At 67.5% G+C, this 56,526-nt stretch carries 53 protein-coding genes (1 of these 53 only partly in view); 1 reads left to right on the forward strand and 52 read right to left on the reverse strand.

Annotated features, from left to right (window positions below):
• The 21 genes from ACM0PY_RS10300 to flhB all read right to left on the reverse strand — a co-directional run.
• Positions 1 to 134: transposase (locus ACM0PY_RS10300; protein WP_495493256.1), on the reverse strand; the 134-nt coding region annotated here is incomplete at its 3' end.
• Positions 135 to 817: 683 nt separating this feature from the next.
• Positions 818 to 3,196 carry a methyl-accepting chemotaxis protein gene (locus tag ACM0PY_RS10305; protein WP_180886190.1) on the reverse strand — a complete coding sequence of 793 codons (2,379 nt, stop codon included), beginning with the start codon at positions 3,194 to 3,196 and terminating at the stop codon, positions 818 to 820.
• Positions 3,197 to 3,297: 101 nt separating this feature from the next.
• A complete protein-coding gene (locus ACM0PY_RS10310; RefSeq protein ID WP_014647020.1) occupies positions 3,298 to 3,681 on the reverse strand; it encodes a hypothetical protein in 384 nt (127 codons plus the stop codon).
• 135 nt (positions 3,682 to 3,816) lie between these two features.
• On the reverse strand, positions 3,817 to 4,308 hold the full coding sequence (locus tag ACM0PY_RS10315; RefSeq protein ID WP_134972780.1) for a chemotaxis protein CheW: 492 nt from the start codon (positions 4,306 to 4,308) through the stop codon (positions 3,817 to 3,819).
• 205 nt (positions 4,309 to 4,513) lie between these two features.
• Complete coding sequence (locus tag ACM0PY_RS10320; RefSeq protein WP_180886192.1) at positions 4,514 to 5,287, reverse strand: flagellar brake protein; 774 nt, start codon at positions 5,285 to 5,287, stop codon at positions 4,514 to 4,516.
• A gap of 160 nt (positions 5,288 to 5,447) precedes the next feature.
• Positions 5,448 to 7,697 (reverse strand): methyl-accepting chemotaxis protein, encoded by a 2,250-nt coding sequence (locus ACM0PY_RS10325; RefSeq protein ID WP_180886194.1) that lies wholly within the window; start codon positions 7,695 to 7,697, stop codon positions 5,448 to 5,450.
• A gap of 372 nt (positions 7,698 to 8,069) precedes the next feature.
• Complete coding sequence (locus ACM0PY_RS10330) at positions 8,070 to 10,058, reverse strand: chemotaxis protein CheA (RefSeq protein ID WP_414609431.1); 1,989 nt, start codon at positions 10,056 to 10,058, stop codon at positions 8,070 to 8,072.
• Positions 10,059 to 10,103: 45 nt separating this feature from the next.
• Positions 10,104 to 10,469 (reverse strand): response regulator, encoded by a 366-nt coding sequence (locus ACM0PY_RS10335; RefSeq protein WP_005409521.1) that lies wholly within the window; start codon positions 10,467 to 10,469, stop codon positions 10,104 to 10,106.
• Positions 10,466 to 10,774 (reverse strand): STAS domain-containing protein, encoded by a 309-nt coding sequence (locus tag ACM0PY_RS10340; protein ID WP_019659587.1) that lies wholly within the window; start codon positions 10,772 to 10,774, stop codon positions 10,466 to 10,468. Before ACM0PY_RS10340 ends, ACM0PY_RS10335 begins: the two co-directional genes overlap by 4 nt.
• 289 nt (positions 10,775 to 11,063) lie before the next feature.
• On the reverse strand, positions 11,064 to 12,323 hold the full coding sequence (locus ACM0PY_RS10345; RefSeq protein WP_180886196.1) for a chemotaxis protein CheW: 1,260 nt from the start codon (positions 12,321 to 12,323) through the stop codon (positions 11,064 to 11,066).
• Positions 12,320 to 13,102 carry a ParA family protein gene (locus ACM0PY_RS10350; RefSeq protein ID WP_069138615.1) on the reverse strand — a complete coding sequence of 261 codons (783 nt, stop codon included), beginning with the start codon at positions 13,100 to 13,102 and terminating at the stop codon, positions 12,320 to 12,322. Before ACM0PY_RS10350 ends, ACM0PY_RS10345 begins: the two co-directional genes overlap by 4 nt.
• Positions 13,103 to 13,106: 4 nt before the next feature.
• Entirely contained in the window at positions 13,107 to 14,123 is a 1,017-nt protein-coding gene (gene motD, locus ACM0PY_RS10355) for a flagellar motor protein MotD (RefSeq protein WP_139727051.1), read from the reverse strand.
• A gap of 1 nt (position 14,124) precedes the next feature.
• On the reverse strand, positions 14,125 to 14,865 hold the full coding sequence (locus ACM0PY_RS10360; protein ID WP_049413360.1) for a flagellar motor protein: 741 nt from the start codon (positions 14,863 to 14,865) through the stop codon (positions 14,125 to 14,127).
• 90 nt (positions 14,866 to 14,955) lie between these two features.
• Positions 14,956 to 16,815 (reverse strand): chemotaxis protein CheA, encoded by a 1,860-nt coding sequence (locus ACM0PY_RS10365; protein WP_134972162.1) that lies wholly within the window; start codon positions 16,813 to 16,815, stop codon positions 14,956 to 14,958.
• Positions 16,816 to 16,817: 2 nt separating this feature from the next.
• Positions 16,818 to 17,423: a protein phosphatase CheZ gene (locus tag ACM0PY_RS10370; RefSeq protein WP_032129220.1), complete on the reverse strand. Its 606-nt coding sequence runs from the start codon at positions 17,421 to 17,423 to the stop codon at positions 16,818 to 16,820.
• Complete coding sequence (gene cheY / locus ACM0PY_RS10375) at positions 17,423 to 17,815, reverse strand: chemotaxis response regulator CheY (RefSeq protein WP_005413247.1); 393 nt, start codon at positions 17,813 to 17,815, stop codon at positions 17,423 to 17,425. Before cheY ends, ACM0PY_RS10370 begins: the two co-directional genes overlap by 1 nt.
• Positions 17,816 to 17,872: 57 nt before the next feature.
• Entirely contained in the window at positions 17,873 to 18,616 is a 744-nt protein-coding gene (locus ACM0PY_RS10380; RefSeq protein ID WP_005416423.1) for an RNA polymerase sigma factor FliA, read from the reverse strand.
• Positions 18,613 to 19,500 (reverse strand): MinD/ParA family ATP-binding protein, encoded by an 888-nt coding sequence (locus ACM0PY_RS10385; RefSeq protein ID WP_072166952.1) that lies wholly within the window; start codon positions 19,498 to 19,500, stop codon positions 18,613 to 18,615. Before ACM0PY_RS10385 ends, ACM0PY_RS10380 begins: the two co-directional genes overlap by 4 nt.
• Positions 19,487 to 21,109, reverse strand: a complete 1,623-nt coding sequence (gene flhF, locus ACM0PY_RS10390; protein ID WP_180886200.1) for a flagellar biosynthesis GTPase FlhF — start codon at positions 21,107 to 21,109, stop codon at positions 19,487 to 19,489. The genes ACM0PY_RS10385 and flhF overlap by 14 nt, the downstream gene beginning before the upstream one ends.
• A 145-nt stretch (positions 21,110 to 21,254) precedes the next feature.
• On the reverse strand, positions 21,255 to 23,363 hold the full coding sequence (gene flhA, locus ACM0PY_RS10395) for a flagellar biosynthesis protein FlhA (protein WP_414609430.1): 2,109 nt from the start codon (positions 23,361 to 23,363) through the stop codon (positions 21,255 to 21,257).
• Positions 23,360 to 24,490, reverse strand: a complete 1,131-nt coding sequence (gene flhB / locus ACM0PY_RS10400; RefSeq protein WP_180886202.1) for a flagellar biosynthesis protein FlhB — start codon at positions 24,488 to 24,490, stop codon at positions 23,360 to 23,362. The genes flhA and flhB overlap by 4 nt, the downstream gene beginning before the upstream one ends.
• Positions 24,491 to 24,686: 196 nt before the next feature.
• On the opposite strand from flhB, the gene ACM0PY_RS10405 reads away from it, so the two are divergent.
• Positions 24,687 to 25,106: a hypothetical protein gene (locus ACM0PY_RS10405; RefSeq protein WP_235643019.1), complete on the forward strand. Its 420-nt coding sequence runs from the start codon at positions 24,687 to 24,689 to the stop codon at positions 25,104 to 25,106.
• A 292-nt stretch (positions 25,107 to 25,398) separates the two neighbouring features.
• Here the strand turns inward: ACM0PY_RS10405 and ACM0PY_RS10410 are convergent, their stop codons facing one another.
• From ACM0PY_RS10410 to ACM0PY_RS10560, 31 genes are all read right to left on the reverse strand, one after another.
• The gene (locus tag ACM0PY_RS10410; protein WP_414609429.1) at positions 25,399 to 27,534 is read right to left on the reverse strand and encodes a putative bifunctional diguanylate cyclase/phosphodiesterase; all 2,136 of its coding nucleotides are present in this window, start codon (positions 27,532 to 27,534) and stop codon (positions 25,399 to 25,401) included.
• A gap of 278 nt (positions 27,535 to 27,812) precedes the next feature.
• Positions 27,813 to 28,604, reverse strand: coding sequence for a flagellar biosynthetic protein FliR (gene fliR, locus ACM0PY_RS10415; protein WP_049412889.1), 792 nt, complete (start codon positions 28,602 to 28,604; stop codon positions 27,813 to 27,815).
• Between the two features lie 13 nt (positions 28,605 to 28,617).
• Positions 28,618 to 28,887 carry a flagellar biosynthetic protein FliQ gene (locus ACM0PY_RS10420; protein ID WP_005413254.1) on the reverse strand — a complete coding sequence of 90 codons (270 nt, stop codon included), beginning with the start codon at positions 28,885 to 28,887 and terminating at the stop codon, positions 28,618 to 28,620.
• A 59-nt stretch (positions 28,888 to 28,946) separates the two neighbouring features.
• Positions 28,947 to 29,726, reverse strand: a complete 780-nt coding sequence (gene fliP, locus ACM0PY_RS10425) for a flagellar type III secretion system pore protein FliP (RefSeq protein ID WP_134972542.1) — start codon at positions 29,724 to 29,726, stop codon at positions 28,947 to 28,949.
• Position 29,727: 1 nt separating this feature from the next.
• Positions 29,728 to 30,126: a flagellar biosynthetic protein FliO gene (gene fliO / locus ACM0PY_RS10430; RefSeq protein ID WP_176556944.1), complete on the reverse strand. Its 399-nt coding sequence runs from the start codon at positions 30,124 to 30,126 to the stop codon at positions 29,728 to 29,730.
• 17 nt (positions 30,127 to 30,143) lie between these two features.
• Positions 30,144 to 30,479 carry a flagellar motor switch protein FliN gene (gene fliN, locus ACM0PY_RS10435; protein ID WP_005409543.1) on the reverse strand — a complete coding sequence of 112 codons (336 nt, stop codon included), beginning with the start codon at positions 30,477 to 30,479 and terminating at the stop codon, positions 30,144 to 30,146.
• Positions 30,476 to 31,480, reverse strand: a complete 1,005-nt coding sequence (fliM, locus tag ACM0PY_RS10440; RefSeq protein ID WP_005416434.1) for a flagellar motor switch protein FliM — start codon at positions 31,478 to 31,480, stop codon at positions 30,476 to 30,478. The genes fliN and fliM overlap by 4 nt, the downstream gene beginning before the upstream one ends.
• Before the next feature lie 10 nt (positions 31,481 to 31,490).
• A complete protein-coding gene (locus tag ACM0PY_RS10445; RefSeq protein ID WP_134972673.1) occupies positions 31,491 to 32,006 on the reverse strand; it encodes a flagellar basal body-associated FliL family protein in 516 nt (171 codons plus the stop codon).
• A gap of 127 nt (positions 32,007 to 32,133) precedes the next feature.
• The gene (locus ACM0PY_RS10450) at positions 32,134 to 33,297 is read right to left on the reverse strand and encodes a flagellar hook-length control protein FliK (protein ID WP_180886206.1); all 1,164 of its coding nucleotides are present in this window, start codon (positions 33,295 to 33,297) and stop codon (positions 32,134 to 32,136) included.
• Positions 33,297 to 33,764: a flagellar export protein FliJ gene (fliJ, locus tag ACM0PY_RS10455; RefSeq protein WP_005416437.1), complete on the reverse strand. Its 468-nt coding sequence runs from the start codon at positions 33,762 to 33,764 to the stop codon at positions 33,297 to 33,299. Before fliJ ends, ACM0PY_RS10450 begins: the two co-directional genes overlap by 1 nt.
• Positions 33,765 to 33,767: 3 nt before the next feature.
• Positions 33,768 to 35,153: a FliI/YscN family ATPase gene (locus ACM0PY_RS10460; protein ID WP_065178546.1), complete on the reverse strand. Its 1,386-nt coding sequence runs from the start codon at positions 35,151 to 35,153 to the stop codon at positions 33,768 to 33,770.
• Positions 35,150 to 35,791: a FliH/SctL family protein gene (locus ACM0PY_RS10465; RefSeq protein WP_061478714.1), complete on the reverse strand. Its 642-nt coding sequence runs from the start codon at positions 35,789 to 35,791 to the stop codon at positions 35,150 to 35,152. The genes ACM0PY_RS10460 and ACM0PY_RS10465 overlap by 4 nt, the downstream gene beginning before the upstream one ends.
• A complete protein-coding gene (gene fliG / locus ACM0PY_RS10470; protein WP_024958226.1) occupies positions 35,788 to 36,774 on the reverse strand; it encodes a flagellar motor switch protein FliG in 987 nt (328 codons plus the stop codon). The genes ACM0PY_RS10465 and fliG overlap by 4 nt, the downstream gene beginning before the upstream one ends.
• A gap of 7 nt (positions 36,775 to 36,781) precedes the next feature.
• On the reverse strand, positions 36,782 to 38,428 hold the full coding sequence (gene fliF, locus ACM0PY_RS10475) for a flagellar basal-body MS-ring/collar protein FliF (protein ID WP_180886208.1): 1,647 nt from the start codon (positions 38,426 to 38,428) through the stop codon (positions 36,782 to 36,784).
• Positions 38,429 to 38,441: 13 nt separating this feature from the next.
• Entirely contained in the window at positions 38,442 to 38,807 is a 366-nt protein-coding gene (gene fliE, locus ACM0PY_RS10480; RefSeq protein ID WP_180886210.1) for a flagellar hook-basal body complex protein FliE, read from the reverse strand.
• Between the two features lie 423 nt (positions 38,808 to 39,230).
• Positions 39,231 to 39,647 (reverse strand): hypothetical protein, encoded by a 417-nt coding sequence (locus ACM0PY_RS10485; protein WP_134972758.1) that lies wholly within the window; start codon positions 39,645 to 39,647, stop codon positions 39,231 to 39,233.
• A gap of 185 nt (positions 39,648 to 39,832) precedes the next feature.
• On the reverse strand, positions 39,833 to 41,338 hold the full coding sequence (locus ACM0PY_RS10490; RefSeq protein ID WP_134972759.1) for a sigma-54 dependent transcriptional regulator: 1,506 nt from the start codon (positions 41,336 to 41,338) through the stop codon (positions 39,833 to 39,835).
• Positions 41,335 to 41,712 (reverse strand): response regulator, encoded by a 378-nt coding sequence (locus ACM0PY_RS10495; protein ID WP_005409556.1) that lies wholly within the window; start codon positions 41,710 to 41,712, stop codon positions 41,335 to 41,337. Before ACM0PY_RS10495 ends, ACM0PY_RS10490 begins: the two co-directional genes overlap by 4 nt.
• Before the next feature lie 14 nt (positions 41,713 to 41,726).
• On the reverse strand, positions 41,727 to 43,136 hold the full coding sequence (rpoN, locus tag ACM0PY_RS10500; protein ID WP_180886317.1) for an RNA polymerase factor sigma-54: 1,410 nt from the start codon (positions 43,134 to 43,136) through the stop codon (positions 41,727 to 41,729).
• 323 nt (positions 43,137 to 43,459) lie between these two features.
• Complete coding sequence (locus ACM0PY_RS10505; protein ID WP_235646853.1) at positions 43,460 to 44,092, reverse strand: response regulator; 633 nt, start codon at positions 44,090 to 44,092, stop codon at positions 43,460 to 43,462.
• 92 nt (positions 44,093 to 44,184) lie between these two features.
• Complete coding sequence (locus tag ACM0PY_RS10510; protein ID WP_180886319.1) at positions 44,185 to 44,763, reverse strand: PilZ domain-containing protein; 579 nt, start codon at positions 44,761 to 44,763, stop codon at positions 44,185 to 44,187.
• The gene (locus ACM0PY_RS10515; RefSeq protein ID WP_069138605.1) at positions 44,760 to 45,053 is read right to left on the reverse strand and encodes a hypothetical protein; all 294 of its coding nucleotides are present in this window, start codon (positions 45,051 to 45,053) and stop codon (positions 44,760 to 44,762) included. Before ACM0PY_RS10515 ends, ACM0PY_RS10510 begins: the two co-directional genes overlap by 4 nt.
• The gene (gene fliS, locus ACM0PY_RS10520) at positions 45,050 to 45,466 is read right to left on the reverse strand and encodes a flagellar export chaperone FliS (protein WP_005416447.1); all 417 of its coding nucleotides are present in this window, start codon (positions 45,464 to 45,466) and stop codon (positions 45,050 to 45,052) included. Before fliS ends, ACM0PY_RS10515 begins: the two co-directional genes overlap by 4 nt.
• A gap of 128 nt (positions 45,467 to 45,594) precedes the next feature.
• Positions 45,595 to 47,010: a flagellar filament capping protein FliD gene (gene fliD / locus ACM0PY_RS10525; RefSeq protein WP_049412079.1), complete on the reverse strand. Its 1,416-nt coding sequence runs from the start codon at positions 47,008 to 47,010 to the stop codon at positions 45,595 to 45,597.
• 441 nt (positions 47,011 to 47,451) lie between these two features.
• Entirely contained in the window at positions 47,452 to 48,621 is a 1,170-nt protein-coding gene (locus ACM0PY_RS10530) for a flagellin (RefSeq protein WP_061478706.1), read from the reverse strand.
• An 86-nt stretch (positions 48,622 to 48,707) separates the two neighbouring features.
• On the reverse strand, positions 48,708 to 49,898 hold the full coding sequence (locus ACM0PY_RS10535; protein WP_061478705.1) for a flagellin: 1,191 nt from the start codon (positions 49,896 to 49,898) through the stop codon (positions 48,708 to 48,710).
• 72 nt (positions 49,899 to 49,970) lie between these two features.
• Complete coding sequence (locus ACM0PY_RS10540; protein ID WP_005416451.1) at positions 49,971 to 51,188, reverse strand: flagellin; 1,218 nt, start codon at positions 51,186 to 51,188, stop codon at positions 49,971 to 49,973.
• A gap of 397 nt (positions 51,189 to 51,585) precedes the next feature.
• Positions 51,586 to 52,788, reverse strand: a complete 1,203-nt coding sequence (flgL, locus tag ACM0PY_RS10545; protein ID WP_180886320.1) for a flagellar hook-associated protein FlgL — start codon at positions 52,786 to 52,788, stop codon at positions 51,586 to 51,588.
• On the reverse strand, positions 52,785 to 54,665 hold the full coding sequence (flgK, locus tag ACM0PY_RS10550; protein WP_134970193.1) for a flagellar hook-associated protein FlgK: 1,881 nt from the start codon (positions 54,663 to 54,665) through the stop codon (positions 52,785 to 52,787). The genes flgL and flgK overlap by 4 nt, the downstream gene beginning before the upstream one ends.
• A gap of 8 nt (positions 54,666 to 54,673) precedes the next feature.
• Positions 54,674 to 55,873 carry a flagellar assembly peptidoglycan hydrolase FlgJ gene (gene flgJ / locus ACM0PY_RS10555; protein ID WP_005416454.1) on the reverse strand — a complete coding sequence of 400 codons (1,200 nt, stop codon included), beginning with the start codon at positions 55,871 to 55,873 and terminating at the stop codon, positions 54,674 to 54,676.
• Between the two features lies 1 nt (position 55,874).
• Positions 55,875 to 56,526 carry the 3' portion of a flagellar basal body P-ring protein FlgI gene (locus ACM0PY_RS10560; protein WP_053496702.1) on the reverse strand. It continues 479 nt past the right edge of the window, so 652 of the gene's 1,131 nt are visible here — the last part of the coding sequence; its start codon lies beyond the right edge, outside the window — the gene reads right to left on this strand; the stop codon is at positions 55,875 to 55,877.

The following is a 56,526-nucleotide window of genomic DNA, read 5'->3' on the forward strand; positions in this document are numbered from 1 at the left end:
CGATAGGTCGCCACCCAGCGCCTGACCGTGGAGAACTCCAGGCCGTAGCGACGAGCAGCGGCTTTGACCGATGTGGAGGTCTTGCAGGCCTCTTTGGCGACCTGCAGTTTGAAACGCGCGTCGTATCCGTTCATGTATCCCTCGGGGTTGGATCTGATGTCCAACTCCCGGGGGTCACTTCACTCCGGGGTCCGGCCCAGCCGCTGGCGGCTGGGCGTTCGGCCGCTTGCGAAGCAGTGCTTCGCAAGCAAAGCGCCCTCACCCTTGGGGGCTCGATGGCGCCTTGCTCGTGTGCGCAGTCCTGCGTACGCGGCAAGACCGGGGTTGGCCGTCCTGCCCAACCCGCCCGAGGCATGCCTCGGGCCCATGGCGCCAACGGTCCTGCCTGCCCACCCCGGCCCAGGCCCGCCAGCGCTTCACTTCGGCGGACGGCAAGAGCGTTGGGTTTCCAAGTGGAAAGAGGGGTCAGATTCGTTTTCCTGCGGAAAACGGATCTGACCCCGGTAGCAAGGCGGCTGTTGCCCTTGCTCTTGCTCTTCTTTCTTCAATCCGGGGTGGACACGCACGGGAAGTGTCCGTGGCCGGGAGGGTGGGTTGCGCAGGGGTGTCCGCGGCATGGATGCCGCGGCCAAGCCCCCAAGGACGGGTTAACGGCGTCCCCTGCGCAACCCACCCTCCCGGCCCAAACGAAGGAAATCCGCAGCGCTTCGCGACCCACCCCGAGGGGCTTCGCCGTTGGCTGGATACCCGATACCCCGTAAACGAAAACGCCCCAGCACAGGGCCAGGGCGTTCTCGCAGATCAGGTCAGGCAGGCATCAGAATTCCTGCCAGTCCCCATCGGCCAGTTCGGTGGCCATCGGGCGACCACCCGCCGTGCGTCGGGCGGGCGGGGCAGCCGGAGCCGGTGCTGCCGGTGCAGCCGGACGCGGGGCCGGGGCAGCGGTGCGCGGCGGGGCAACCACGGTATCGGCTTCGTCCACCACGAAGATCGACACGGCCTCGCTGAGGTGGCCGGCCTGTTCTTCCATCGCACGTGCGGCGGCGGTGGCTTCTTCCACCAGCGCGGCGTTCTGCTGGGTGGTTTCGTCCATCTGCACCACGGTCTGGTTGACCTGCTCGATGCCGGCGCTCTGTTCCTGCGAGGCCGCGGAGATTTCGGCCATGATGTCGGTCACGCGCTGCACCGAGGCGACAATCTCGCCCATGGTGGCGCCGGCCTTGTGCACCAGCGCCGAGCCATCGTTGACCTTGCCGACCGAGTCGTCGATCAGGCCCTTGATCTCCTTGGCGGCGGCGGCCGAGCGCTGGGCGAGGGTGCGCACTTCGCTGGCAACCACGGCGAAGCCGCGGCCCTGTTCACCGGCACGCGCGGCTTCCACGGCGGCGTTCAGTGCCAGGATGTTGGTCTGGAACGCGATGCCGTCGATGACGCTGATGATTTCGGCGATCTTCTTCGACGAGGCTTCGATGGCGGACATGGTGGTGACCACCTGGCCGACGACCTCGCCACCCTGCGAGGCGACACCGTGCGCGCCGATGGCGAGCTGGTTGGCCTGGCGGGCGTGTTCGGCGTTCTGGCGCACGGTGGAGGTCAGTTCCTCCATCGAGGCCGCGGTTTCTTCCAGGTTCGCGGCCTGCTGCTCGGTCCGGCGCGACAGGTCGCTGTTGCCCGAGGCGATCTCGCCGGCGGCCGAACTGATCGCGCGGCTGGATTGCTTGATGCGGGTGACGATCTCGCTCAGCTGCGCGGCGGTGGCGTTGGCATCGTCACGCATGCGCGCGAACACGCCCTGGTAGTCGCCGTGCATGCGCACGGTCAGGTCGCCCTGCGACAGTGCCGCAAGCAGGCCGGAGATCTGCTCGATGCTGCCGGCGTTGGCGTCCAGCAGGCCGTTGATCTGCTGCGCCAGCTGCAGGAAGAAGCCTTCCTTGTCGGTGGCGTCAATGCGGCCGGACAGGTCGCCGGCGGCGGCCTGGGCGATCACGCGGGCCACTTCCGCTTCAACCTGCGCTTCCTGGGTACGGTCGCGCCATTCCACCACGTAGCCGACGGTGTCGCCGCCTTCATTGCGGATGGTCGACACCACCTGGGCGAACTGGGCATCGCCGTACTGCATCGGGCGACGCGCGACACCGTGCGCCTTCAGGTTGCCCAGCAGGGTCTGGTCCATCTCGCCACGGTGCTCGAGCACGGTGACCGGCTTGCCGATCAGCGAGGCCTGGGCGTCGAAGTCCGGCAGGTCGCGGCGCACTTCGTCCTGGTACTGGCTCAGGGTCTGCTGCAGGGCGCGGTTGCTGTAGACGATGGTGTTGCTGGTGTCGGTCAGGTACACGCCGGTCGAGCTGTAGTCCAGCGCGGTGCGGATGCGCAGGTTCTCGCGGGCGACGGCCTGGTCGGTTTCGATGCGCTCGCGCAGGTCGCGCTGCATGCGCTGCATGGCCTGCATCAGTTCGCCCACTTCGTCCTGGCGGCTGACGTCGATATGGCCATCGAGCTTGCCACCGGCGACGTCGTTGGCGACCGAGACGGCGCCACGCACGCTGCCGACCAGTGCGCGTGCGAACAGCCACACCAGCACCAGGCCGAGCGCGGCGCCGCCCAGCAGGGCGATCACGGTCAGCACGGCCGAGGCGGAATAGGTGAAAGCGGCCTCTTCGCGCGAGGCGCGGGCGAGGCGGTTGTCTTCGGCGATCAGCGCTTCCAGCGCCGATGCAGCCTTGCGGTGCTTGGTACGGGTTTCGCCGACGAAGGTATCGATGGCGTCGTCCGGCAGGTCCAGTTCCAGCATCTCGGTGACGCTGTCATAGGACGCCAGGGCATCCTTCCATTCCTTGGCAAAGGTGTCGAACAGCTTCTTCTGTTGTGCGTTATCGACCAGCTTCGGATAGTCCTTGATCGACTTGTCCATGCTGGTGCGCAGGTCGGCGGCCTGCTTGCGCGCATCGGCCTTGACGTCGTCGCTGGCGCGGATCAACTGCTGGTAGGCGGCATTGCGGTACTCGCCCAGCATGCCGCGCATCTCGCCGGCGAGGCGGATGCTTTCCATGCGTGAACCGGCCAGCTCGGTGGTGACGTTGTTCAGCGAATGCAGGCCGCGATAGGCGACGATGCCCTGCAGCAGCATCACCAGCAGGAGGACGCCGAAGGTCAGCAGCAGCTTCGGCATCAGTTTCAGGTTGTTGATCCACGGCATGGGCGTTGCGAGCTCCTAAGGCAGACGCGCCCGGGCATCGGGCGCGGTTGCAGCAGAAACCACGCCGGCACCAGGTCCGGCGTAGTTCGACGGACAGCGGATTACTTGATGTTGGCCAGCTTCAGCCCAGCCGGCGAGCTGACTTCGATTTCCGCGCGCGAGGCGTCGCGCTGGATCTTGCCGATCACGCAGACGGTCTTGCCTTCCAGGGTTTCCAGCGGGAAGGAGAACTTGCCGCGGTTCTCGCCGGCGATGCGGGCCGAGAAGGTGTGGCGCGGGAAGGCACCGCCCATGTACAGGAAGGTCGGCTGGCCTTCGGAACCTTCTGCGTAGCGGGCCTTTTCAACCTTGCCACAGACCATGCCGTCCTTGCCGACCGAACGCGGCGCCATTTCCGGCGGGATCATGTCGGCCGACTGGGCGAAAGCGGAGGCGGCGGTGGTGGCCAGGACAGCGGCCGAGACGAACGCAAACAGGGACTTCATCGAGGGTATCTCCGGGGATGGTAACGATCGGGCCGGTCCTGCGCGCTCCTGCGCGACCGGCTTCTGTCCCCCTATCGGCACCGCCGAAGGGAACTGAAGGGTTTCGTGACTGGAACGTGAAGCAGTTCCGGTTGCTCAGGCAGCGACGTCTTCGGCGAGGGTGGCCTGGCCCATGTCGGCGCTGTCGAGCAGGGTCTCGATGTCCAGCAGGATCAGCATGCGATCGTCGTGGGTACCGATGCCGGAGATGAAGCGGGTGTCGACGGCGGCACCGAATTCCGGGGTCGGTCGGATCTGCTCGGCCGACAGCGGGATCACGTCGGAGACGCTGTCGACAACGATGCCGACCACGCGGTCTTCCACGTTCAGCACGATCATCACGGTGAAGGCATCGTAGCGGGCGTTGTCCAGGCGCAGCTTCAGGCGCAGGTCGATCACCGGGACGATGGTGCCGCGCAGGTTGATCACGCCCTTGATGTAGTCCGGGGCATCCGGCACGCGGGTAACCGCATCATAGCCACGGATTTCCTGCACCTTGAGGATATCCACGCCGTAGTGCTCGTCACCAAGCGTGAAGCTGAGGAATTCGCCACCGGTGCTGGCGGCGGAGCTGGTCTTGTCGTTCATCGAGGGGTCCTGGTTCTGCCGGAAGTCCCGGTGTCAGGCTCGATATCGGCTCCGCCGGGGGGGACTTTAGGTGCCCGGGGAAAGGCATCCACGCATGGCGTGGATCCACCGGAGATCGGTTGTGCTGGCCGCTGGCCGGCAATGGCCGTACCCGCATTGTCGCGACGTTGCCGGCCAGCGGCCGGCACTACCTGTTGGGCGGGCCTTAGAGCTCGCCGTTGCGGCGTGCCTTGCGTTGGCGGTCGATGCGGAAGATGTAGCGCTGGATGGCGCTGTCGGCGCCGCGCGGCAGGCTGTCGAAGCGCATGCCCACGCGCTTGACCTCGATGCCGTTGGGCTGGCGCTGGGGCAACAGGTTGCAGACCACCAGCGCGATGTCCAGGTCGGGGCCGTCCGGCAGCGACAGCTGCGCCGGATAGCGCTTCTGCAGACCAAATGCCGCGCAGTCATTGGGCACCACCACGGCCAGGCCGCCACCGCTGATGTCCACCACCCGCATCGACAGCGCTTCGGCCCGCGCTTCGCCGGGTGGCAGCAGCAGCTGCGGTGAATCAGTGACTGGCGTCTCCAACCGATACAGCTCGCGGCGCTGCAGGTGCACCAGTTCTTCCGGAAGCGGGGCGCGGAAGGCCACGTGGCCGTCGTTGTCCACGCGCTGCAGTTCCTGCAGGCGGAAGCGCACCAGCACCCGTTCGAGCTGGGCGAAGCACAGCAGGTGATCGGCCTGCTCGGCGGCGCGGTTGGAAGCTTCCTGCGGGCTGCCATCGAGCAGCAGGTAGTCCTCGTCTTCGTCGAGGTCGAGCAGCGCAGTGGGGAACGAACGGTCGCGGCCGTCGATGTGCGCGTTGATCAACGATCGCTGGTCGATCAGCGAGCGCAGCAGCTGCCGCAGCTGGCGCGGATTGCGGACCAGGAAGCGCTCGTCAGCGGCGTCGGCCGCGTGGACATCATGCACTGCAGTGTCGTTGCCGTCGGACATGGAATCTACGGTCAGGGGCGGGCGCCAGCACGCGTTGGCGCGAGGCTCGATGGGGATATCGGCCTCTGCACCGGATTATGAAGTGGGATTTGCATCACTTTCTACGCGTAAGGGGTCAGATCCCTTTCCTGCGGGAAAGGGATCTGACCCCGTGGTTCTGTCAGAACTCCTGCCAGTCGCCGTCGGCGGCCAGTACCGGCTGCGCCGTCGAGCTGCGCAGGGGGCGCGCGGAAGCCGGCTTTGCCGAAGGCGCGGCGGCTGCGACCTGGCGCGGTACCGGTGCCGCCAGCGGGCGTGCCGGAATGGCCGTCGTGCCGTGCGATGCCAGCCGGAAGCGGGCCACGGCTTCACCCAGCTGCACGGCCTGATCCTCCATTGCACGTGCGGCGGCGGTGGCTTCCTCCACCAGTGCGGCGTTCTGCTGGGTGGTCTCGTCCATCTGCACCACGGTCTGGTTGACCTGCTCGATGCCCGCGCTCTGTTCCTGCGAGGCCGCAGATATCTCTGCCATGATGTCGGTCACACGCTGCACCGAGGCGACGATCTCGCCCATGGTGCTGCCGGCCTGGTGGACCAGGCTGGAGCCCTCGGCAACCTTGCCGACCGAGTCGTCGATCAGGCCCTTGATCTCCTTGGCGGCAGCGGCTGAGCGCTGGGCGAGGGTGCGCACTTCGCTGGCGACCACGGCGAAGCCGCGGCCCTGTTCACCGGCACGCGCGGCTTCCACGGCGGCATTCAGCGCCAGGATGTTGGTCTGGAACGCAATGCCGTCGATGACGCTGATGATCTCGGCGATCTTCTTCGACGAGGCTTCGATGGCGGACATGGTGGTGACCACCTGGCCGACCACTTCGCCACCCTGCGAGGCGACGCCATGCGCGCCGATGGCGAGCTGGTTGGCCTGGCGGGCGTGTTCGGCGTTCTGGCGCACAGTGGAGGTCAGTTCCTCCATCGAGGCTGCGGTTTCTTCCAGGTTGGCGGCCTGCTGCTCGGTCCGGCGCGACAGGTCGCTGTTGCCCGAGGCGATCTCGCCTGCGGCCAGGGTGATGCTGGAGGCGCTGGCCTGGATCTGGCCGACGATCTGGGTCAGCTGCGCGACCGTGGTGTTGGCATCATCACGCATCCGGGCGAACACGCCATTGAACTGGCCTTCCATGCGCGCGGTCAGGTCGCCGGTGGCGATCGACTGCAGCAGCTGCGAGAGCTGGCCGAGGTTGCCGTCAGCCACCTGCATCATGGTGTTGAGGTGCTCGATCATCAGCTTGAAGTCGTGCTGGAACCGCTGTGCGTCGCCGCGCTGGCTGAAGTCACCGGCGGCGGCCGCCGCAGCCAGGTGCTGGATCTGCGAATTGATGGCCAGCAGGCTGGCCTTGGCCGCGTCCATGGATTCGTGCAGGATCGCGCGGCTGCCGGGCAGGCGGCGTGCATCCGGGCTCAGATTGCCGATGGCGTACTGGTTGAGTACTTCAATGGCATCGACGATCGCATCGAGGTGCTCGAAGATCACCGTGTTGATGCCGTTGGCCAGCTGGCCGTAGACACCCGGGAAATCTTCCGGGATGCGATGGCTGATGTCCGGGCCAGCGTGCATCTGTGCCATCAGCTGTGTCTGCTCGCTGAAGCGTCGCAGCATCGCCGTCATCTCGGCGGTGGCAGCGAGCATCCTGCCGGCTTCATCGTTGCTGGTGGCCTGGGTGCTGACGCTGAGATCACCGCGGGCAACGGCCTGGATGGCATGCACGGCCTTGCCGAGTGGGCCGGTCACTGCACGCGAGATGACGATGGCCAGCGCGGCAGCGACCAGCGACAGCAGCACGATGCAGCCGATGATGGCAATCATGCTGGTGCGGTGGGTGGCGTTGGCGTCGGCGATCTTGCGGTCCATCTGGCCGGCGATGTGGGTGCCCAGTGCCTTCATCGCAGCGAACAGGTCGCGACGCGCCGGGCGTGACTGTTCGTCGGAGATCTGCCGCGCCAGGACGCCGTCACCGGCGGTCACGGCGTCGCGCATCGCGTTGTTGGCGGCGAAGTAGCGGTCGAGCTGTGCGCTGGCTGCGCGATACAGTTCACGCTCCTTGTCCAGCGCCGGCAGCGCCGCGTACGCCGCCAGTTCGTCATGCACGGCCTTGGCGGTGTCGTTCATGCGCTTGTTGTAGTCGGCCACCTTTTCCGGCTGGTCGAGCATGCTCAGCTGGGCCAGTTCGTAGGTGCGGAACTCGCCGAGCTGCGAGCGCGCCTCGCCCAGGTGCTGGACCGAGGGGATATCGTTGCCAGCCATGTCGCGCAACTGCGCGTTGGCCTCGGACAGGCGGATCAGGGCAAAGGCACCCAGTACGACGGTCATCAGGGTGGTGAGGGTGAACCCCACGGCCAGCTTGCGGGCGATGGGCAGATCTTGGAACCACTTCATGCAGGGTGCTCCAGGTGGGCAGAGTGCGGGCGTCTGTGCGCCGGTTTGGGGGTGGTTGCAGAGCGAACGGGGGTGCCCGGTGGGGTTCGGTGACGACCGTCAAGGCGAAATAACGGCGCCGTCCGCGCGGACTTTATGGACGCAGATCACATTCGGTTGCGTAGGGATGACAGCGCGAAAGTGCTGTCCTGGCGGGGCTTGCGCTCGGATGACGTGGTTGCGCGCGAAACCATCGCCTCGACGGAGTTCACAGAAGGGATGGGGTCAGATCCCTTTTCCCTGAAAAGGGATCTGACCCCGGCTGGAATGGAGCACACAAACAAAAACCGCCGCCCCGAAGGGCGGCGGTCCATGACCCGCATGCGGCGTGGATCAGGCGGCCTGCGGCATCCGCAGTGAGCGCACCAGTCCGCCGATGTCAACGATCAACGCGACGCGGCCGTCGCCAAGGATGGTTGCACCGGACACTCCGCCGATACGGCGGTAGTTGTTCTCGATGTTCTTCACCACCACCTGCTGCTGGCCGACCAGTTCGTCCACTTCCAGCGCGATTTTCTGGCCATCGCCTTCCACCACCACCACCAGCGATTCGCTGCCCGGTGCGCGGTTGCCGTAGCCGTAGTACTCGCTCAACGACAGGATCGGCAGGTACTCGCCGCGCACGCGCAGCACGCGGCCTTCGCCGGCCATGCTGCGGATATCCTCGGGCTGCGGCTGCAATGCCTCAAGCACGTAGGCAAGCGGCAGGATCAGGGTTTCGCCGGCCACGGCCACAGTCATGCCATCGAGGATGGCCAGGGTCAGCGGCAGGCGGATCAGCGTGCGGGTGCCGGTACCGAGGCTGCTTTCGATCTGCACCTCGCCGCCCAGTGCCTGGATGTTGCGGCGGACCACGTCCATGCCGACGCCGCGCCCGGACAGGTCGGTGACCGCATCGGCGGTGGAGAAGCCAGGCTGGAAGATCAGGTCCCAGACCTGCGAATCGGTCGGGTTGTCCGGCACGGCCAGGCCGCGTTCGTGGGCCTTGGCGAGGATCTTGGCGCGGTCCAGGCCACGGCCATCGTCGCTGACTTCGATGACGATATGGCCGCCTTGATGCGAGGCCGCCAGCGTGATCGTGCCGGTCTCATCCTTGCCTGCACCGCGACGTACGTCGGGCATTTCCAGGCCGTGGTCGATCGAGTTGCGCACCAGGTGCACCAGCGGATCGGCGATCTTTTCGATCAGGCCCTTGTCCAGTTCGGTGCCTTCGCCGACGGTGCGCAGGCGCACCTGCTTGCCGAGGCGGCTGGACAGGTCGCGGACCAGGCGCGGGAAGCGGCGGAACACCGCATCGACCGGCAGCATGCGCACGCCGATCACCGCTTCCTGCAGGTCGCGGGTGTTGCGTTCAAGCTGGTCCAGCCCGGCGAACAGGCTCTCGGCGTGGACCGGGTCCAGCGCATGCGAGACCTGCTTGAGCATGGCCTGGGTGATGACCAGCTCGCCGACCAGGTTGATCAGCGCATCGACCTTGTCGACGCTGACGCGGATCGAGGTTTCCGCTTTCTGGCTGGCACCACCGCTGGCGGCAGGCGCGGCAGGTGCAGACGGTGCCGCTGCGACCGGAGCGGGAGCCGCAGCGGCCGGCGCCTGGGTGGCCAGGCTCGGCGGCGCGGCGGGACGGATGTCCAGCTCGCAATCGTCCAGCACCCAGGCGAAGGTGTCTTCGATCTTGCTGCGCGGCACCTTGCCGACCAGGCCCAGATCCCACGCAAGATGGGCTTCGAGCGGATCAAGCTGGGCGAAGCCCGGCAGGCGTTCCATGCGCGCAGCGACCTGCAGCGAACCGAGGTGTTCCAGTTCGCGGATGATGCGCAATGGATCGTTGCCGCTCATGAACAGCGACGGCGCCGGGGTGAAGCCGATCTGCCAGGCTTCCGGCGTATCGTCCACCTTGGCTGCCGCGGCCGCCGGGGCGCTCGCTGCGGCCTGGCCGGAAAGAACCGCTTCCAGGCGTGCCTTCACTGCAGCGACTGCAGCCGGATCGGCAGCCTGGCCGTGCTCGGCTTCGCGCAGCAGGGCGCTCAGCACGTCCACCGAGGACAGCATGGCGTCGACGGCGTGACCTTCCAGGGCCCGCTTGCCGGCGCGCAGCTCATCGAGCAGCGTTTCCAGCACGTGGGTCAGGCCAGCGATCGCGTCGAAGCCGAAGGTGCCGGCGCCGCCCTTGATCGAGTGGGCGGCGCGGAACACCGAATTGATGATCTCCGCGTCCTGCTGCCCCGATTCCAGGGCCAGCAGGCCAGCCTCCATCGCATCGAGGCCTTCGCGGCTCTCCTCGAAGAAGGTGGCGTGGAAGCGTTGCAGGTCCATGCTCATGGCAGTGGTGATCCGGAAGCGAAGAGGGGGAGCGGCGCCGGGCGATCAGCCCAGCACTTTCTGCACGGTGGCGACCAGCTGTTCGGGATTGAACGGCTTGACCAGCCAGCCGGTGGCACCGGCGGCCTTGCCTTCGGACTTCTTGTCGGCGGCCGATTCGGTGGTCAGCATCAGCAGCGGGGTGAACTTGTAGTCCGGCAGCTGGCGCAGTTCGCGGATCAGCGCGATGCCGTCCATGTTCGGCATGTTGACGTCGGTGACCACCGCGTTGAAGCGCTGGCCCTTGGCGCGACCGAGCGCGACCGCGCCGTCTTCAGCTTCTTCGACGGCAAAACCGGCCGAGGTGAGGGCGAAGGACACCATCTGGCGCATCGACGCCGAATCGTCCACCACCAAGATACGTGCGCTCATGCAGCGTTCTCCACAGATTTCAGGTTGTCATGGGTTGCGTCCAGGCCCAGGGCCTGGGTGACGCCCAGCAGGCGCGCGGCGTCACGGAAGGTTGCGGTGCAACCGTGGAAGCCGGTGCCCAGGCCTGCCTCGCGGCGGGCCTGCACGAATGCACACAGCACCTGCACGGCGGCGGTGTGGATGCGGGCGACCTGGCTTGCATCCAGGGTCAGCTCGCCTGCCTGCGCCACCAGCGGGGCGAGGCGGTTCTTGAGCTCGGTGCTGCTCTCGATGCCGAGATCCCCACCCAGTTCGACAGTGCTCATCGTTGCTCCGGACAAACGGTTCCGTGATCCATAACGGCACCCCGGTGGGGTTCTTTAGAAGAATCGACGCGATGCGTCGATGCGGTCGCTGTTGAAAAGGGGACGGAGGGGATTAAGTCGCAATCGACCTGGCTCTACTGCAGCGCCCTCTGCAACGGCGACCGCGCAGTGGGGACGTAAGGTGTTGATCCAACGGATCAACTCCTTGCGTCCCCGACAGGGACCGCTTCGGCGCAAAGCGCCGAGCCACTTGCGACTTAATGCCCTCCGTCCCCTTTTTCTTGGCGGCTCAGCTCAACAGCCGGGTGGCGTCGAGCAGGATCATCGGCCGCTGGCTGACCCGGGCCACGCCGCGGAACAGGTCGTTTGAGATCTGGCAGATGCGCGCGGTATCGGGCGGTTCGATCTGCGAATCGGTGAGGTTGGCGACATCTTCGACCGCTGACACGCGCAGGCCGATGGTCTCGCCGTCCTCCTCCAGGACCACGATGCGGGTCTGCGCGTCGTCCTCGGCGGCGGCCGCGCCCAGGTGCAGGCCCAGGTCCATCACCGGGACCACCTGGCCGCGCAGGTTCATGATGCCGAGCATGGCCGCTGCAGTGCCACGCAGCGGCAGCAGGGGCACCGGCAGCACCACTTCCTGTACCTTCAGCAGTTCCAGCGCATAGGCCTGGGTGCCGCAGCGAAGGCGCAGCCAGCGCGAAGTGCGTTCGCCGGCGCGTCGGTTCTGCGGGTGCGGGCTGCGGGCCGGTTGGTGGGCCTGCGCCTGCAGCTCCTGCCAGGTGCCGGGACGGTTGCCTGCCGGGGCATCGGCGGCGACGCGCGGCGGCGGAGTGGCGGTGCGCGCGGCCGGGGCCGGGGCTGCAGGTGCAACCGTCGGGGCCACCGGTGCTGCGACCACGGCGGGCGGTGGCGTGGCTACGTCTTCGCCACCGGCGGCCGCCTCGAACGCGGCCTGCAGGCCGGGGCTGTCGGTGTGGGCGAGGCGATGGCTGTCCGCCGGATCGGTCTCGTAGATCACCTCGTCCGGCAGGTCGTCCCAGGTAGGTTCCGGACCGGCTTTTGCAACGACGGCGGGTGCCGGCGCGGTTTCGTGGATGACTTCCTCAGGCAGGTCATCCCAGGTCGGCTCGCGTTCGGAAACCGCTTCTCCCGCCGGACCCGGCCCAGCGCTAGCGGAGGCGGCAGCGCTCTCGAAGGCCGCTTCCAGCACCGCGTCGTCCGGGCTTGGCGCGGCGGCGACGGATTCTGTTTCGTAGATCACCTCGGCGGGCAGGTCATCCCAGGTGGGTTCGCGCGTGGGTGGTGCGGTGCTCTCGAAGGCGGCTTCCAGCGCAGCGCTGTCCCCGCTCGGCGTGGCGGCGATGGTTTCGGTTTCGTAGATCACTTCGGCCGGCAGGTCGTCCCAGGTCGGTTCGCGTTCGGCGACTGCTTCGATCGCCGGGCCTGGCCCGGCGCCTGCGGGCGGCAGAACGGCAGGCGGCGGCGCGACCATCGCCTCGCCCAGCAGTTCGTCCAGGTACTCGTCGAGGATGCCGGTACTGTTCATGCGGCCTGCTCCAGGGCGCGGGCATCCTCGCCGAGGATCCAGTTCAAGGCGCGCCGGTAGGCTGCCAGGCCACGGCCCGGGTAGTCCTCGCCAGCGCTCGGCAGGGTCAGCCCGGCGGCGTTGCTGATGCGGGTATCGATCGGAATGGCGTCTTCCCACACGCGGTTGCCGTGGCGATCCTGCATGGTGCGCAGCGACTCGTTGCCGGCGCGGGTGCGGCGGTCGAACAGGGTCGGCAGGATCGAGATCGGCAGCGGGCGGCGGCGCGAGCGCTCGACCATCTCGCCGGTGCGGACCATGCCATCCAGGCCGTGCAGGGCCAGGGGCTCGGCCTGGGTGGGAATGATGAGACGGTCGGCTGCGGCCAGCGCATTGATCATCAGCAGGCCGAGGGTGGGTGCGCAGTCCAGCAGGATGTAGTCGTGCTGGCCCTGGTGGCGCGCCAGCGCGTTCTGCAGGGCCAGGCCGAGGCCGGGCTGGTTGGCGCTGCGGCGTTCCAGCGTGGCCAGCGCCGACTGTGCGCAGACGTAGTCCAGGCCATGGATGTTGCTGGCATGGCAGAGGCCGGACAGGTCCGCTGGCGGTGTGCCGAACAGCTCCAGCACGCCGGCCGGCGGCGGGTCCACCGGCACGCCGAAGGCGCGGCTGAGCGAGGCATGCGGATCGAGGTCGATCAGCAGCACGCGATGGCCGAGTGCGGCCAGGCCGCGGCCGAGGGCGAGGGTGGTGGTGGTCTTGCCGACTCCGCCCTTCTGGTTGGCGACTGCCCAGATGCGCATCGGATTACTCCTTCATTGCCGGGGGAACGGCGGCGCCGACGCGGCTGCCAGCCGGCACCGGCGGCAACTTCACCGGTGCGATGGGGGAGGTGGGGGCGCTGGCCGGAGTTGCGGCGGCCTGTTCGGTGACGGTGCTGTCGGTGGCGCCGGTGGCTGCGTTCAGGCGCTGGCCGAGCGGATCCACCGAGTGCGACGTGTCGGCCAGGATGATGACCATCACCCGGCGGTTGCGGTTGCGGCCCTGCGCGCTGTCGTTCTCTTCGCGCGGGCGGAACTGGCCATAGCCGACCATCGCCAGCCGCGACGGCTGCACGCCCTGGTCGGCGAACAGGTGCACTACGCTGGCTGCGCGCCCGGCCGACAGTTCCCAGTTCGACGGGAAAGTGGCGGTGGCGATCGGCACGTTGTCGGTGTGGCCTTCCACGCGCACGCTGTTGGGCACGTCGCGCAGCACCTCGGCCAGGCTGGCCAGGGTCTGCCGCGCATGCACGTCCAGCGCGGCCGAGCCGGTAGGGAACAGGATATCGCTGTTGATCTCGACTTCGATCCACAGTTCGGTGCGGCGCACGCTGATCATGCCGCGCTCGATCAGCGGCGCCAGTGCGGCGGTGAGGCGATCGGCAATCGTGTTGAGCTGGCGCTCGGCACGGGCGATCTGCTCCTGGTTGTGCACTGACACCGGCATGCGCATCTGCGAGGCCATCGACGGCAGCAGGGTCGGGTCGTGCGAGGGCGCCGGCGCGGAGGGACCGATCTTGGTGCCGGACTTGATCACCGAGGGGCTGTCCCAGCCGCCGCCCTGCACCTGCTTGTTGCCCACCTGCACCGGGTTGATGGTGCGCGGTGCGCCACCGAAGGCATCGGTCAGCGCGTCGGCCATGATCCGGTACTTGCCCTCGTTCACCGAGGAGATCGCATACATGACCACGAAGAAGGCGAGCAGCAGCGTCATCAGGTCGGCATAGGGGATCGCCCATGCTTCGTGGTTGGCGTGCTCTTCGTGGTGCTTGCGGCGGGCCATGTCAGTGCAGGAAGCCGGAGAGGTTGGTTTCGATGTTGCGCGGGTTCTCGCCCTGGGCGATCGAGATCAGGCCTTCGATGACCATCTCGCGGTCGCGCGTGTTGTGCGAGATCACACTCTTGAGCTTGGCGGCGATCGGCAGGAACAGCAGGTTGGCCGAAGCGATGCCGTAGATGGTGGCGGTGAACGCGGCGGCGATGCCGTGGCCGAGCTTGCTCGGGTCGGCCAGGTTCTTCATCACTGCGATCAGGCCCAGCACGGCACCGATGATGCCCAGCGTCGGTGCATAGATGCCCATTGCTTCGAACACCTTGGCGCCGGCCTGGTCCTGGTGCTCCTGGCTGCCCAGTTCAATTTCCAGCATGTGCCGCATCGATTCGGGCTCGACGCCGTCCACCAGCAGCTGCAGGCCCTTGCGCAGGAACGGGTCCTGCTGTGCTTCCACCTGCGATTCCAGGCCCAGCAGGCCCTGGCGGCGGGCGATGTTGCTCCACTCGACGATCTGCTGGATCAGCTCGCGGCGGTCGCTGTGCGGTGGACGCACGACCCAGCGCACGATGCTGAACGCATGCTTGAACACTGCCGGCGAGGTGTGCAGCAGGATCGCAGCGACGGTGCCGACGATGACGATCACGAACGCCGCAGGCGACCACAGCGACGCCAGGCCGGCGCCCTTGAGGATGCTGCCACCGACCAGCGAGGCCAGGGCGAGAAAGAGTCCAATGAGGCTGAGTCTATCCATGGATCCGGTATCGGCTTGTATGAATGGGACTTGAGACACCGGTACGGGCTACTGGTGCGACTTCACGGTTTTACGGGTTCAGCAAGCGGGTCAGTCGTGCGGGCTGCGCAGGCCGTCCACATCCAGGATCAGTGCCATGCGACCATCGCCGATCAGGGTTGCACCGGCGTAACCGCGCAGGCCGCGGAGGGCTTTCGGCAGTGGCTTGATGACCACTTCCTCGCGCCCGCGCACCTGGTCCACGACCAGGCCGAAGCGCGCTTCGCCGGCCTGCAGCACCACGATCGTCAGCAGGGTCGAGGCGGCCGGCGTCACATCCAGCCACTGGCGCAGATCGACCAGCGGCAGCGTATGCGAACGACGGTCGAGCACGGCGCGGCCATCGAACCAGCCCAGCGAGGTGCGCGGCGCGTGCAGCACTTCCATCACGCGCGCCAGCGGCAGCGCATAGACGTCCTCGCCGGCCTGCACCAGCAGGGTCGGCAGGATCGCCAGGGTGAGCGGCACGCGGATCAGGAAGCGGCTGCCACGGCCCAGCTCGGACTGGATCTGGATCTGGCCACTCAGTTCGCGGATGCGCGACTGCACCACATCCATGCCAACGCCACGGCCGGAGATATCCGTGACCTGCTGCTTGGTCGAGAAGCCGGGCAGGAACACCAGGTGCAGGCACTCCTCGCTGCTCAGCCGGGCGGCGGCCTCCGGATCGATCAGGCCCTTCTCGCGTGCCTTCGCGCGCAGCTTCTCCGGATCGATGCCGGCGCCATCGTCCTGCACTTCGATGCTGACGTAGTCGCCTTCCTGCTGGGCCGACAGGCGTACATGGCCCATCCGCGGCTTGCCCTGTGCTTCGCGCAGGTCGGGCATTTCCACGCCATGGTCGATGGCGTTGCGGACCAGGTGCACCAGCGGGTCGGCCAGCGCTTCGACCAGGTTGCGGTCGAGCTCGGTCTCGGCGCCGATCAGCTCCAGGTCCACTTCCTTCTTCAGCGAGCGGGCAACGTCTCGGGCGACCTTGGGGAAGCGCGAGAACACCTTGCCCACCGGCTGCATGCGGGTACGCATCACCGCCGACTGCAGGCGCGCGGTGGCGATGTCCAGGGTGGACACGGCGCGGTCCAGTTCTTCGTCGCGCAGGCGCGCACGCAGGGTCTTGAGCCGGTTGCGCGACAGCACCAGTTCGCCGATCAGATTGACGATCGCGTCCAGGCGCTTGGTGTCCACGCGCACGGTGTGTTCGGCTTCAGCCAGCGGCTTGGCGGCGGGCTTGGTCGCCGCTGCAGGTGCCGGTGCGGCCGGTGCCGCCAGTGGGCGTGGTGCCGCGATCGGTGCGGGCGCTACCGCAGCGATGGGCTTGGCGCCGGGTGCGGCGCCACCGTGCAGCTGGTCGAGCAGGGCTTCGAACTCGTCTTCGCTGATCAGGCCGTCGTCAGCCTTCTTTGCCGGCGCGACCGCAGTCGGCGCGTTACCACCGTGCAGCTGGTCGAGCAGGGCCTCGAATTCGTCGTCGGTGATCAGGTCGCCGCTACCGGCCGCCGCTACGGCGGTCGGGGCGGCCGGCGCGGTGGCGCCTCCGTGCATGTCGAACTGGGCGATCAGCTCCGGCGGCGCATAGCCCGGCTCGGTGCCGGAGGAAACTGCATCCAGCATCGCTTGCAGGTAGTCCAGCGATTGCTGGGCGGCATCGAAGTGATGGGCCTGCAGCACGGCCTGGCCCGCGCGCGCGATGCCCAGCGCTTCTTCGGCGGCGTGGCACAACTCGACCATGGCGGTGACGCCGAGGAAGCCGGCGCCGCCCTTGAGCGTGTGGTAGCCCCGGAACACCGCGTTGAGCTGCTCGGTGTCCTGTGGTGCCTGCTCCAGCGACACCAGCTGTTCGCCCAGGCGATCCAGGATTTCCTGCGCCTCGATGATGAAATCGGCAGTGATGTCGTCGGATACCGCGCTCATGCTTACAGCCCCAGGTCCGACAGCAGGTCGTCGGCGTCGTTCTGCGAGACCGCGTGGCGGTCCAGTCCCTTCAGTGCCGGCCCGGCCAGTTCCGGATCGGTGCGATGCTGTTCCGGCGGCAGGCCGAGCGCGCCGAAGCCCTCATGCACGCGGCGGACGATGCCGACCACGCGACGGATGATCTGCCCGGTCAGGTCCTGGTAGCTCTGGGTCAGGGCGATCTCGGTGAGGTTGTGGCGGATGCGCTCGAGCTGTGCATCCTGGCCCGGCTGCAGGCCTTCGGCGCGCAGCTGTTCGGTCAGGCTGCGGCATTCCTCGGCCAGGTCCAGGGTGCGGTGCGTCGCCTGTTCGGTCATCGCCACCACGTGGTCCAGGCGTGCGCAGGCATCGTCCAGTTCGCCGGCCTCGCTGGGCACGGTCGGCAGTTCACCCAGGGCCTGCCCGAGCTCGCGGGCCAGCCGCGAGAGGCCGCTCATCATCGGCTGCGTGCGCAGCGCGACCAGTCCGTCGATGCGTTGCCGCCAGGCGGTTTCGTCACCGGACTCCAGTGCGTCCAGTGCTTCCTGCAGGCGCAGGGCGAGGGCATTCTTGTCGACCGTGGTGTCCATCAGGCGCTGGCCGCCAGGCGTTCGAAGATCTTGCCGAGCTTCTCTTCCAGCGTCTGCGCGGTGAACGGCTTGATGATGTAGCCGTTCACCCCGTTCTGGGCCGCTTCGATGATCTGCTCGCGCTTGGCTTCGGCGGTGACCATCAGCACCGGCAGGGTCTTCAGCTTGGCGTCGGCACGGATCGCCTTGAGCAGCTCGATGCCGGTCATGACCGGCATGTTCCAGTCGGTGACCACGAAATCGAACGGCTGGCTCTGCAGCAGCGACAGCGCGGCATGCCCGTCCTCGGCTTCGGCGGTGTTGGTGAAGCCCAGATCGCCCAGCAGGTTCTTGACGATGCGACGCATGGTCGAGAAGTCGTCGACGATCAGGATGCGCATGTTCTTGTTCAAAGCAGAGTTCCTTTGTTGTTCATTCCGGGCGGCCGGGGGCAGCTGCCTCGGGGATGTTCATTCTTCGAGGCCGGCGTCGACAGCCTCGAATACCTTCAGCCGGCCGCGCAGGCGCAGCACGGCCTGGCCGTGGATCTGGCAGACCCGCGACTCGCTCACGCCGAGCACCGCGCCGATCTCCTTCAGATTGAGTTCCTGCTCGTAGTAGAGCGAGAGCACCAGCTGTTCGCGCTCGGGCAGATGGCCGATGGCCTTGCCCAGCTCGCGGCCGAACTCGCTGCGCTCCAGCACCTGCTGCGGGGTCGGGCCACCCTGGGCGACCGTGTCCAGCTCGCCCTGGTCCTCAATGCGCGACTCCAGGCTCAGCACCTGGCCACGCGCAGCGTCTTCCATCAGGCGCAGGTACTCGGGCAGTGGCATCTCCATCGCGGCGGCCACTTCGGTGGCGCTGGCGGCGCGGCCGCTGCTCTGTTCCAGGCGGCGGATGGTGGCCGCAGCATCGCGTGCACGGCGGTGCACCGAGCGCGGCACCCAGTCGCCACGGCGGATCTCGTCGATCATCGAGCCACGGATACGGATCGAGGCATAGGTCTCGAACGAGGCGCCCTGGTCGGCGTCGTAGCTGCGCGAAGCCTCGATCAGGCCCATCATGCCCGCCTGGATCAGGTCGTCGACTTCGACGCTGGCCGGCAGGCGCGCGGCCAGATGGTGGGCGATGCGCCGCACCAGGTCCGAGTGCTGGGCGATGACCTCGTTGGCCGCCGAGCGCTGGACTTCCCTGTACTGGGCCGCGCCTTTCATGCCGCCACCCCGCGCTGCTTGAGAATGCGTTCGAGGAAGAACTCGACGCCGCCGCGTGGTTCGGTGGGCGCCTGCCAGCGGGCCGTGCGGCGCGCGATCTCGGTGATCGCCAGTGCGGACGGGCTGGACGGGTAGGCCTTCACCACCGGCTGCTGGCGCTGCACCGACAGGCGCAGCCAGTCATCCTGCGGCACGCAGCCCAGGTAGTTCAGCGAGACATCGGCGAGGAACTTCTCGCAGACGCGGGTCAGCTTCTCGTACAGCACGCGGCCCTCGTTGGGGTCGCGCACCATGTTGGCCACCACCTGGACGCGGTCCACGCCACGTTCGCGCGAGAGCACCTTGATCAGCGCGTAGGCGTCGGTGATCGACGCCGGCTCGTCACAGACCACCACCACGGTGTCCTGCGCGGCCTGGCAGAAGGTCAGCACGCCGTCGGTGATGCCCGCGGCGGTGTCCACCACCATGATGTCCAACTCGCGTTCCAGCTCGGAGAACACGTTGACCAGGCCGACGTGCTCGGCCGGGGCCAGCTCGGCCATGTGCCGGCGGCCAGACGCGGCCGGGACCACCAGCACGCCGTTCGGGCCTTCGACGATGACGTCGTCCAGCGAGCAGCGGCCGGCAACCAGGTCGGCCAGCGTATAGGTGGGGTTCAAGCCCAGGATCACGTCGATGTTGGCCAGGCCGAGGTCGGCGTCCAGCAGCAGCGTGCGCTTGCCCATGCCGGCCAGCGCCACGGCCAGGTTGGCCGACACGTTGGTCTTGCCCACGCCGCCCTTGCCGCCGGTCACGGCGATGGTGCGCACAGGGCCGAGCGGCTCGCTGCGGGTGGCCGACAGCGGGAAGGTCTTGGTCAGCTTGGCGTACTCACGCGACGGCATGGTTCAACTCCGGGTTGCAGGGCATATCGGCCGCTCGGCGCAAATCTTCAAGGCGAAGTACGAGATTGGCCGCACTGGCCCGGTGCAGGTCGTCCGGAACGTCCTGGCCGTCGGTCACCCAGGTGATCGGCAGGGCGTGGTCCACGGCCACCGACAGGGCGTTGCCGAAGCGGCCGGTTTCGTCCAGCTTGCTCAGCACCAGGCCCTGCAGGTTGGCGGCACCGAAGCGGCGGACCACCTCGTCCATGTCGCCGAAGCTGGTGTTGGCCGGCAGCACCAGCAGGGTGCGCACCTGGCGCGCGGCTCGCAGCCACTGCAGCTGGGCGGCCAGCGCGCGGTCGCGCGGGCCCAGTCCGGCGGTGTCGATCAGTACCAGCTTGTAGTCCTTCAGGCGTTCCAGCAGCTGGTCCAGGTCGGTGCCGCTGTTGGCCTCGTGCACGGCGATGCCGAGCTGCCGGCCGTAGCCATACAGCTGCTCGCGGGCGCCGATGCGGGTGGTGTCGGTGGTGACCAGAGCCACGTCACGCGGCGCGTGCTTCTCGGCGAACCGCGAGGCCAGCTTGGCGATGGTGGTGGTCTTGCCGGCGCCGGTCGGGCCCACCAGCGCGATCACGCCGCCTTCCTCCAGCGGGTCGACCGGGGCGATCGGCAGCTTGCGCGAGATCAGCCCCAGCATCAGGCCGCGGCCTCGGTGCGCCTCGGTCTCCAGCGGAATCTGCATGGCGACGTCGCGGGCCAGGCCAGCATCGAAGCCGTACTCGTCCATCAGGTCCAGCGCGGTGGCGCGCACCGGGCAGCCGCGCAGGCGCTCGTCGGTGAAGCGATTCATTTCGCGCTCGATGACCTGGCGCATGCCGGCCACTTCCTGGCGCAGCTGGCGGATCTCGGCGTCGTCCTGGGCGACCACGGTCAGCACCGGGGCTGGGGCGAACGTCGGCGTCGGCGCGGCTTCGACGGTGGCATCGGCCAACGCCGGTTCGCTGACGGCGACCTCCGGCTGCGTTTCAGACAGGGCTGCGGTCGGCAGCGGTGGCGGCTGCACCGCCGGCGCCACGCTTTCGTGATGCGCCTCGTGCGGCGGATCGATCTGGAAACGGGCGCGGTTGGCCGGCGCGGCGACGGCCGGTGCCGGTGCAATGATGGCCTCGGCGAACGGGGCGAAGATCTGGTCCGGCAGTGCCGGTTCATTGACGGCGGCGCGTGCCAGCGTGGCGGCGAAGCCGGTGCTGCCGCGGGTTGGCACGATCTCGTCGGCGCTGTCGAGGGTGCGGCCGGTAGCGCCCACTGCTGCACGGGCGAGGGCGGCCACCGCCGAGGTGGTGGCGGCAACCGGTTCCGGTGCCGGGGTGCTGCGGCGGCGGCGGGTGACGGCGGCGATCACCGCGTCGGCGGCGGTGCGCGGCTTGGGTGCCGGCGGCGGTGCAACGTCGCGGCGCGAGGCTTCCAGCGCACGCTGCACCGCGCTCTCGTCGTAGTTGGCGGCGGCGACGATCTCGATGCCTTCCTCGATCCGGCGGTTGGACAGGATCACGGCGTCAGGACCATGCTCCTTGCGCACCAGGTTCATGGCCGAGCGCATGTCGGCGGCGACGAATCGTTTGATTTTCATGCTGTGGTCACGAGGCGAAGACGGCGGGGTGGCGGTCGGGGAACTCGGGTGGTCGGTGGTCTGCACGGTGCGGGTTCCCCTTGGTGTCTGTCTGTTGCGTTGGTTCGAAAGTGGTGTCTGTTTTCTGGCGCATCGGCGGGCGGCGTCAGCTGATCGTTCCGACCAGCTTCAGGCGCTTGTCCTCCGGCACCTCGCTGTAGGCCAGGACCGACAGCGACGGAACGCTGTGGCGGACCAGGCGGGCCAGCGCGGCGCGCACCGGGCCAGGTACCAGCACGACCGCGGGCTCGTTGCGGGCTTCCTGCTTGCTGACACATTCGGCCAGGCTCTGGTGCAGTCGCTCAGCGAGTCCGGGTTCCAGCGCGGCGCCGTTGCCCTGCGTGGACTCCTGCAAGACACGTTCCAATTGCGGGTTGAGGGTGAACACCGGCAGCTCCGCCGACATTCCGGCGATCTCCTGCACGATGAAGCGGCCCAGTGCGGTGCGCACCGCGGCGGTCAGCACGGCCGGGTCCTGGCTGCTGGGCGCATGTTCGACCAGTGCCTCGGCGATCTTGCGCAGCTGGCGGATCGGAATGCGCTCGACCAGCAGGTTCTGCAGCACGCGCACCACCGCCGACAGCGGCAGCGCCTTCGGCGTCAGATCTTCGACGAGCTTGGGTGCGCTCTTGGCCAGGTTGGCCAGCAGGTGCTGCACTTCCTCATGGCCGAGCAGCTCGGGTGCGTGTTCGCGGATCAGGTGCGACAGATGGGTGGCGACCACGGTGGCCGGGTCGACCACCGTGTAGCCCAGCGTTTCGGCCTGGGCGCGCTGATGCGGCTGGATCCAGGTGGCATCCAGGCCGAACGCGGGATCCTTGCCGGCAATGCCCTCCAGTGCGCCGAGCGCGCTGCCCGGATCCAGGGCCAGCTCGCGGTCGGGGTGGATCTCGGCGGTGGCCACCGGCACGCCATGCACCAGCACGCGGTAGCCGTTGGCCGGCAGTTCCAGGTTGTCGCGGATGTGCACCGAGGGAATCAGGAAGCCGACATCCTGGGTCAGCTTGCGGCGCACGCCCTTGATGCGCGCCATCAGTTCACCGCCCTGGTTGCTGTCCACCAGCGGGATCAGCCGGTAGCCGACCTCAAGGCCCAGTGGATCGACCGGGCGCAGCTCGTCCCAGCTCAGTTCGGCGGTCGGTGCCGCGGCGGCCGGGCGGCCGAGTGCATTGAGCGCGGCGGCATCGGTGCCACTGCCTGTCGCATCGGCAGCCGGTGCCTTGGTCTTGCGATACAGCTTCCAGGCGATGAAGCCAAGGATCGCGGCCAGCGTCAGGAAAGCGACGTTGGGCATGCCCGGCACCAGGCCGACCACGCCGATGATGCCGGCGGTGATCGCCAGCGCGCGGTACTGGCCGAACACCTGGCCGGTCATGGCCTGGGCCATGTCCTGCGAACGCGAGGCGCGGGTGACCAGCATGGCCACGGCGCTGGAGACCAGCAGTGCCGGCAGCTGCGCCACCAGGCCGTCACCGATGGAGAGCAGGGTGTAGGTGGCAGCGGCGTCGCCGAACGGCATGCCATGCTGCAGCACGCCCACGGCCAGGCCGCCGAGCATGTTGATGAACAGGATCAGGATGCCGGCGATGGCGTCGCCGCGGATGAACTTGCTGGCACCGTCCATTGCACCGTAGAAGTCGGCTTCCTCGCGGACTTCTTCGCGGCGCAGCTTGGCTTCTTCACGCGTCAGCAAACCGGCGTTGAGGTCGGCGTCGATCGCCATCTGCTTGCCGGGCATCGCGTCGAGGATGAAGCGCGCGGTCACTTCCGAGACGCGGCCGGCGCCCTTGGTGATGACCACGAAATTGATGATGGTCAGGATCGCGAACACCACGATGCCGACCGCGTAGTTGCCGCCGATCACGAATTCGCCGAAGGCGGCGATGACCTTGCCCGCGGCATCGTGGCCGTTCTGGCCGTTGAGCAGGATCACGCGGGTGGAGGCCACGTTCAGCGCCAGCCGCAGCATGGTGGTGATCAGCAGCACGATCGGGAAGATGGTGAAGTCCAGCGGGCGCTTCACGTAGACCACCGCCAGCAGCACCATCAGCGAGATGGCAATGTTGAAGGTGAACAGCGCATCGAGCACCGGCGCGGCCAGCGGCACCACGACCATGGCCAGCAGGGCCAGCACGATCAGCGGCGCGCCAAGACCCTGGCGGATCATTTCCAGGGCGCGGCGGGTGTTGAAGCCGGTGGAGGGCTGGGCGCTCACGGGCGGCCTCCCTTGCCGAATTCATCCACCTGGATGTGCGGGGCGTCCGGCATCGGGCCAGTGCGCCACGCGCGCAGCTGGTAGACGTAGGACAGGACCTGGGCGACGGCCGAATACAGTCTCACGGGGATTTCCTTTCCGAGTTGGCCCTCCCGATACAAGGCGCGTGCCAAAGGTGGGGCAGAGACGATCGCGACCTTGTTGCCGTCGGCCACTTCACGGATGCGCAGGGCGGTCTCGTCCACGCCCAGGGCGACCACGGTGGGGGCGTTCATGGCGCCGCCCTCGTACTTCAGGGCCACCGCGTAGTGGGTGGGGTTGACCACCACCACGTCGGCGGTGGGTACCGCTTCCATCATCCGGCGGTTGGCCATCTGCTGCTGCAGCTGGCGGATGCGGCCCTTGACCTCGGGGCTGCCCTCGCTTTCCTTCATTTCCCGGCGCAGCTCTTCCCGGGTCATCTTCAGCTTGCGCGTCCAGTTCCAGCGCTGGTACGGCGCGTCGATGGCGGCCAGCACCAGCATCGCGCCGGCGGTGGCCAGCAGCAGGCGCAGGGTGAAGCCGAGGCCGTCGGTGATGGCCGTCTCCAGCGGGTGGTGGATCAGGCCGCGCAGGGTGTCGAAGCCGGACCACACCACCATCCCGGCAGCGACACCGACGAAGGCCACGCGCAGCAGCGATTTGGTGAACTCGGCGATGGCTTCCGGGCCATACAGGCGCTTGAACCCGCTCATCGGGTTCATGCGGTTGATGTCTGGCAGCAACGCCTTCTGCGACCAGCGCAGGCCGCCCATCACCAGCGGGGCGACGAAGCTGGCCAGCAGGCAGACCAGCACCAGCGGTGCGATCACCAGCATGAACTGCAGCAGCAGATCACCGAAGTGGCCGAACAGTGCCTTCGGGTTCTGCCGCAGGCTCTGCTCGGGGCTGAGCGCCTGCTTCATCCAGGCGCTGGCGCCGCGTCCGATCGAGCCGCTCATGGCCATCACCGCCAGCACGCCGGCGCCGAACACGGCGGCCGTGCCCAGTTCGCGCGAGCGCGGCAGGTTGCCCTGTTCACGAGCGTCACGCAGGCGTTTTTCGGTGGGTTGTTCGGTCTTTTCGCCGGCGGATTCGTTCTCGGACATCACGGGCACTGCGGCAGGGGTTGCCGGAGGGCGTGCAAGAACCGTGCCGCTGTCCGTCAGCCGCGAACGGCAGCACTGTGTGTCTGCTCCTGCTCATTCTGGCGTTCGCAGTGCTGTATGCGCTGCCGCGCTATCGCATCCAGAGGGCGAGGAAGATCGTTCAACTGCTGCTGTACAGGGGGCAGCTAGCAGCTACATGAGGCATGATGCCAAGACACGCAGAGAGAAGGGCGGTGCTGAATGGGTTGCAGGATGGGATATCGCAGCAATGAGCTTTGACATAGTCGTTTTGAAGCTGGAAGACCTCGGTGAAGAAGACCTCTCCAATGTCGAGGCTGTGCAGGACATCGGATGTCCCCAGGCCATAATCGCATCATTGGAGTTGGTGTTCCCCGGATGTGTCCAAGGTGCATTCTCGGATGGTGAGCGCTACTCGCTCGAGTCCGCTCTGAACGGAGACCCGGTGAGCTCCATACACCTTACTCTTCGATTCGGTCGAGCATGGTCTGAGGCAGCCAATTCTGAGTTCATGGCCCTGCTTTCAACACTTTGCCAGCGGTTGCAGTCAGTCGCGTTTGCCGTCTCCGACAACTCGAGGATTACCCCTCCCTGCTGAAGCGGACGATCTTGCTCGCGACAACGGCATGGGAGGCCAGGGTTCGTTGAGCATCGGGTGACTGGCAGGAGGAAGCATCCCCAAGATGAAGCTGGATGGCTTGCCGGCACGTCAGCGTTCGACCTGGCCGCTCCAGGGATGACGCAAATGGCAACGTCGACGTTACCGTGAATTTCGTATTCCTGCAGAAGAGTCCAGAACTCTTGCAGACAACCAACGCACCCTCCGACCATCAGGTCGGTGCGCCGAGCGCATCTCAGCAGGCCATCACCTGTTGCATCGCCAGGTGGATTCAGCGTCCCCCACCTTCGGGCGCTTTGAAGCCGGTGCTCAGCTCGATCCGCGGCCGCGGCAGGTCGTGCAGCTGCATGAAGCGCGCCGCGTCGACCGGGCGGCCGAGCAGGTAGCCCTGCAGGTAGTCGCAGCCCAGGCGCTCCAGGTAGGCGCGCTGGGCGGTGGTTTCCACGCCTTCGGCGACGATGTCCATGTCCAGCGCATGGCCCAGCGCCACGATCGCCGAGACGATCACCACGTCCTCTGCACTGTGTTCCAGGTCGCGCACGAACGCATGGTCGATCTTGATCTCGGTGGCCGGCAGCCGCTTCAGGTACAGCAGGCTGGAATAGCCGGTTCCGAAATCATCGATGGAGATGCCCACGCCCAGCGCCGACAGGGCCTGCAGCAGGCGAAGGCTGGTATCGGTATCGCGCATGACCGTGCTTTCGGTGATTTCCAGCACCAGGTGGCGCGGAGCGATGTTGTGGCGTTCGATCACCGCGCGCACATCCTGCAGCAGGTGCGGCGAACTGAACTGCACCGGCGACAGGTTCACCGACATCGACCAGCCTTCGTGACCGGCATCGTGCCAGCGCCGCAGTTGCAGGCAGGCCTGGTCCAGCGCCCAGCGCCCGATCTCGTTGATCGCGCCGCTGCGCTCGGCCAGGCGGATGAACCGATCGGGCGGAATCAGGCCATGCTCCGGATGGTGCCAGCGGATCAACGCTTCGGCACCGGCCACCTTCTGCGTGGCCACGCGGATCTTGGGCTGGTAGTGCAGGAACAGCTGCTCGCTGCCAATGGCCCGGCGCAGGTCGGCCAGCAGCCGGAACTGTTGTTCGGCGCTGTCATTCATCCAGTCGGCGAACAGCACGAAGGCGTTGCGTCCGGATTCCTTGGCCTGGTACATCGCCGCGTCGGCGAAGGCCATCAACTGGCGCTCGCTGGCAGCGTGGTCGGGGCAGATCGCCACGCCGATGCTGGCAGTCACCTGCAGTTCGTTGTCCGGCAGCAACGGGCCGCTGCCCACCGCCTGCAGGATGCGCCGGGCGAGGGTGGGCAGGTCCTCGTCGTGCTCGATGCGCACCACCAGCACGAATTCGTCGCCGCCCAGACGGGCCAGCATATCGTTGGGCCGGAGCAGCTGGCGGGTACGCTCGGCCACCGCCACCAGCAGTGCGTCGCCGGCCTGATGGCCGTGGGCATCATTGACCTGCTTGAATCCGTCCAGGTCCATGAACATTACCGCAAATCGGCTGCCGCCCTGTTCGGCTTCTGCCAGCGCCTGCACGATGCGCCGCTGCAGCAGCAGGCGGTTCGGCAGGCGGGTCAGCGGGTCGTGCAGCGCGGCCTGGGTCAGTTCCTGCTGGGCATCGGTCAACGAGGTGCTCAGCATCGAGTTGCGCAGCCGCAGCAGCTGCGCCTCCACCCGCTGGTCCAGCCACGAGACCACCAGCACCACCGCCAGGATCGCAACCGTCAGCACCACCACCAGCATCGCCAGCCACTCGCTCTGCAGGCCATCGCCGACCGCCGCGCCGCAGATGCTGCCTTCCGGGAAACGCGCGGCGGCCATGCCGGTGTAGTGCATGCCGACGATGGCCAGGCCGAGCAGGCCCGCGGCTGCCAACCGGTCACCGACGCGGGTGCGCTGCGCGCGCAGGCGGAACGCAACGTAGAGCGCGGTCCACGACGCGGCCACCGCCACCACCAGGGAGAGCAGCAGCCAGCCCGGGTCGTAGTCGATCCCGGGCTGCATGCGCATCGCTGCCATGCCGACGTAGTGCATGCCGGCAATGCCGGTGCCCATCAGCAGGGCACCGCCGGCCAATCGCGGATGGGGCAAGGTGCGCAGCGAGACCAGCCACAGTGCGAACACCGACGAGGCGATCGCCAGGGCCAGCGAGAGCAGGGTGATGGGCAGGTCGTAGCCCAGTGCAATGGGCAGATCGAACGCCAGCATGCCGATGAAGTGCATCGACCAGATGCCCAGGCCCATGGCGAATCCGCCCCCCAGGCGCCACCACCAGGCGGCTGCCCGGCCCGGGGCGGTGACCGTGCGCCCGGCCATGGCCAGCGCTGTGTACGACGCCATCACGGCGACCAGCAGTGAGATCGCCACCAGCCACGGGTTGTACGTGCCTACCAGCATTCGTCAGTCTCCCGGACCTGCCTGTCGACGGAAACCACGGTGGGGCATGCATGAGGCAGGCCAACGCGAACGGGCGTCGGCCAGGTGCGGCATCCCCCCGGTTGCCGCGCATTCACTCTAACGCGCAGACCCGGGGGGACTTCAAGCGGCAATCCGTGAAATTGCGCCCCTGTAGAGCCGAGCCCATGCTCGGCTGCCACTCCTGCCGAAGGCAGCCGAGCATGGGCTCGGCTCTACAGAAACAAATGCATGGCAAGCAGTAGAACGTGACGACCGGGTCAGCGTGTGACCGCGTCCGCGGCCTGGAAGGCGGCGTCGAACAGGCGCTGTACCGGCGGCCCCATTTCCCCGGCCAGCAGCGCCAGGAGGAACAGGCCCAGCAGCAGCGAGACCGGCAGGCCCAGCTGGATCGGGTTCAGCGCAGGCGCGGCACGCGCCAGGACACCGAAGGCCAGATTCACCGCCAACATCGCCACGGTCAGCGGGATGGCCAGGCTCAGCGCGCCGCGCAGCACGGTCAGCAGGAAGGTCGGGGCGATGCTGAAGAAGGCATGGGGATCCGGCAGCGGGGCGCCAATCGGCAGCGCGCGATAGCTGTCCACCAGCAGCGAGATCAAAGCCAGGTGGCCGTTGGCGGTGAAGAACAGCAGCCCGAACAGCAGGTAGAACCACTGTCCGATCACGCCGGAGGTACCACCGCGCAGCGGATCGCTCATCTGCGCGAAGGCCAGGCCGGTGCCCTGCGCGATCAGTTCGCCGGCCATCGCGCCGGCTTCGAACACCAACCGCAGCATGAAGCCGATGGACACGCCGATGGCCAGTTCACGGGCAATGGTCAGCACCGTAGCCGCGTCGAAGCCGGTCCAGTCCGGTACCGGGGGGAGCAGCGGGGCCAGTGCGATGGCCAGGGTGCCGGCCAGCACCACGCGCACCCGCGATGGCACCGCACGCGTGCCGACCATGGGCATGGCCATGGCCACTGCGCCGATGCGCAGCATGGTCCACAGCACCGTGCCGATCATGCCGAAGGCCTGCAGGCCGTCGGCCGCCATCTGTGTCGCGGCGTCCATCGAAGCGCGTGCCCTAGCCGATCAGGTGTGGGATGCGCTGGAACAGCAGCGTGGTGAATTCAACCAGGTGGCCGATCAGCAGGCTGCCCAGCGCGAACAGCACTGCGGTCAGCGCTGCCGCCTTGGCGACGAAGGCGATGGTCGGTTCGTTGAGCTGGGTCGCGGCCTGCACGACACCGACCACCACGCCCACCACCAGTACGGTGAGCAGCAGCGGGCCGGCCACCCACAATACGGTGATCAGGCCGCCACGCAGTTCAGTCAGGGCAAGTTCGGGAGACATTCGGGTTCCATCTGCTCATGTAGAGTCGAGCCCTGCTCGACTGCGCGTTACGGGGGATATCAGGCCGGATTGAAGCTCGCCGCCAACGTACCCACGGTCAGCACCCAGCCATCAACCAGCACGAACAGCAGGATCTTGAAGGGCGCCGAGACCAGCATCGGCGACAGCATCATCATGCCCATCGACATCAGCACGCTGGCAACGACCAGGTCGATGATCACGAACGGGATGAAGATCAGGAATCCGATCTCGAAGGCGGTCTTCAGTTCACTGGTGACGAACGAAGCGACCAGCACCGGGAACGGGATCGCGTCGGGGCTGGCGTAGGTGCCATGCCCGGCGATGCCGGCAAAGGTCATCAGGTCGGTCTCGCGGATCTGCGCCAGCATGAAGCCGCGCAGTGGCTGCGTGGTCAGCGTCCATGCGGTCTGGAAGTCGATGTCGCCGTTGAGGTAGGGCGCCATGCCCGTGCTCCACGCCTTGTCCCAGGTCGGCATCATCACCATTGCGGTGAGGAACAGGGCCAGGCCCAGCAGCACCTGGTTGGACGGCGTCTGGCCGGTGCCCAGCGCCTGGCGCAGCAGGCCCAGCACGATGATGATGCGGGTGAACGAGGTCAGCACCAGCAGCATCGACGGGATCAGGGTGATCGCGGTCATCAGCAGCAGGGTCTGCAGCGGCAGGCTGACCGGCTGGCCGCCGATCTTGCCGACGTTGACGTCCGGCAGCGGGGTGGCCGGAGCGCCGGGCGCGGCGAACGCCAGTGCCGGCAACAGGCACAGGGCAAGCAACAGCAGCCACGGCATCAGGGTGGCGGGACGGGTACGGGGGACACGCATGTCAGGGATCCTTGCGCAGCCGCTGCTGCAGCAGCTGGGCGAAATTCGGCAGATTCTTGAAGTCCGGCACGCGCACCGGCGCCGGTGGCGGCAGCGGTTCGGGCAGGGTGTGCAGGGTGTTGATGCCGCCGGCGGTGACGCCCAGCAGCAGCTGCTGGCCGTTGACCTCCACCACGACCACGCGTTCCTTGGCACCGACACTCAGGCTGGCCACCACCTTCATGCCTTCGGCCGGGCGGAAGCCGCTGCCGGGCATGCGCTTGAGCAGCCAGCCCAGGCCGATCACCAGTGCCAGTACCGCCAGCAGCGCCAGCACCGCACCGAACAGGCTGGGTGCGGCGGCCGCATGCTGGCCGACCTGCGGGCCGACCGGCGCGGCGGCCTTGCCGACCGCCAGCAGGGTGGAGGCCAGCAGGCTCAACGCAGTCTCCGGATACGCTCGCTGGGGCTGACCACGTCGGTAAGGCGCACGCCGAAGCGGTCATTGATCACTACTACTTCGCCGTGGGCGATCAGGGTGCCGTTGACGAACACGTCCAGCGATTCGCCAGCACCGCGCTCCAGTTCCACCACCGACCCCTGGTTGAGCTGCAGCAGGTTGCGGATCGGCAGGCGGGCACGACCGACTTCCAGTGACAGGGTCACCGGCACATCGAGGATCACGTCCAGGTTCAGGTCCGGACCATTCGCCTCATCGGCCTGCAGGCTGCTGAACTGGGCCGGGGTCGGTTCGAGGGCGTCGATATCGTTCATTGCGGGTCTTCCTGGATGACGGGTACGCGCGGGCGGGTGCCCGGCGGATGGGTAGCGGTGATCTTCACGGCGTTCATGCCGTTGGCGATGCCGAACTCGCCGGTGAACACGGGGATGTTCTCCACGCACAGCGGCACCTGCGGGCTCAGCTCGATCGGCAGGATGTCGCCGACCTTCAACTGGGTCAGGTCGCGCAGGGTCATGCGCTTGCTGGCCAGCACGCTGGACAGGGTGACTTCGGCGACGTTGAGCTGCTCACGCAGGGTCTTGCCCCAGCTCTCGTCGCGGTCGTTGCGGTCGCTCTGGATGCCGGCGTCGAGCAGTTCGCGGATCGGTTCCAGCATCGAGTAGGGCAGGGTGACGTGGATGTCGCCGCCGCCACCGTCGAGCTCGACGTGCAGGCGGCACACCACCACGTACTCGCGCGGGGTCACGATGTTGGCGAAATGCGGGTTGATCTCCGAGTTGATGTACTCGAAGTCGACATCCATCACCGGTGCCCACGCTTCGCGCAGATCGGCGAAGGTCTGCTTCAACAGCAGATGGATCACCCGCATTTCAGTAGCTGTGAACTCGCGGCCCTCGATGCGGGTGGGGTAGCGCCCGTCGCCGCCGAAGAAATTGTCGACGATGGCGAACACCAGGGTCGGCTCGAACACGATCAGGCCGGTGCCGCGCAGCGGCTTGAAGCGGATCAGGTTCAGGTTGGTCGGTACATACAGCGAGTGCATGTAGTCGTTGAACTTGATCAGCTCGATGCCGCGCACCGACAGTTCGGCCGAGCGGCGGATCAGGTTGAACAGGCCGATCCGCCACAGGCGCGCGAAGCGCTCATGGACCATTTCCAGGGTCGGCATGCGACCACGGATGATGCGGTCCTGGCTGGCGAAGTCGTACGAGCGCGCTTCGCCTGACGGGGGTTCCGCATCGGTCTCGACCGCGCCACTGTCCACGCCGTGGAGCAGGGCATCGATCTCGTCCTGGGACAGCAGATCATTCATCGGTGGGCCCTTACTGGGTCACGAAGCTGGTGAACAGCAGATCGTCGGCGCCGTTGCTGCCGGTCTCGGCCTTGAGCACCTTCTGCACCTCGGCCAATGAGGCGGCCTGCAGCTTCTGCTTGCCGCCGACATCGGCGATCTGGTCCGGGCTGACCTGCGAGAACAGCATCAGCAGGCGCGCACGGATGGCCGGGGCATGGGTCTTGATCGCTTCCAGCGCGGCCGGGTCGCGGGTCATCAGCTGGACCTCCAGCTGCAGGTAGCGCGGGCCGTCGACCGGGCCATTGAGGTTGACCACGAAGGCCGGCTCCAGCGCGAAGTACTGTGCCGGGGCTGGGGTCGCGCTCTTCTTCGGCGCCTGTGCGGTCTTCTCTTCGTGCTTGGACTGGGTGAAGAACCACACGCCGCCACCGGCAGCAGCGGCGGCCAATACGGCGACCAGCGCGGTGATCAGGATCGGACTACGCGGCTTGGCGGCCTTGTCCTTCTCTGCGGTCTTCTTGGTTTTGTCGGCGGCTGCGGCCACGGGTGAAGCTCCTGAGGGTTGCTTCACCGGGATATGCAAGGGGCGTGCCGAAGGCCGGGCAGCGGGATGCGACGGAATTCCGTCGGATACCTGTGCCGGTAGGTGCCAACCTTGGTCGGCACGCCTGTCAGGCGTAAGCGTCCAGCAGTCCGCGCTGGCGGATCAACTGCGCCGACGACACGCTGGCGTCGCCCGGCGTCGGTTCTCCGTCGCCGATGATGCCGCTGCCACCGGGCTGGCCCGGCGCATTGCCGCCACCGCCCGGTGCCTGGTGGCCGACATCGGCGTGGGCCAGCTGGAAGCCCTGTTCGCCCAGCAGCTCGCGCAGGCGCGGCAGGCTGTTTTCCAGCGCTTGCCGAACGTCCACGTGCGGGCTGCTGAAGCTGGCATGCACCTTGTCGCCGTTCAACTGCAGGCGCACGTCGACCGGACCCAGGTCGTCCGGGCTCAGGCGGATGTGGGCGTGGCCGATCTTCTGGTCGGCCAGCCAGCCCAGGCGTGCGCCGATGGCCTGGTCGAAGCCATCGTCACCCAGCACGGGCTTCGGCGTCGGTTCGCCATTGAAGATCGCGTTGCCGGTGGCGAGCGCCGCCTTGAGGTCCTGTACGGCGGCCGCTGGCGGTGCGTGCAGCAGGGGTACGCTGGTGCGGTCGCCAAGTGCAGCCACGTCGCTGCCTTCGCCACGCTCGGCGCGCTTGCCGCGCAGGATCATCTCCGGCAGTGGCAGCGCCGTGGCATCGTCCGCGCTGGTCGCCGCCGGTTTGCCGTCGGCCGCCACTGGGGCTGCCGCTGCCGGCGCGGCTGCAGGCAGTGTCGCGTTCGTGGCGGGGGCAGCAGCAGGCAGCGCGCTACCGTCGCTGGCCAGCGCCGGTGCAGCGGTGGTCGGCAGCGCAGCGGCCGGATCGGCAGGCATCGGCATCGCCAGCACCAGGCCGGCCAGGCCGGGCGGTGGCCACGGGGCGTCCTCGGTCGCGGCGGGCTTGTCCTTTTCGGTGCCGGGTCCAGCCGGGGTCACGGCAACGGTCGGCAGCGACGGCGTTTCAGCAGTTGCCGCTTCGGCGTCCGCGGTGCGTTCACCCGGTGCCTGGCCATTGCTGTCGGCGGTCGATGGTTGGCTCGGCGTGGATGGCATCGGTGTCGTGGCGCTGCCGGTTGGCGTGGGTGCAGACGGTGCGCCGCCCTGCAGCAGCTGGCTGAAGTCCTTTCCGCCTTCGCTGCGCGAGGCGCGTGCGGCACTGTTGCTGGTGGCGGGCGTGGCCGTGTTGGCGCTGCTGGCGAGCGGGGCGGGCATCACGAGCGGCCTCCCTGCTCGGCGCCGTCCTGGTCTTCGGCCTGCACCAGGCGTGCACGCCGTGCGCCAATGTCGTCCATCTCGCGCTGGTCGCGGCGGTCGGTCACCACCTTCTCCTGCGCCCGGTAGCTGGCGGCCAGCTGCTCCAGCACCGCCTTGTCACGGCTGGCCAGGATCAGGCGTGCGCGCTCGGCCTCCACTTTCTCGCGGTTGCCATTGACCGTGGCCTGCTGCTGCTCGACCGCGCTGTCCAGTCGATCGAGGAAGGCGCGGCGGTTGAGCAACTGTGCCGGGCTGGTCGCCGCCATCTGTGCGTTGGCGTACTCCTCGGCATAGCGGCGCAGTTCGTCCAGTCGCGACAGATGGGTGTCGAGCACGCGCTGGCGTTCGGCCAGGTCGCGGGCGACCGCGTCCTCATGTTCCTGGGCCCGCTTGAGCAGGGGATCGATGCGCTTGGACTGGTTCATGGCTTAACTCTCTTGTTCCACCAGGCGCTGCAGCGCCGCCTGGCTGTGCGGGAGATCTGCGGCCTTGGCAACGTCCTGGCCGAGGAACTCCATGATTTCCGGCCAGCGTTCCAGGGCTTCGTCGGTGGCCGCGTCGTTGCCGCGCTGGTAAGCACCGATCGCGATCAGGTCCCGGTTGGCCGAGTAGGCCGAGACCAGTCGCTTCAACTTGCGGATGCGCAGGCGCCACGGTTCGTCGGCGATTTCCGTGACCACGCGGCTGACCGACGACTCGACGTCGATGGCCGGGTACAAGCCGCTGTCGGCCACGCGGCGCGAGAGCAGGATGTGGCCGTCGAGGATCGCGCGCGCTGCATCGGCAATCGGATCCTGCGGATCATCGCCTTCGGTCAGCACCGTGTAGAACGCGGTGATCGAGCCACGTCCCTTGGCGCCGTTGCCGGCGCGTTCGACCAGTGCCGGCAGCTTGGCGAACACCGACGGTGGGTAACCGCGGGTGGTCGGCGGCTCGCCGACCGACAGGCCGATCTCGCGCTGCGCCTGGGCGAAGCGGGTCAGTGAGTCCATCAGCAGCAGCACGTTCAGGCCCTGGTCGCGGAACCATTCGGCGATGGCGGTGGCACGGTAGGCGCCGTGCAGGCGCGCCAGTGGCGGTCGGTCGGCGGGGCTGGCCACCACCACGGCGCGGCGCAGGCCTTCTTCGCCCAGCGTGGTCTCGACGAAATCGCGCACTTCGCGGCCGCGTTCACCGATCAGGCCGACCACGATCACGTCGGCGGCGGTGTAGCGGGTCATCATGCCCAGCAGCGTCGACTTGCCGACGCCGGATCCGGCGAACAGGCCGACGCGCTGGCCGCGGCCGATCGGCAGCAGCGCGTTGATCGCGCGCACGCCCACGTCCAGCGGCTGGGTGATCGGTTCACGCGCCAGCGGATTGATCGACACGCCGGCCATGCCAACATGGCCTTCGGCGCGGATCGGGCCCTTGCCATCCAGCGGCACGCCGTCGCTGTCGATGACGCGGCCGAGCAGGCCTTCGCCCACTTCCACGCCGCCCCGGCGCGCCGATGGCACCACCCGGGCATTGGGCAGCAGGCCATGCAGTTCGGCGCTGGGCATCAGGTAGGTGCGCTCGCCGGCAAAGCCGACCACTTCTGCATCGACCCAGCCACCGTCGACCACTTCCACCTTGCAGCTGGCACCCAGCGGCGCTTCGCAGCCGACCGCTTCCAGGGTGAGCCCGACCGCACGGCGCAACACGCCCTCGCGGATCAGGCCGCGACCATGCGCGGTGTCCACGCGCAGGCCATCCAGGCGCCGCGCCAGGCGCAGGTTGCGGGCCACGGCCCAGTCGGCCGGCGGCGGAGTGGTTTGTGGTCCGGCACTCATGCCGTCGCTCCGGTCTGGCGGATCACCGCATCCAGCGCACCGCGCAGGCGGGCTTCCAGGGTGCCGTCGATGCGCACGGCTTCGGCGTGCACGCGCAGGTCGCCACGGCTGAGGCTGGTATCCGGTACCAGGCGCTGCGTCGGCGAAAGATTCAACAGCGGGGCGAGGGCAGCGATGTCATCCGGATGCAGCCGCACTTCCACCTCGCGGGTGCTGCCGCCCACGGCGTCGATCGCTTCGCCGACCAGCTGCGCCAGCAGTGCCGGCTCGGCTTCGTAGGCGCGGCCGACCAGTGCGCCGGCAATGCGCACCGCCAGTTCGCCGAGCGCACCGACCACTTCGTTCTCCAGCCGCACCAGCGGCCGGCTGAAGTTGTCGAGGATGCCTTCGATCTGCGCGGCGAGGCGACGTACTTCGGCCTGGCCCTGGCCGTAGCCGTCGGCATGGCCCTGTTCGAACCCTTCCTTCTCGGCGCTGTCCTGGATCGCCTGGATCTCTTCAAGGGTCGGCAGCTGCAGCGGCGGCTCCGGTTCGTGCTCCGGATCCGGCTCGGTGAGTGCGAAAGCATCCTCCTGCTCCAGCACCGGTTCGGGCTGGGCCAGCAGGTCCGGGGCAAGCCAGCGCACGACGTTGCTCACAGCATGGCCTCCGCGCTGCCACCGATGGTGACGGTGCCTTCATCGGCCATGCGCTTGACGATGGCCAGGATCTCGCGCTGCGCGCCTTCCACGTCGGACAGGCGCACCGGACCGCGGGCCTCCATGTCTTCGAGCAGGATTTCGGCCGCGCGCTGCGACATGTTGCGGGTGATCTTGTCGCGCACCTTGATGTCGGCACCGCGCAGGGCCAGGCCCAGGCGCTCGCCGCTCACCTCGCGCAGCACCAGCTGCATCTCGCGGTCGTCCAGGTCGACCAGGTCGTCGAACACGAACATCAGGTCCTGGATGCGGTTGCTCAACGGCGCATCGATGCGCGCGATTTCGCCCAGGATCGCCTGGTCCTGGCCACTGTCCATGAAGTTCAGGATGTTGGCTGCGCACTGCACGCCGCCGATGTTGGACGACTTCAGGTTCTGGTTGCCGGCGAACTGGCGCTCCATGATCTCGTTGAGTTCATTGAGCGCGTTCGGCGGAATACCGTCGAGGGTGGCGATGCGCAGCAGCACATCCACGCGGGTACGGTCCGGCAGCAGCTTCAGCGCGTCGGCGGCCTGGTCGGTTTCCAGGTGCGCCATCACGATGGCGATGATCTGCGGGTGCTCGTTGCGCACCAGGTCGGCCACTGCACGCGGGTCCATCCACTTCAGCGCGTCCAGGCCGGTGGTGTTGCGGCCGAGCAGGATGCGGTCGATCAGGTTGCCGGCCTTCTCGCTGCCCAGCGCCTGCACCAGCATGTTGCGGATATAGTCGTCAGAGCCGACGCCCAGCGAGGTCTTCGAGCCCAGTTCCTGGCCGAACTGGTCCATCACCCGTTCCACCTGCTCGCGGGTGATGTCGGTCATGGTGGCCATGGCGATGCCGATCTTCTGCACCTCCTTGGGTTCCATGTGGCGCAGCACTTCGGCCGCATCCAGCTCACCCAGCGAAAGCAGCAGCACGGCCGCGCGCTGTACTCCGGTCAGTTGTGCCTCAGTCATTGGCCACCCAGCCCTTGACCACCTGGGCCACGCGCTTGGAGTCGGTCTTCACGGCTTCACGCGCCATCCGCAGTCGTTCCTCATATGAATCCACCGGCAGTGCGAGCGCATCCGGTCCGCCCAGGCTTGCCCGGTCGGTGCCCAGCGCCGGCAGCGGCATGCCATCGTCATCCACCAGCTGCACGTCCGCGGTGTGCGGCTCAAGTGCCTGCGGGTCGTCCTTCCTGTTCTGGCCGGTGATTGCGCGCAGCGCCGGGCGCAGCACGCCGAACAGCAGCGCCAGCACCACCACCGCGCCCAGCAGCATGCGGCCGGCGTCGTGCACCCACGGCAGCTCCCACCAGGCCGGGCCTTGTTCGGGCGTGGTCTCGCGCACGAACGGGGCATTCATCACCGACACGGTGTCGCCACGCTCGGCGTTGAAGCCGACGGCCTGCTTCACCAGCGCCTCGACGCGGGTCAGTTCGGCGGCCGACAGCGGCTGCGGGCTGACCTTGCCGTTGGCACCGGCGCGCGGCACGTTGTCCACCAGCACCGCCACCGACACGCGCTTGATGCGGCCGGCCGGCTGGCGGGTGTGCTGCAGGGTGCGGTCCAGTTCGTAGTTGCGGGTGGCGTTCTTGCTGCTTTCGGTCGGGGCCTGCGCGGTGGCCGGCGCGGCCTGCTGGCCCGGCGGGCTGTTGCTGGTGGCACCCGGCACGCCCTGCGGACCCGGCGTGCTGGTGGTGTTCTCGCTCATCTGCTCGCTGCGCAGCTTCTGCGGTTCACCGTTGTAGAGCTCACGGGCTTCCTCGGTGACCGAGAAGTCCATGTCCACGCTCACTTCCGGATTGACCCGGCCGGGGCCGGTCATCGGTTCCAGCAGCTCGCGGATGCGCTGGTTGAACGAGGTTTCCTGGCGGCGCACCTGTTCGAACTGGGCAGCGTTGACCGCCGCCTCACTGTTCGGGTCGCTGACGCTGAGCATGCGCCCGCTCTGGTCGACCACGGTCACCCGTTCCGGGGCGAGATCCGGGATGCTGGCCGCGACCATGTGCACGATGGCGTCCACCTGGCTGCGTTCCAGCTGCTGGCCGCCACGCAGTTCCAGGGTCACCGAGGCGCTGGCCACGTCACGCTGGCGGGTGAAGGCGCTGGGCTTGGGAATGGCCAGATGCACGCGCGAATCGCGCACCGGGCGCAGCGTGTTGATGGTGCGCGACAGCTCTGTTTCCAGCGCGTGCTGGTAGCGCGCGCTTTCCACGAACTGGCTGACGCCGAAGCCCGGATCGCGTTCCATCAGCTCGAAGCCGAGCTTGCCGCTGTCGGTCAGGCCGGAGCCGGCCAGCTTCAGGCGGGCGTCGTGCAGGTTCTTTTCCGGCACGGTGATGCCACCGGTGGCCGGATCGAGCGCGAACGGAATCTGTGCCGCGCGCAGCAGGTCGGTCGCTTCAGCGGTCGCCTTCTGGTCCAGGCCGGTGTACAGCGGGACCATGCCCGGCTTCTGTGACCAGAAGAACACGGACAGGCCTGCCGCCACCGCCACCGCGATCATCGCCATCAGGCCCAGCCGACGGGTGATCTGCAGACTCTGCAGGCGGTCGAACCATTGCCCGGCCTTCTCGGCGTTCAGGCTGTCCTTGGAGAGCGTCAGTGCCATGCGTCAATGTTCCTTACAGCGGCATGTTCATCACGTCCTGGTAGGCCTGGACGAGACGGTTGCGGACTTCCACGGTGGCGCGGAAGGCGATCTGGGACTGCTGCGAGGCGACCATCACCTTGGCCAGGTCGGCGCTGGGGTCGCCCATTTCGAAGGCCTTGGCGAGGGCGCCGGACTTCTGCTGCGCATCGTTGACGCCGGCAATCGCACTACGCAGGGTTTCGGTGAAGCTGGCCGGCTGGGCCTGCGGCGCGTCCAGCACCGTGCCCGGCAGGGCGTTGCTGCGCGGCGCTTCGCCCAGCGGGTTGAGCGCCGGCTGTCCCATCTGGGTCTGATAGGAGCGGATCTGCGAAAGGATCGAAGTGACGGAGTGGGACATCTGCAACGGTTCCAGAAACAGGGATGGGGTTGTCTGCTGGAGCCAGTGCAAGTGCCGTGCCGAAACCGGTTTTCGATTCAGTGAAGTGAGGAGGTTGGGTGTGCGTGCGGGGTTGCACCCCGCGCCCCGCGGTAGTGCCGGCCGCTGGCCGGCAACCTCAGTGGCAATGACCGAAGCCGGAGCCGGAGCCGGAGCAACAGCAGAAGCGGGTCTACTGAGGGATGGCGGGGCGGGTCCGGTTGCGGGGGACGCTGCAAGTACGTCCATGTAAGCTCGGTCGCCGCATCCATGCGGCTCACGCCCCCGCAACCGGACCCACCCCGCCTTCGACAGTTTCACGCTGCTGCCGGTAGATGCTGACCGCTGGTCGGCGCTGATCTGACCCCATTGAAGGCGCCATTTATCCGGCGTCGGTTTTCTGGCCTACGGCTGCAGGGTCCAGCGGCCGGAATTCTGGCGCTGGCGCGGGGCGATGGGGCCGTCGTGCTGGGTGTAGATGAAGCGACCCTGGCGGTCGCTCTGGCAGGCCAGCAGCAGGGTGTAGTGGGCGGGACCGGCCGGGTGGGCCTCGGTCATCTGGATTTCCGCGATATGCGGGGCCAGGCGCTGGTAGCGGTAGCTGCCGCCGATGCGCAAGTCAGTGCCGAGGATGTCCAGCACGTACTGGCTGCCAGCAAAGCTGAGCTGCACCATGCGTCCGGCGTTCGGATTGTCCGGCGCATACAACGGGTCGCTGAGGTTGGTGAAGTGGCGCTGGTCCAGCGTGACAGGCAGCGTGCAGTTGGCCGCGGTGGCCAGGGCCGGGCAGAGCAGGGTGGCGAGCAGGGCAAGGCGATGCATGGTGGAACCTCCTTGGGGGTGTCCTCGCCATGCTCCGCACTGCGGCGGTGTTGTCTCTAGGAAAACGTGCAAAAGCAATGGGCGCAGATCCCTTTCCGCAGCAAAGGGATGTGAGCCCAGGGCCCAAAACACCAACGCCCGGGCAAGCCCAGGCGTTCGTGCCCCCTTCATGCTGGCAATGCGTTTCAGCCGGCCAGTTCGGCCTGCTCGCGCTCGATGCCGTACTTGCGCAGCTTTTCCACCAGGGTGGTGCGGCGCAGGCCGAGCAGCTGGGCCGCGTGGGCGACCACGCCCTGGGTGCGTTCCAGTGCTTCGTTGATCAGGCCAAGTTCGATGTTGGCCATGTGGTTGCGCAGGTCCATGCCTTCGTCGGGCAGCGCCGCCGGTGCCGCCGGGCGATTGACGGCGATGCCGTGCTCCAGCGCCGGCTGGTTGCCGCTGCCGGGCGTGTGGAACGAGAAGCTGCGCAGGTCCAGACGTTCTTCGCTGGCAACCGGAGCTGCCGGTGCCGATGCGGCCACCGCTGCCAACGCGGCGTCGCCACGATAGCGGGCCGGCAGGTCCTGCACGCGTACTGAACCGCCCGGATGCAGCACCGCCAGGCGCTCGACCAGGTTGGTCAGCTCGCGCACGTTGCCCGGCCATTCGTAGCTGGACAGCGCCTGCAGCGCTTCGGGAGTGAAGCGCACTTCGCCACGGCCGGTGCGGGCCAGCTGCGCGGCGATGGTTTCCACCAGCGCCGGCAGGTCCTCACGGCGCTCGCGCAACGCGGGCACTTCAATCGGGAACACGTTGAGGCGGTAGAACAGATCCTCGCGGAACTTGCCCTCGGCGATGCGGGTCTCCAGGTCGCGGTGGGTCGCGGCCACCACGCGCACGTTGCAGCGGATGGTCTGGTTGCCACCGACGCGCTCGAAGCTGCGTTCCTGCAGCACGCGCAGCAGCTTCACCTGCATCGGCAGGCTCATGTCGCCGATTTCGTCGAGCAGCAGGGTGCCGCCCTCGGCCATTTCGAAACGGCCCTTGCGCGCGGTCAGCGCGCCGGTGAAGGCGCCCTTCTCATGGCCGAACAGTTCGCTTTCCAGCAGGTCGGCCGGAATGGCGCCGCAGTTGATCGCCACGAACGGGCCGTCACGGCGCGGCGAGCGCTGGTGGATGGCGCGCGACACCACTTCCTTGCCGGTACCGGATTCGCCCAGCACGAGCACGGTGGTATCGAATGCGGCGACCTGCTCGATCATGGTGCGCAGGGCGGTCACTGCCGGGCCGTTGCCGGTGGGGCCCTGGTCCTGGGCGGCGCCTGCCTGATGCTCGGCATCCAGGCGCTTGAGGCTGGCGCGGCGCAGCAGGGCTTCCATCTGTGCGTGGCGCAGCGGCGTTTCCAGCGGCCAGATGTTCGCTTCATGCAGCCCGTGCTGCCGGGCAAACACTGCAGCATCACCATCGGCCAGCAACACCGGAGGCGGCAGGCTGCTGCCGCCCAGCCAGTTGTACAGCGCGGTGCTGGCGGGGCTGTCGTCCAGGCTGCCGACGATCACCGCCATCCAGTCGTTCTGGCGCTGTCGGCCTAGGTCGAAGTCGGCCGCGTCGGATACCCAGCGCGGGTTGAAGTCCATGAATTCCAGCAGGGCAACGGTGCGCTCTGCGCGCACGGCGTCGTTGTCCAGCACCAGGATGCGCGATTCACTCACGACTGTTCCTCCCTGAGGCCTTCCAGGATCGGCATCACTTCCTGGATATAGGACAGCTTGCTGACAAAGTTGTCGGCACCGGCACGCAGCGCGTGTTCGCGGTGCTCGGCGTCATCGAAGTGGCTGGCGATCACGATGTACGGTGCATCGTCCTGCGACTTGATCAGGCGGGTGGCCTGCAGGCCACCCATCTCCGGCATGGCCAGGTCCATCAGCACCACCTGCGGGCGCAGCGTTTCCGAGCGCTCGATCGCTTCCAGGCCGTTGCCGGCGCTGCCGACGATCTGCAGCCAGTCGATCTTGCGGAAATGGCGCATCGCCGCGTTGATGAAGCCCTCGTGGTCATCGACCAGCAGGACCGTGAGCTTGTTCATGTCCAACATCCTTTTCAGCCCACCCGGGCCAGCTGCGGTTGCCTGGCGCTGAGCCGGCGCCGTTCGCGGGCCGGGGCGATATCCAGTTGTTCTCGGTATTTTGCGACGGTTCGGCGGGCAATGTTCACCCCCTGGCGCGACAGCAGGCCGGCAATGGCCTCGTCGGCCAGCGGGCGACCGGCCGGTTCGGCGTCGATCAGGCGGCGGACCATGGCCTTCACCGCCTGGCCGGAGACGCTGGCGCCCTCCAGGCGCACGGCGAAGAAGTGCTTCAGCTCGAAGGTGCCGCGCGGGGTCTGCAGGAACTTGCCGGTGGTGATGCGCGAGACGGTGGACTCATGCATGCCGATTTCCTCGGCCACTTCCTTCAGGGTCAACGGCGCCATGGCCTCTTCGCCCCGCACCAGGAAGGCGGCCTGGCGCTCGACGATCACCCGCGCCGTACGCAGCAGGGTGTCGTAGCGCATCGACAGGCCACGGCTGAACCAGCGCGCCTCCTGCAGCATCTCGCGCAGCGCCGGGGCGGCGTCGCTGGTTTCGGCCAGCACCTGTTCGTACTGGCTGTTGATCGAAACGCGGCGGCTGGTGGCCGGGTTCAGTGCCACCTTCCATTGCCCATCGGCGTGCCAGGCGACGACGTCCGGCACTACCACGGCGTTGTGTTCGGGCAGCAGGCTGTCGCCGGGGCGCGGCTGCAGCGAGAGGATCAGGCGCACCGCCTCGCGCACGTCGTCGATCTCGGCGTCGTGCTGGCGGGCGAGGGCGGGGTAGTCGTGCGCGGCCAGTGCCTCGAGCGCGCCATCGAGGATGCGGGCGGCCAGGTGACGCGCGGGGACCACGCCGTGCAGGCTGCGCAGTTGTGCCTGCAGGCCTTCGCGCAGGTCCTGCGCAGCCATGCCAGCCGGTTCACCGTGCAGCAGCTGCTGGCGGATGGCCTCGACGCCTTCGGCGGCGATGTCGAACTGGGCGCTGGCCAGCAGCTGCAGCTGCGCCAGTGGCGCCTGCAGGTAGCCGGCCTCGTCGCAGTGGTCGAGCCAGAACGCGGCCACCGCCAGTTCGCTGTCGTCCATGTCCAGCGCCAGGCGCTGCAGCACGCGCAGCTGAGGGTCGGTCGACTCACCGGCGGCAATGCGCGCCATGCGGTCGTCGTCGCCGTCCTGCCAGCTGGCGCCGGCCACGTCCCACATCGAAGACTCCGGCAGCTCGTCGAAAGCGGCGGTTTCCAGCGTGGTGGCGCTGACCTCGGTGGCATCAGCGGCAGGCGCTTCGGCCTCTTCGATCTCCAGCAGCGGGTTGGAGTCCAGCAGGCGCTGGATTTCCTGTTCCAGGTGCAGGCCATCAAGCTGCAACAGCCGTATCGACTGCAGCAGCTGCGGGGTGAGGTGAAGTTGTTGGCCCAGCTGGGTCGAGAGTGCAGCCTTCATCGTGGTTCCCCGGCGCCGCTCCCCGGCGCCTTGTGGAACGCATCTTGCTTTTGATCCGGCGTGGGCGGAATCGGGGGGTTCCTGAGGGGATTCGTGGTTGTCCCGACAGGATGTAGGGGTATTCCCTACATCGGCGCGGAATGTTGACGATGATCGCGCCTAAGCTGCTGATTTTCGGTGTGGTTGCCGGGTTGACCGGGCTGTGCCGTGTACGGGTTCCTGTCGGGGCGTGTCAGGGTGACGGGAATCCGTCGCCGGTGCAGTGCCGGGCAGGGGTCAGATCCCTTTCCTGCGGAAAGGGATCTGACCCCATTCGCAGGCAATCACTCCAGCTCGTGCTGGTGGCGTGCGGCCAGCAGCAACAGGTCATTGGCGCGGCGGCAGCCCAACGACTCCATCATGCGTGCGCGATGGGTTTCCACCGTCTTCACGCTGATGCCCAGGTCCGCGGCGATTTCCTTGTTGCTTTCGCCCTTGCCGATGCGGCGCAGGATCTCGCGCTGACGCGGCGACAGCGCGGCAATGCCGGTAGGCTTCTCGCGGCCCAGCATGGGGGCCAGCATCTTGGCCGAGATCTGGGGACTCAGGAACACCTGGCCGGCATGCGCGGCGCGCAGCGCCAGTTCCAGCTCCTGCGGTGCTGCATCCTTCACCACGAACCCGACCGCGCCACGATCCAGGGCATCGCGCACATGCGCGGCATCGTCGTGCATGGTCATCATCACCACCCGGGTGCCCGGGGCGCGCAGGCGGATGTCGCTGAGCGCTTCCAGGCCGGTGCGGCCCGGCAACGAGAGATCCATCAGCACCACATCCGGCGCGTACTGCAGGGCCAGCTGCAGCGCCTGTTCGGCGTTGCTGGCCTCGGCGACGAGCTGCACGTCGGCAAACCCCTGCAGCAGCCGCGCCAGGCCGGCGCGGACGAGGGTGTGATCGTCGACGATGAGAACTCGCACAGGCACGCAATAGATCCGTGTAGGGGAGTCCACCTTAACTTAGCTGAACGGGCGCGCCAAGGCTTGCCCGTCAAGCGTGATGGTGGCAGCTTTCAGCGCGCCCGGCGCGCCTCGGCCACCTGGCGGCGGTGCAGTCGGAACAGGTGCCGTTCCATGGCCATTTCCAGGCCGTCGCCCAGGCGCTGGAAGCGCAGCCACAGGAAGTGGCCGCCGCTGCCGTCGGCTGCCTCGGCGATCACTTCCACCGGCAGGTCGATGTGGTCGGGCAACCAGTCGCTGGGCTGCAGGCGCACCACGCCGGCCTGTCCGGGGCTGGCACCACTGCGCGGGCCCAGCTGCAGGCGGATGCCACGGCGCGACCAGCGCACCGGGCGCAGGGGCAGATCCAGGCCCTGCTGGCGCACCAAGCGGCCGAGCAGCACCATCGCCAGGTCCAGCTTGGCTTCAAGGCGTTGCAGCTGCAGGGTGGCCTCGTTGCGTTCGTCGTGCTCTTCAACACGGCTGTCTTCGACCAGTGCCAGGCTGCGCAGCAGGCCTTCGGCACCGCTGGTGCGTCCGGCCGCGCTGCCCGCCTGGAACTCGGCCGGCAGGGCCAGCTCGCAGCTGAGCGTTTCGTCGAACAGCTCGCTTTCGGCAGGATGGTGCAGCGACGTGGTCGGCAGCTGGGTCATGCCAGCGATTCTGCCTGCAGGTAGGCATGGGCGGCGCGAAGAGAGCGCTGGCCGTCATTCATCAGTGCGGCCGCTGCATCGCGGCGCTGGCGCAGCAGGCCCAGAAGGCTCTGCTGGCGCTCGAACAGGGCGCTCAGCGGCCCGTGGTCCGCAGCGGTCAGCGGCTGGCTGAGCAGGGCATGCAGGGTGCTGTCGTGCCCGTCGAGCAGACTGTCGGCCTGGTCCAGGGCATCATCGCCCAGTGCCTTCTCGAAGGCATCCAGCTGCGCGTGCAGTTCGGGCAGGCTCATGGCGCCACCGCGGCCGGGCGGCGCTGTTCGTGCGGGATCGCGTTCCAGGCGCTGTCGATCTCGCCCAGCAGCTGCAGCGATTCATCCAGCGCGGCGCGGTCGTTGTGCAGGTTGGCTTCGGTCAGGCGCTGCAGCACGTAATCGTACAGGGCCGACAGGTTGCCGGCGATCTCGCCGCCGGCCTCATGGTCCAGCGAGCCGTTGAGGTGGCCGACGATCGCGCAGACTTCGCCGATCGCCTTGCCCTTGCCGGCCTGGTCGCCGCGCTCGAGGCTGGCCAGGGCGCGACGCACGCGCTCCAGCGCGCCGGCCAGCAGCATCGCCACCAGCTTGTGCGGATCGGCATCGGCGACCGCACTGGTCACTCCCACCTGGCGGTACTGCTCGGCATATTGACGGCTGGAACCGTACATTCGTGATTCTCCTTGCGCGGGGTGCCGTCGGGCGATCGTGGGGATCGGTGCCGGCGGCGCGGCGATGATTGCTGTTGCGTCCGTTATCGGTGCATTGCGCGGCAAACTTGAGTGCCACGCACGCATCGTCAGCGGTTCAACTGTGCCAGCTGCTGCTGCAGCGCCGTGTTGCTCTGCTGCAACTTGCCCATCAGGCTGTCCAGCGCGATGAACTGCTTCTTGTAGCGCTCTTCCACGCTCTTCATCCGCGTGTCGAGATCCTTGCGGCGCTTGTCGATGTTGTCCAGCGTGGTGTTCAGTCCCTTGGTCCGCGCGACGAACGCGCCTTCCTTGCCGACCGTGGTGCTGACATAGCCGTCGACCAGCGTGTACAGCTTGCCGGCGCCGCCGGTATCACCGGTGATCGCCTGGCGCATCTTCTCCGGCTGGCTGGCCAGGGCGGCGGCGAACTTGGTGGTGTCCAGGATCAGTGTGCCGTCGGCGTTGGGATAGCCGCGGGTATCCAGGCCGATCGCCTTGGCATCGAGCTTGTCACCGGCCAGGTCCTTGAGCACGCTCGACATCACCGAGCGCAGCTGGCTGGTGGCGCCGCGCATCTGCGCGTCGCCGGTCAGCGTGGAGGCTTCCTTGGTCTTGGCGTCGTACTTGGTTTCGGTGTTGATCGCCGCCAGTGCAGCGTTGTAGGCGGTGACGAACTCCTGCATCACCTTGGTGGCTGCCGCAGTATCCGTGCTGATGGTCACCGTGCTGGTGCCCGGCATCTTCAGGTTCAGGGTCAGGCCCGGAACCGCATCGGCCACGGTATTGCTGGCGCTGACGACCTTCACACCATCGATGGTCAGCTCGGCGTCGGCGGCGGCGGTGTTCTGCTTGAGGCTGTTGACCAGCCCCCCCAGCTTGGCGTCGCTGCCTGCGTACTCGAGCTTGATCGCGTTGGCGGCACCGGTCTTCTCCTGGGCGATCGACAGGTACTGGTCGTCGCCGGAGCTGATCAGGGTGGCCTGCACGCCTTCCTTGCGGCCGGCCGCATCGATCTTGTTGCGGATGGTGGTCAGCGTGTCGCCGTCCTCCACCTCCACGTTCATGGTCTTGGCCTTGTCGCCCACGCCAACGGTCAGCGTCAAGGTTCCGGCAGCAAACGTGTCGGTCTTGGGTACCGAGGTATCGGCGATCAGTTTGTGCGCGGTGGCCAGCGAGGTGACATTGACCACGTGCGTGCCGTTGGAGGCCGCAGCCTTGGTGGTGCCAACGTCATACAGCGCGACCGACGCCGTCAGGATCTCGTCGGTGCCCTTGTCGCCGCCTTTGCTGGCGGTCACCGTGCGCGTGTCGAACGCCGTGGTGGCCTTCAGTGCGGTCAGCGCCGTCTTCAGCTTGTCGAAGGCCGAGGTGATGGTGCCGATCGACGACAATTGCATCTTGGCCTTGGACTGCTGCAGGTTCAGCGCATTGTCGGCGGGCTTGCGGTCAGCTGCGACCAGCTGGTTGACGATGCTGGAAATATCCAGTCCCGAGCCAATGCCACCGTATCCAAAGTCTGCCACGTCGTTTCTCCTGGTATCCGGGCCCGGCCGTCGTGCGCTGGCCCGTCGTCAACGAAAATAGCGGCCTGCGCCGCTGGGTCTTGAGGACTTCGTTGATGCACGTGCCGTGCCAATCGCCTGGCGCAGGTTCTGGCACGCGGGTTGCAGGAGAGCTGGGGCAGGATGCGGGTGGGTTCACCGCGGGCTGCCGGGAGTCTGCAAAAAGCCCTCCCCCAATGCAGGGGAGGGATCAGGCTACTGACAATCGGGGGGAGACGAAGCCGCCCGGTACGTACAGTCAAAGGTACAGCGCTGAAAGAGAGGTCCGCAGGAGCGGGCGATGCCAAGCCGGTTCGGGACTGATCCCGGGCCGGGCATGGCCCGTGCCTTCGTGCATCGTGGCTTCCCGGTTGCCGCTACCGTCGGTTCGACCCGACGGTAGCGGCGCCTTCTTGCCGTGGATCAGCGCAGCAGGCTGAGCACGCCCTGCGGCACCTGGTTGGCCTGGGCCAGCATGGCCGTACCGGCCTGCTGCAGGATCTGGGTGCGGGTCAGCTCTGCGGTTTCCTTGGCAAAGTCGGTGTCCTTGATGCGGCTGCGCGAAGCCGACAGGTTTTCCGACGAGGTCTGCAGGTTGGCCACCACCGAGGTGAAGCGGTTCTGGATCGCACCGAGGTCGGCGCGGGTGCTGTTGATCGCACCCAGGGCCTTGTCGACCACTTCCATCGCCTGCTGTGCACCCTTCACGGTGGACACGTCGATCTTGTCGGCGAACTTGGCGGTCGGCGCGGCACCTGCGGTGAACCCAGCGATGGTGCTGCTGAAGGCCGTGAAAGCACCGGCATTGTTGACGCTGTCCTTGACCGAGGTCAGGGTGAGCGCGCCGGCCGCGTCGGCTTCGGCATAGACGCCGGTCTCGCCGATCTTGGCATTGATCGCGGTTGCGACGGCCTTGCCGGCTGCCGCGGTGTTGGCGGCCGCGTCGCCGACGCTCTTCACGGTCATCGCGTCGAAGTTGACGACGGTGCCCTTGCTGTCGGTGATGGTGAACGCGGCAACAGCGGTATCAACGTTGTCGGCACCGGTGACGGCAGCAGTGGCCGTGGCGAACTGGGCACCGCCCAGGGCGTTGGCCTTGGCGTCGATGGTCTTGTCGATGGCGATGGCCTGGCCGGCGTTGGCACCGACCTGGAACAGCTGGCTGGAGAACGAGCCGTCCAGCAGCTTGGTGCCGTTGAAGTCGGACTGCTTGGCGACGCGGTCGATTTCCGAGACCAGCTGGGTCACTTCGGCCTGCAGGGCCTTGCGGTCGCTGGCCGAGTTGGTGGCGTTGGCGGCCTGCACCGACAGCTCGCGGACGCGCTGCAGGTTGTTGCCGATTTCGGTCAGCGAACCTTCGGCGACCTGGGCCAGCGAGATGCCGTCGTTGGCGTTGCGGATGGCGACGTCGGTACCGCGGATCTGCGTGCCGAAGCGCTCGGAGATCGCCAGGCCGGCGGCGTCGTCCTTGGCGCTGTTGATGCGCGAACCGGAGGACAGGCGCTGGATGGTGGTGGCCAGCGAGCTGCCGCTGGTGCTCAGGTTGCGCTGAGCATTCAGGGACATGGTGTTGGTGTTGATGACTTGTGCCATGGTGCTTTTCCTTTGGCGAAGGTGGAACGTGTTTCAGGATCCGGGCGCCGCGTCATGCGGCGCCCGGAGGTCGATCAGCGAGCGGATCAGCGCAGCAGGCTGAGCACGCCCTGCGGCACCTGGTTGGCCTGGGCCAGCATGGCCGTACCGGCCTGCTGCAGGATCTGGGTGCGGGTCAGCTCTGCGGTTTCCTTGGCGAAGTCGGTGTCCTTGATGCGGCTACGCGAAGCCGACAGGTTCTCCGACGAGGTCTGCAGGTTGGCCACCACCGAGGTGAAGCGGTTCTGCACGGCGCCCAGGTCGGCACGAGTGCTGTTGATCGCACTCAGGGCCTTGTCGACCACTTCCATCGCCTGCTGTGCGCCCTTGACCGTGCTGACGTCCAGGTCGCTGGCGAACTTGGACGCCGGTGCGGCGGTCGCCAGCGTGGCGGTGAAGGTCGGTGCGGTAGCGCCGGTCCAGGTGCCCACCGAAGCGGTGATGGCCTTGAACGAGCCATCGGCGTTGACGCTGTCCTTGACCGAGGTCAGGGTGACGCCAGCGGTGCCGTTCACTTCGGCGTAGACACCGGTCTCACCGATCTTGGCGTTGATGGCAGTCACCAGCGCCTCGCGGGAGGCCTTGCCGGTAGCAGCGGCGTCGGCACCCTGCTTGACATCGACGTCGGCGATGGTGACGCCATTGATCTGCAGGCCAGTGACCTTGAGGTCGGCGTTGGTGCCCGGGTCGGCCAGGGCCAGCGAGTTGGTGTCGAACTTGGCGCCGCCCAGGGCGTTGGCCTTGGCATCGATGGTCTTGTCGATGGCGATGGCCTGGCCGGCGTTGGCACCGACCTGGAACAGCTGGCTGGAGAACGAGCCGTCCAGCAGCTTGGTGCCGTTGAAGTCCGACTGCTTGGCGACGCGGTCGATTTCCGAGACCAGCTGGGTCACTTCGGCCTGCAGCGCCTTGCGGTCGCTGGCCGAATTGGTGGCGTTGGCGGCCTGCACCGACAGCTCACGGACGCGCTGCAGGTTGTTGCCGATTTCGGTCAGCGAACCTTCGGCGACCTGGGCCAGCGAGATGCCGTCGTTGGCGTTGCGGATGGCGACGTCGGTACCGCGGATCTGCGTGCCGAAGCGCTCGGAGATCGCCAGGCCGGCGGCGTCGTCCTTGGCGCTGTTGATGCGCGAACCGGAGGACAGGCGCTGGATGGTGGTAGCCAGCGAGCTGCCGCTGGTGCTCAGGTTACGCTGAGCATTCAACGACATCGTATTGGTGTTGATGACTTGTGCCATGAGGAGAGGTCCTTGAGCGGTTGCACGTGAGTTGGGTCAGACGCCCCCGACGTGCCCCGGGGGCGGCTCATGTCAGCGCTGCAACAGGCTGAGCACGTTCTGCGGTACCTGGTTGGCCTGGGCCAGCATGGCCGTACCGGCCTGCTGCAGGATCTGGGTGCGGGTCAGTTCGGCGGTTTCCTTGGCGAAGTCGGTATCGCGGATGCGGCTGCGCGATGCGGACAGGTTCTCCGAGGAGGTCTGCAGGTTGGCGACCACCGAGGTGAAGCGGTTCTGGATCGCGCCGAGGTCGGCGCGGACGCTGTTGACCGATTCCAGGGCCTTGTCGACGATCGACATCGCCTTCTGTGCGCCTTCGGCGGTGGTGACGTTCAGGTCCTTGACGAAGCTGGCTGCTGCACCGGTCAGGGTGCCGCCGTTGGTGCTGGTCTCGGTCAGGCCCAGGCCGGCGATGGTCGCGGCGGTGACGCCGGCCGGCGGGGTTGCTGCGCTGACGCCCAGGGCGAAAGTCTGGCCATCCTTGACCGAAGCCAGGCTGATGACGCCGGCATTGACCGAGGCCACCACGCCGGTTTCACCCAGCTTGTTGTTGATCGCCGCAGCGGTGGCCGAGGTGATCGACTCGCCGGCCTTCACGGTGAAGTCGCTGATGGTGACCGTGGTGGCGGTGCCGCCCGGCGGGGTGACCGAGACCTGCAGGCCGGAGTAGGTGGTGTCGGCCGTGGCCTTGTCCACCGCCAGCGCAGTACCGGTGTAGCCGTTGGCGAAGGTGGCAGCCCCCAGCGAATCGGCCTTGGCGTTGACCACGCTGTTGATGGCGATGGCCTGGCCGGCGTTGGCGCCCACCTGGAACAGCTGGCTGGTGAAGCTGCCGTCCAGCAGCTTGGTGCCGTTGAAGTCGGCCTGCTTGGCCACACGATCGATTTCCGAGACCAGCTGGGTCACTTCAGCCTGCAGGGCCTTGCGGTCGCTGGCCGAGTTGGTGGCGTTGGAGGCCTGCACGCCCAGTTCGCGGATGCGCTGCAGGTTGTTGCCGACTTCGTTCAGCGAACCTTCGGCGACCTGGGCCAGTGAGATGCCGTCGTTGGCGTTGCGGATGGCCACGTCCAGACCACGGATCTGGGTGGTGAAGCGCTCGCTGATGGCCAGGCCGGCCGCGTCGTCCTTCGCGCTGTTGATGCGCAGGCCGGACGAGAGGCGCTGGATGGTGGTGGCGAGCGAGCTGCCGCTGGTGCTCAGGTTGCGCTGAGCGTTGAGCGACATCGTATTGGTGTTGATTACCTGTGCCATGGGGTCGTCTCCTCTTATATGGAACCCGTTGGTGAATGAAACGAAGCGCCGCCTGTTTTTTTGTGTGGCTGTGTGCTTCGCCGTTGCCAAATGAATAACGGCGCTTTGTCAACAACCTTTAGCCGTGAATTCCGCTGAAGCCGGAATTCGTTGCCTGAAGCTGTTTTCCCGGGGTTTTCAGCCCTGTTGCCAGGATGGAAGCGACCCCGGGAGGGGCGATCGGGCAGGGCCTGACCAGCGCTGATGAAGGTATCGGCGGGGTGCGACCCGGCTTGATGGGCAATCACGGAGAATCGGCCGGAGATGGCCAGAGGGCCGCGTGGTGGCGGGCAGGCGCAAACGAAAAAGGCCGCGATGCAGGGCATCGCGGCCTTTCAGGGGTGACGCAGGAGAGGCGTCAGCGCAGCTTGTTGAACAGCGACATCGACTGCATCTGCGAGAAGATCGTCTGCGCCGCCTGCAGTGCGGTGCTCTGCAGCTGGTACTGGCTCAGTGCATCGGCGTAATCCAGGTCGCGCATTTGCGACAGCGTGGTCTTCAGGGTCACGCCATTGGCCTCGCGCATCTCCGCCGCGTTGTCCAGCGCCTTCAACTGCGCACCACCGGCAGCGCGCGAATCGATCATCCGCTCCGAGGCGCGCGCCACGTCGCGCAGTGCGCTCTGCAGCTGATTCTGCTGTGCAGTCATCTGCGCGGTGGTACCGGTGTCGGCACCCAGCGCGGCGACCAGGTTGTCCATGGTGGCGAAGATGTCGCGGCTGCTGGCGGCCTGTACGCTGAAGCTGTCGCCCGCTGCGGGTGCGCCGGTGATGCGCAGGCGCACACCGTTCACTTCCAGGTCGTCGCCAGCCTTGTAGGTGCCGGTGCCGGTCACGTTGCCCGCACCATCCACCACCTCGTACTGGGTGCCGGTAGTGAAGCGCACGCTGAAGCCCTGGCCGTTCCAGCTGTCGCTGCCGTCGCGGGTGATGTTGGTCAGCACGCCGTTGCCGGTGTTGCTGGCCGCGGCGCTGCCGTCAACGAAGCCGTCGCCGGTGGGGATGCGCATGAAGATCTCGCTGCCGGGCAGGGCGTCGCGCACATAGGTATCGGGGCCGACTTCAACCTGGCGCTGGGTCTGGTCGCCGCGATAGACGACTTTGCCGTTGATCTTGGCAAACGGCGGGTCACCGTCGTTGGTGCCACCGAACACGTAGCGGCCGGTACCATCGTCGGCGTTGGCCAGCGACAGCAGGCCATCGCGGATCTGGTTGACCTCGGTGATCAGCGTCTTCTTGTCCGCCGCGCTCAGTGCCGGATTGCTCGCCTGGATGGTCAGATCGTTGACGCGCGCCATCAGGTCGTTGACCTGCGCCAGGGTGTTTTCCTGCACGCCCAGGCGGTTCTGCACATTGCCGGCGTTGAGCTTCATGCGGTCCAGTGCGGCCAGGCTGCGGTCAAGGCCGACTGCAGTGCCGGCGGCAACCGGATCGTCTTTGGCGCTGACGATCTTGCTGCCAGTAGCAATCTGCTGCTCCAGGTGGCTGAGCTTGGCCTGCTTGGCCATCATCAGCGACACCGACTGGTTGAACATCATGCTGGTGGAGATGCGGCTGCTCATCGGCGGACGGCTCCCAGGATGGTCTGGAACATGCTGTCGGCGGTGGAGATCAGCTGCGAGGCGGCCTGGTAGGCCTGCTGCAGGCGCAGCATGTCGGCGGCCTCTTCGTCCAGGTTCACGCCGGAGACCTCGTCGCGGGCTTCCTGTGCCTTGTCATTGATCACCAGCTGCGCATCGAGCGAGTACTCGGCCGAGCGGGCGGCGGCGCCGACCTGGGTGGTCAGGCCACCCAGTGCACCGTTCAGTGTCACCGTTCCGGCGTTGAAGGCCTTCGTGCTTTCCACCTTGGCCAACCTGGAGGCGTTGCTGTTGTCCGACGAACCGGCCGGGGTCGGGGTGATGTTGAAGGTATCGCCCACCTTCGGCGCACCGTCCAGTACGAAGCTCCAGCCGTTGGCACTGATGGTCTGGCCAGGCGTATAGGTCTGAGGCGGGCCACCGTCGATGGTGTAGGTGGTCGCCGAGGTGAACACGATCGCCGACGGATTGCGCAGGTTCGCGTTGGCCGAATCGGTGACGGTGACGCCGCTCAGCTTGCCGGTACCGGTGTTGGCGGTGGCGGCTGCGCCCTTGACTGCGGCGGCCGCGGCAATGCGCGACGGATCGGTGATGGCCATCTCCAGGCTGCCGGCCACGCCGGCGGTGGGCTGCAGCAGGAAGCGGTCATTGGCCGCCGGGGTGCCGCCGACGACCAGGTTCACGCCGTTGATCACCAGCGGATCGGCGGCGGTGCCGGTACCGGTCAGGGGAATGCTGGCGCCGGTGTCGGCGCGGCTGGCCTTCCAGGTGGTGCCATCGAACTGCAGCACCACGTTCTGCGCGTCCAGTTTGCCCAGGTCGCCATAGGTGGCGCTGAGGCTGGCGGTTCCGGTATTGCTGTTGTTGCCGGTCACGCGCGGGCTGCCGATGTCGAAGAAGTCCCCGCCCATCTGGCCATACAGATCCACACCCTGGTGGTGGACCTGGTTGAAGCTCTCGGCCAGGCCCACCGCCAGCTTGCCCAGTTCGGCCTGCGCAGGCGTCAGCACGGTGTCGCGGAATTCCAGCAGGCCCCCGATCTGGCCACCGACCGCTTTCGGGTCGAGACGGATGGTGTTGCCCTGGGTCTCCAGTGCCAACTGCAGGCGCTCGGGCTGGTACGGATCGGCCACGGTGGTGACCTTGGTCGCCGTGGTGCCCACCACCAGCGCGTTGCCGCCGGCAGTGTAGACATTCATGATGCCGCCGTCCTGGATCACCGCGGTGCCACCGGTGTAGCCGATCAGCTGGGTGATCAGCTGGTCGCGGCGGTCGAGCAGGTCCGGTGCAGCCGAGGCGATGTTGGTGCCGATGGCACCGTTGATCTGCGCGATCTCCTGCGCAAGGCGGTTGACCTCGGTCGCACCGGCCAGCAGGCCGTTGTTGACCTCGCTGTTGAGATTGTTCAGGTGCGTGTTGAGCTGCACGAAGCGGTTGGCCAGCGCCTTGCCACCGTCGAGCATGTTCTGGCGGTCGGCGGTGCCGGCCGCGTTGGACGACAGGCCACTGACCGAGTCGAAGAAGTTCGACCAGACGCCGGCCACGTTGGTGGCAGCATCGGAGAACAGCGCGTTGACCCGGTCGGCCATGCCCGAAAGCTGCTTCAGGCGCGCCAGCTCACCGCTGCTGTCGAGCAGGCGCGAGATCGCCAGCTGGTCGGCCGTGCGACGGATGTCGGTGATGCGGGTGCCGTTGCCGACCGTGCCGTAGCCATAGTTCTGTGGATCGGCGGTGGCGAAGTTGACCTTCTGCCGGCTGTAGCCGGGTGTATTGAGGTTGGCCACGTTGTGGCTGGTGGTCGCCAACGCTCGCTGGAAGGCGAGCAGGGCACCGGTACCGGTGGAAAGTACGCTGGACATGGTGTTCCTCAACGACGGGTGATACCCAGCGCCGCGGTCGCGGTGCTGGCGAAGGTCTGGCCAAGGCGCGAGCCGGCGTCGGCCACGGCGGCTACGGCGCGCTCGATGGTCGGGCCGCCGGCGATCGCAGCGATCTTGGCGGCGTAGCGCGGATCGGTGGCGTAACCGGCGCGCTGGAGGCCACGGGCGAAGCCCTGCACGTCGGTGCCGGCCTGCAGGGCCTGCTGGTAGCGCGGGCTGGTCTTCAGCAGGCGCACGTAGTCGGCAAAGCTCTCGGCCGCTGAACCGTAGGCGCGGAAGCTGGCGGTTTCGTTGCGGCGCACGCCATCGACATATTCATGGGTGCCGGCCGTGGCGCGCTGGCCGTTCCAGCCAGTGGCCTTGATGCCGAACAGGTTGTGCGAGGTGCTGCCATCGGCATGCTTGATGTGGCGCTTGCCCCAGCCGGTCTCCAGCGCGGCCTGCGCGACCAGGGCGCGGGCATCCACGCCCAGTTCCCTGGCCGCGCTCTGTGCGTGCTGCCAGATACTGGCGACGAAGCCCTCCGGGGTATGCTCGCCGAGCTGGGCGACGGCCGTGCGCGTGGCCAGGGCATCGGCCGGGCTCACGGCCGTGCCGCGATTGCTGGCCGTCGCCGTCCACTGGTCGCTGTTGGCGGCCCAGTCCTCGCCCTGCAGGCTGCCGATGTACGGATCCTCGGTGCCCAGCGAGCGGTGCAGGCCGCTGCTCTCACGGCCGGCGATCAGGTCCAGTGCCTGCTCCATCGGTGCCAGCGCGGCCTGCGCACCGTGCTGCGCGCCTGCGGCCATCTGCTGCAGCATGCGCACGGCCTGGCTGCCATCTTCCAGGGGCAGCGACGGTGCCGGCCTGGCCGGCGCGTTGAGCTGGTAAGCGCGGCTGGCCTTGGCCGGATCCACGCGGGTATCCAGTGCCGGACCTTCGGCGGCCTGGCCGGACAGCTGGCGGGTGATCATGCCGGACAGGCCCAGGCCCTTGCCGCGGGTCATCGCCTCGGCAATCTTCTGGTCGTACATGTCGCGGAACATCTTGTTCTCGCCGGGAAACAGCGAGTCGCCGAAGCTGGCATCGCGCATGCTCTTGACCAGCATCTGTGCGAACTGGCCTTCCAGCTGGCGAGCGACCTTGTCGATCTTCGCCGGATCGTTCTGCTGCGCCGGGTGCAGGTCGAATGCGGGATTGATGCGCATGTCAGATCACCTCGAGCTCGGCACTCAGCGCGCCGGCCTGCTTCAGGGCTTCCAGGATCGCGATCAGGTCGCCCGGTGCCGCACCCACGGCGTTCACCGCATGCACGATCTCGTCCAGGGTGGTGCCGCCGCTGAACTTGAACATGCGGCTGCCGTCGTTGGTGGCGGTGATGGTGGATTGCGGGCTGGCCACGGTACGGCCGCCCGACAGCGCATTGGGTTGGCTGACGTTGGTGTTCTCCTGGATCGTCACCGTCAGCGAACCATGCGAAATCGCCGCAGGGCCGACCCGCACCTGCTGGCCGATGACCACGGTGCCGGTGCGCGAATTGACCACCACCTTGGCCGGGGCGCTGCCGGGGGTCAGTTCAAGGTTCTCGATGCGCGCCAGCAGGCCGATGCGTGCGCCCGGATCGGTCGGCGCGGTGACGGCGACGGTCACGCCATCGATCGCGCGTGCCGCACCTTCGCCGAACGCGTTGTTGAGCGCGGCGACCATGCGCGAGACCGTGGTGAAATCATTGTTGTGCAGGTTCAGGGTGATGTCGCCGCCGTTGGCCAGCGGATCGGGCAGGGCACGCTCCACGGTGGCGCCGTTGGGAATACGGCCGACGCTGGGCACGTTCACCGAGACACGGGAGCCGTCCTTGCCC

Origin of the sequence: Stenotrophomonas sp. BR163, assembly GCF_047520985.2 — a bacterium.
Taxonomy (GTDB): domain Bacteria; phylum Pseudomonadota; class Gammaproteobacteria; order Xanthomonadales; family Xanthomonadaceae; genus Stenotrophomonas; species Stenotrophomonas sepilia.

Excerpts from the sequence above, each read along its gene's own strand:
- rpoN (WP_180886317.1), bottom strand. The coding sequence starts at position 43,136 with ATGAAGGCTGCACTCTCGACCCAGCTGGGCCAACAACTTCACCTCACC.
- flgJ (WP_005416454.1), bottom strand. The coding sequence starts at position 55,873 with ATGCGCATCAATCCCGCATTCGACCTGCACCCGGCGCAGCAGAACGAT.
- flhB (WP_180886202.1), bottom strand. The coding sequence starts at position 24,490 with ATGTCCGAGAACGAATCCGCCGGCGAAAAGACCGAACAACCCACCGAA.
- ACM0PY_RS10495 (WP_005409556.1), bottom strand. The coding sequence starts at position 41,712 with ATGAACAAGCTCACGGTCCTGCTGGTCGATGACCACGAGGGCTTCATC.
- fliP (WP_134972542.1), bottom strand. The coding sequence starts at position 29,726 with ATGCGTGTCCCCCGTACCCGTCCCGCCACCCTGATGCCGTGGCTGCTG.
- ACM0PY_RS10450 (WP_180886206.1), bottom strand. The coding sequence starts at position 33,297 with ATGCCCGCCCCGCTCGCCAGCAGCGCCAACACGGCCACGCCCGCCACC.
- ACM0PY_RS10420 (WP_005413254.1), bottom strand. The coding sequence starts at position 28,887 with ATGTCTCCCGAACTTGCCCTGACTGAACTGCGTGGCGGCCTGATCACC.
- flgL (WP_180886320.1), bottom strand. The coding sequence starts at position 52,788 with ATGAGCAGCCGCATCTCCACCAGCATGATGTTCAACCAGTCGGTGTCG.
- ACM0PY_RS10410 (WP_414609429.1), bottom strand. The coding sequence starts at position 27,534 with ATGCTGGTAGGCACGTACAACCCGTGGCTGGTGGCGATCTCACTGCTG.
- ACM0PY_RS10365 (WP_134972162.1), bottom strand. The coding sequence starts at position 16,815 with ATGAGCGCGGTATCCGACGACATCACTGCCGATTTCATCATCGAGGCG.
- ACM0PY_RS10510 (WP_180886319.1), bottom strand. The coding sequence starts at position 44,763 with ATGACCCAGCTGCCGACCACGTCGCTGCACCATCCTGCCGAAAGCGAG.
- fliE (WP_180886210.1), bottom strand. The coding sequence starts at position 38,807 with ATGTCCCACTCCGTCACTTCGATCCTTTCGCAGATCCGCTCCTATCAG.
- motD (WP_139727051.1), bottom strand. The coding sequence starts at position 14,123 with ATGGCCCGCCGCAAGCACCACGAAGAGCACGCCAACCACGAAGCATGG.
- ACM0PY_RS10370 (WP_032129220.1), bottom strand. The coding sequence starts at position 17,423 with ATGGACACCACGGTCGACAAGAATGCCCTCGCCCTGCGCCTGCAGGAA.
- ACM0PY_RS10530 (WP_061478706.1), bottom strand. The coding sequence starts at position 48,621 with ATGGCACAAGTCATCAACACCAACACCATGTCCCTGAATGCTCAGCGC.
- fliN (WP_005409543.1), bottom strand. The coding sequence starts at position 30,479 with ATGAACGATATCGACGCCCTCGAACCGACCCCGGCCCAGTTCAGCAGC.
- ACM0PY_RS10540 (WP_005416451.1), bottom strand. The coding sequence starts at position 51,188 with ATGGCACAGGTAATCAACACCAATACGATGTCGCTCAACGCTCAGCGC.
- flgK (WP_134970193.1), bottom strand. The coding sequence starts at position 54,665 with ATGTCCAGCGTACTTTCCACCGGTACCGGTGCCCTGCTCGCCTTCCAG.
- ACM0PY_RS10340 (WP_019659587.1), bottom strand. The coding sequence starts at position 10,774 with ATGAGCACTGTCGAACTGGGTGGGGATCTCGGCATCGAGAGCAGCACC.
- ACM0PY_RS10335 (WP_005409521.1), bottom strand. The coding sequence starts at position 10,469 with ATGAGCGCACGTATCTTGGTGGTGGACGATTCGGCGTCGATGCGCCAG.
- ACM0PY_RS10380 (WP_005416423.1), bottom strand. The coding sequence starts at position 18,616 with ATGAAAGGCGCGGCCCAGTACAGGGAAGTCCAGCGCTCGGCGGCCAAC.
- ACM0PY_RS10515 (WP_069138605.1), bottom strand. The coding sequence starts at position 45,053 with ATGAGCCTGCCCGAACTGCACGCGCAGCTGGATGCCTTCGAGAAGGCA.
- ACM0PY_RS10405 (WP_235643019.1), top strand. The coding sequence starts at position 24,687 with ATGAGGCATGATGCCAAGACACGCAGAGAGAAGGGCGGTGCTGAATGG.
- ACM0PY_RS10485 (WP_134972758.1), bottom strand. The coding sequence starts at position 39,647 with ATGCATCGCCTTGCCCTGCTCGCCACCCTGCTCTGCCCGGCCCTGGCC.
- ACM0PY_RS10535 (WP_061478705.1), bottom strand. The coding sequence starts at position 49,898 with ATGGCACAAGTCATCAACACCAATACGATGTCGTTGAATGCTCAGCGT.
- ACM0PY_RS10320 (WP_180886192.1), bottom strand. The coding sequence starts at position 5,287 with ATGTCCGACGGCAACGACACTGCAGTGCATGATGTCCACGCGGCCGAC.
- ACM0PY_RS10385 (WP_072166952.1), bottom strand. The coding sequence starts at position 19,500 with ATGCCGTCGCGTGAGTACGCCAAGCTGACCAAGACCTTCCCGCTGTCG.
- ACM0PY_RS10315 (WP_134972780.1), bottom strand. The coding sequence starts at position 4,308 with ATGAACGACAAGACCAGCTCCGCCGCCAGCACCGGTGGCGAATTCCTC.
- ACM0PY_RS10460 (WP_065178546.1), bottom strand. The coding sequence starts at position 35,153 with ATGAGTGCCGGACCACAAACCACTCCGCCGCCGGCCGACTGGGCCGTG.
- ACM0PY_RS10325 (WP_180886194.1), bottom strand. The coding sequence starts at position 7,697 with ATGAAGTGGTTCCAAGATCTGCCCATCGCCCGCAAGCTGGCCGTGGGG.
- fliM (WP_005416434.1), bottom strand. The coding sequence starts at position 31,480 with ATGAATGATCTGCTGTCCCAGGACGAGATCGATGCCCTGCTCCACGGC.
- ACM0PY_RS10305 (WP_180886190.1), bottom strand. The coding sequence starts at position 3,196 with ATGCCGTGGATCAACAACCTGAAACTGATGCCGAAGCTGCTGCTGACC.
- ACM0PY_RS10360 (WP_049413360.1), bottom strand. The coding sequence starts at position 14,865 with ATGGATAGACTCAGCCTCATTGGACTCTTTCTCGCCCTGGCCTCGCTG.
- fliF (WP_180886208.1), bottom strand. The coding sequence starts at position 38,428 with ATGGCACTGACGCTCTCCAAGGACAGCCTGAACGCCGAGAAGGCCGGG.
- ACM0PY_RS10330 (WP_414609431.1), bottom strand. The coding sequence starts at position 10,058 with ATGAGCATGGACCTGCAACGCTTCCACGCCACCTTCTTCGAGGAGAGC.
- ACM0PY_RS10350 (WP_069138615.1), bottom strand. The coding sequence starts at position 13,102 with ATGCGCATCTGGGCAGTCGCCAACCAGAAGGGCGGAGTCGGCAAGACC.
- fliJ (WP_005416437.1), bottom strand. The coding sequence starts at position 33,764 with ATGAACCAGTCCAAGCGCATCGATCCCCTGCTCAAGCGGGCCCAGGAA.
- fliR (WP_049412889.1), bottom strand. The coding sequence starts at position 28,604 with ATGGACGCCGCGACACAGATGGCGGCCGACGGCCTGCAGGCCTTCGGC.
- flhF (WP_180886200.1), bottom strand. The coding sequence starts at position 21,109 with ATGAAAATCAAACGATTCGTCGCCGCCGACATGCGCTCGGCCATGAAC.
- fliS (WP_005416447.1), bottom strand. The coding sequence starts at position 45,466 with ATGTACGGTTCCAGCCGTCAATATGCCGAGCAGTACCGCCAGGTGGGA.
- ACM0PY_RS10310 (WP_014647020.1), bottom strand. The coding sequence starts at position 3,681 with ATGAAGTCCCTGTTTGCGTTCGTCTCGGCCGCTGTCCTGGCCACCACC.
- ACM0PY_RS10345 (WP_180886196.1), bottom strand. The coding sequence starts at position 12,323 with ATGAACAGTACCGGCATCCTCGACGAGTACCTGGACGAACTGCTGGGC.